Source organism: Psychrobacter piscatorii (assembly GCF_904846415.1).
Taxonomy (GTDB): Bacteria; Pseudomonadota; Gammaproteobacteria; order Pseudomonadales; family Moraxellaceae; genus Psychrobacter; species Psychrobacter piscatorii.
Genome location: NZ_CAJHAR010000017.1, coordinates 1 through 57,671, shown reverse-complemented (window position 1 = coordinate 57,671; position 57,671 = coordinate 1). Strand labels below are relative to the sequence as shown.

Here is a 57,671-nt window from a genome sequence, read left to right as displayed (position 1 = left end):
AGTCAGTTGCGCTAAAAAGAAAGAAAAGAAAAAAGGCGGGCATTGCTAGATAATATAGCAATGTCCGCCCTTTTTTTTGTCTATTGCTATATAACCATTGCCATCAGTTCGCGATCGCAATCCTCCCAGTCTATCAAGGCTAATGACGCTTTGGCATCATGTTCAGTTTCTGTTTTTTCTGTAGCTGTATCGACAGCATTCGTATCGACAGCGACATCTAATTGCAAAATAATTTCCAATCGACTATCCGTCTGTGGGTTAATAGTTTTGGTGGTTAGACTACCAGGGTTAAAATTGATCTGCATCCAACCATCAGAAGTATGTACCACGCCTTTGATACGTTGCCAGTTTGGCAATGCTAACAACCAATTCTGTAAATCGTCAGCATTTAGCATGTAATGTGCAGGTAGTCGCCATCCAGCCAATTGAAAATCTTGCTGCTCTTCATGGTAACGATAGGGCAGATCGTTATCAGCACTGGTCTGAGCTTCGGTCTCATCGGTAGATGAACTCGATGATGGCGCAGCTGCTAAAGAATTGGCTTGAGACTGTAAACCAATCAGCGATTTTTGAGGATGCGCGATACTGACTTTTCGTTGATTGGAAATGATAGAGCTGGGCTTATTCAGTTGGTCGTTCAAAGTAGACGAGTATGCATCTGCTACAAGTTTATTTGCTACAAACTTATCTGATGAATGGACATCTGATGAGTCTATTGTCTCAGATGCTGTTAGTCCTGATGCTGTCCAAATGATTTTTACGTGTGAATTTAGCTTGGCTATCCATTCTACCAAGGCTTGTTTTTCGCTAGTATCTAATTGGGTATAACGATTGATTATCAGCACATCGGCATCACGGACATGCGCTTGAAAACCGTCATGGTCACGATACTTAATATGTTGCCACTGCTCACCACTCAGCACGGTCATCACCGTATTCATCTGTAGTGCGGTTTGCCAATGTGACGCACTGAGCTGTAGTATCAGCTCGCGTGGATGTGCCAATCCTGTGGGTTCAATAAGTAGTCTCTGCGGGTGATGGTCACTGAGCAGACGACTGATCGCAATTTGTAAGGGCAACTGACTAGTACAGCAAATACAACCGCCACTGACTTCTCGAATGGCGATATTCTTTTGCTCAAGATCGTTGTCTTGAGAGCTTGCTAGGAGTGCGCCATCAATACCAATACGGCCAAACTCATTGATTAAGAGAGCCCAGCGCTCGTCATTAGGTTTTGTGGCAAGCAGCTGATTGATTACTGTAGTTTTGCCAGCACCTAAAAACCCTGTCACTAATGTGCAGGGTATGTTTTGGAAAATAATAGAGTTTTTCACAGGTATGCTCATCATATTGGCGCGTGCTTGTGAATGACCAAACACGGCCTATATTAAAAGAAATGTCATCAGTCAAAAGTTACTCACTCTTGATGGTTTCTACCTCAGCTTCATCAGGAACGAACACGTAGCCCACACCCCAAACCGTTTGAATATAGCGGGCTTGTGAAGGGTTGTCTTCAATCAAGCGACGTAGGCGTGATACTTGCACATCGATAGAGCGCTCCATCGCACCCCACTCACGACCACGGGCAAGGTTCATCAACTTATCACGGGTCAACGGCTCACGTGGATGCTGTACCAGAGCCTTCAACACCGAAAACTCACCTGTCGTCAAAGTGACGACGTTACCATCACGTTTGAGCGTGCGAGTCGATAGATCTAGTGTCCATGGACCAAATTCTACCACTTCTAATTGGTGACTTGGTGCCCCTGGAAGCTCACGGTTCTGACGACGCAACACGGCTTTGATACGCGCCAATAGCTCTTTTGGGTTAAACGGCTTAGGTAGGTAATCATCTGCACCCGCTTCCAAACCTGCGATACGGTCAGCATCGCCACCTTTGGCGGTCAGCATAATGATTGGAATGTCCGCATTGTCTTCACGTAGGCGCTTACAGATGCTGATACCGTCTTCGCCTGGTAGCATCAAATCTAACACAACCAAAGAGAAGAGCTCACGTTGCATGAGTTTGTCCATCTGACTGCCGTCATGGGCAGTACGAACGACGAAACCGTCGTCTTCTAGGAAGCGCTGTAGCAAAGAGCGCAGGCGAGCGTCATCATCGACAACTAAAATACGCTGAGTCAAAGTATCGGGGCTGTTGTTATCAGTCATACAGGCATCCTCTTATAAAAATTATTGTTAGCAGAAATGACGAGTAAAAAGCGATGAGTAAAACACTGCCATTAATTATCGTTATTTAATGATGGGTCAAAACAAGCACGTCATAAAATCAAAAACTATTGTTCAATGTATCAGCACATCTCAATATTTGTGCTATTGATACTTTAGTGTATAAGATTGCACAGCGAATTGCATCACCCATGAGAATAAATGCTGTATGCGTTTGTTTAACAAGGCTACAGAACGTTTGATATAAAACGTTTTATGCCGCAAAACAGGCGATAATTAACGAAAAGATAAAAAGGATTTTTATTCATGCAGCTTTTGCTATAATGCAAAACTACATTTCTCAACGATTGATACGTATATGAGTAGCACTGATACCTTAACGTCATCTCAAACCTCGACAAATGCACAGGTTTTGGATGCAACCACACACGCGAATATTCACGACAAGCTTGCTCGCGCGCTTGGCATTAAGACTGCTCAAGTCAATGCGTTTGTGAAGCTTTATGATGAAGGCGCAACGGTTCCTTTCATTGCGCGTTACCGCAAAGAAAAAACGCAGAACCTTGATGACGCGCAGCTGCGTGCTTTAGAAAAATCTCTCAATTATGAGCGTGACATGGCTACACGTCGCCTCAAAATTACTGAGCTGTTAAGCACGCAAGGCAATCTGACCGATGAGCTACAGACGCGCATCGATAACGCGACGTCTAAGCTTGAGCTTGAAGACATCTATCTGCCATATCGCCCGCGTCGTCGTTCACCGGCTGCCAAAGCACGTGCTGCTGGTCTTGACGCTGCCGCCCAAGCGGTGTTAACGCAAGAAATCACTCCGACAGAGGCGCTGGCTGATTATCAAGTTCAATCAAGTATCACTGATGATAGTGGTAATGAGATCGACGTTGATTTTAGCGATATCGAAAAACAGCTCGCTGGCGTACAAGCCATTATCGTCGATGAGTGGACACAAGCACTGGGCTTGTTGGATAACTTGCGCAGCGGGTTTGCGAAGACTGCCAGTATCGTATCGAGCGTTGCGAGTGAGGAAAAGCGTGAAGTCGGCGAAAAGTTCAAAGACTATTTTGAGCATAGCGAAAGCCTTGCTCGACTGCCAAATCATCGCCTATTAGCGATGTTACGTGGTCGTCAAGAAAATGTCTTGGGTCTAAAAATTGAAGGCGAAGACGCTCCATTTATCGAAAAAATTATTAATCATTTCGATGTCGATGCCAAAGTGCCAGCAGAACGCCGTGAGTTTTTGGCAGAAGCAGCCAGTAGCTTATGGAAAGACAAATGGCGTCCGCATATCGAGCATCGTTTATTAACTGAAAAGCGTTTGGCCGCAGAAGCAGATGCGATCGATGTGTTTGCTAGCAATTTACAGCATCTGCTGATGTCTGCGCCAGCAGGTCCTAAAGTGATCTTGGGTGTTGATCCTGGTATCCGTCATGGCGTAAAAATGGCTATCGTCGATGCGCAAGGTCATGTGATGTCAGATAGTGAAGAGAAGCCTGTCATCGCGACGGTTTATCCATTTGCACCTGACAACAAAATGACTGAAGCCAAAAAAGTCATCGATGAGCTATTAAGCACTTATAATGTTGATTTGGTCGCTATCGGCAACGGTACGGCAAGTCGCGAAACCGATGCGATGATCAAAGAGATTCTGGCTGCCAATGATGCCCTAAAAGCCAAAGCTGTCATCGTGAACGAGTCGGGCGCGTCCGTCTACTCTGCCAGTGAACTTGCTAGTGACGAGCTTGCTAATCTAGATGTTTCTGTGCGCGGCGCGGTTTCTATCGCACGTCGCCTGCAAGATCCCTTGTCAGAGCTCGTTAAAGTGGATCCAAAAGCCATCGGAGTCGGTCAGTATCAACACGATGTCAATCAAAATCAGCTTGCAGATAGCCTTGATAAAGTCACTCAAGACAGCGTGAACGCCGTTGGTGTTGATGTGAATACAGCGAGCCCAGCTATCTTGGCTCATATCGCAGGTCTTAACCGCAATGTGGCGCAGCAAATTGTCACTTATCGCCGCGAGCACGGTGCATTTGATAGCCGTGAGGCGCTCAAGAATGTCCCACGCCTAGGCGCTAAGACCTTTGAGCAAGCAGCAGGTTTCTTGCGTATTCATAATGGCAGCAATCCATTAGATGCCACTGGTGTGCATCCAGAGAGTTATGCATTGGTTGATAGCTTACTCGCGCAAGCTGGTAAACCTTTATCAGAAATCATTGGTAACGATGGTGTGCTGAATGCTATCGATACGACTGCGCTGGCTGCTAACGATGATAATGTTAGCGTAAAAGCGATTATCGAAGAGCTTGCAAAACCTGCACGCGATCCACGTCCTGAGTTTAAAACGGCCAATTTCCGTGATGATGTTAATAGCATCAAAGATTTGAGCGAAGGTATGCAGCTTGAAGGGGTAGTCACTAACGTAACCGCGTTTGGCTGTTTCGTTGATGTGGGTGTCCATCAGGATGGTTTGGTCCATATCTCACAGATGGCCAATGACTTTGTCGCAGACCCCATGAACCGTGTCAAACCTGGCGATATCGTCTCAGTTCGCGTTATCTCCATCGATGAAAAACGTGGTCGTATCGGCTTTAGTATGAAGCCTGAGTCTGAAAAACCTGCTCGTATGGCTCCCAAGTCTACTGCCACCAGTACAGATGGTGAAAAAGTGAGCCGTCCACGCAGTAATCAGGCGAATAGTGACCGTCCAAATAATAGCCGTCCCGCTGCTGATAAGCGTTCGTCTAAGCCACGTGGTAAACGTCAGGACAATACGAATAGTAACCGTAGCAAACCGATCAAAAACGATAAAGCAGAAGCCCCTAGTAAAATGGGTACACTTGGCGCCTTGTTACAAGAAGCTGGCGTGACTAAAGCTAAGAAATAGCCAAGATTTATAGCCGTGTTCAACAAAAAGGCAGCCAATTGGCTGCCTTTTTATATGTCACTTATTGATGGTAGTAAACTATTAATCATACTATTCAATCAAGCACTGTCATTATTAACGAATGGTGAAACGACGGGTTTCGTTGAATTCAACTTGACCTGGCTGAGTGGCTAAAAGCTCACCACGACGGTCTTTTTTCTTTTCTTGTAAGGTAATCTCGACTGGCTTTTCGCGCATGTCAGCAGGTGTTACTTGGCTGCTTTGAACATCATTTGTCATCTGTGCGCGGCGCATCATAGCGGCACGTGTTTGAGCGTCAGCATCAGACATTTCATCATCTGCTGTAACTGTCATGTCTTCGTCCATGTCGCCTTCTTCAGACTCCATATCGTCATTCATCGTGTCCATGTTGTTATCATCAACAGCACCCGGCTGGGTAGCGAGAAGCTCGCCATCAGGGCCTTCTATTTCGGCTTGCAAGGTATTATCGACAGGAGTGGTACGCATATCTGCTGGCATAATGTCACTGGTATTGACAGGTGCAGCTATTGCTGCCGCTGGCAAAACAAGTGTCGCGCCTAATACTAACGGTAAAATATTCTTTTTCATTATAAAACTCCAAATTTGATAAATTAACAATAATTAAAAACGCCTGCCTCTGTTTTAATATAGCTAATTTTAAATATGATTGGTTTAAAATATAGACAATTAAAAACAGCCAGACTTTGGTTCGACCTTACTATAATTTGTAAAAACAAAGTACCAGTTATATAGCTGATATTTCAGTAGTAAACTCATTAAGGTTCTAACAGCTTGGTATATTCTTGTGACGTTGTGAAACTATTAAGCCCACATCTCATTCAAGAAATGAAGTAAGCATTTGGATCTATTTTACTCAACAATAATATATTTATCTGTATCTGTATCAATAGTAGGCTGCTGAGGGTCATTGTCTGGTACACGAACTACTATAAAATTTTGATTAATATCAATTCGATCAATAATATTTTTTAGAGAAATATTTTTATTGGATCATGTTTTTCGAAGTGAACTGTAATTAAAAATTTTAAATGAATATTCTCTATAACAACCAAACCATAATGTATTTTATCCTAGCGTATTGATGTGAATATGGCTGTGACATTAAGCTAGGAATGTGTAGCATAATGTATTGAAAAATCGAAAAGCCGCAACATTGCTTACCAAAAAAGTACGGTATTAGTATTCGCTAACATGACAGATGATTGATATAAAATTTGCGTATTAAAAAACCGCACCTTGTTATCAAGATACGGTCATAAAAAATATCAGCGTTGATACATTGTTGTTTGAGCATTTTACTCTTGAATTATTGTGAGCTCGGTTAACCATCGATAACTTCAAAGCTTAAGCCTGAATGTTCTTCTAAACGGGCTATGAGCTTATCGCCCATCGCAGAGGCTGGGGTCCAAAAACCGCCACCAACGTCTTCTTTGCTGATATCTTGTGCCAGACATAATGCGGCCTGCGCGAGCATACGAGAGGTACTGCCGTAACCAGGATCTTTATCACCGGTAACTTTGACCGTGATGGTATCGTTTTTAGCTGTTTGACCGAAATGGCGAATATCAAAGTAGCCATTTTCCTGCTCATCCTTAGAAGGGCCTGTGCCTGCTTTAGGCAGAACATGCTTGGATAATAACTCACGGCTTGGTTTGATCATCATGGCAGTAGCAAATCCTAGTAGACCCGCGCTCATCGCGTAGCTTGATAACTTACCTTTGACACCATCTTTCATCCACATGGCTTCGTCATATTTAAAGTCGCGACCGTATTCATAACTGAGTAGCTGGTTACTGCGATGGACAATACGTGTGTTGATGCTCGCCATCACAAAGGGTGCCAACCAACGTTTGTGGGTGCTGTCGTATTCTGGTTTGCTGACATTGTCTTGTCGTACTTTAGGCACATCTGTGTCATCGTTTAGTAGATAAGGGTTGGCCACTTGCTTACGGCGCGATTTATCTTCACCAACTTCTTCGAATATTGTAGCCATCGAGGCAATAGTACCACCAGATATACCACCTTTTGCCGCTTTTACTCGCATGTGAATCACGTTGCAAGCTTCTCCGAACTTCTCTTCTGCTTTGGTTTGCGTAAAGTACACGCCCAAATCTGATGGGATAGAATCAAAGCCGCAAGAGTTGACAATCCGTGCGCCGCTTTGCTTGGCAGTATCTTGATATTTGTCCATCATGTCTTTGATAAAAATCGCTTCGCCCGTGAGGTCGACGTAATCGGTACCATTTTCAGCGCAAGATTTGATAAGAGGTTCGCCATATTTGAGATAAGGGCCGACGGTTGAGATGATGACTTGTGTCTGTTTGGTCATCTTATCAAGGCTGACAGGGTCTTTACTATTGGCAATGATAATATCTACTTTGCTCTCAAGTGTGGACTGTAGCTCATTGAGTTTTTCTTCATCACGTCCTGCAATTGCCCAAGTGACGTTAGAGCCATCTTTATTTTTAGCATTGGATAAAAAATTGGTCAAATAGTGAGCGGTGATTTGTCCGACAAAGCTCGTTGCGCCATATAAGATGACGGCATAAGGGCGATTGTCGCTACTATCTTGTTGCGTGGGTTTTGCGGTATCCGTCTCGGTACTCATAAGTATTGTCCTTAATAAATTGGATGATAATGTGACTTTAAACTATAAACCAAGTGGTCTAAATAAGTTAGAAGTTTATGGGATCGCTATAGTTTTCATTGCCAAATCGCTTTTTTAGAAATTTTTGATGTTATTTATATGCAACTATAAGGCAATCAATAATTTAGCAAATAAGGCGCTTATTATCCTAAATAATAGATTTGTAGAGACAAGAAAAAATAAAAGGTATTAACACTTGCTACAAACTTTACATAATCTACTGACATCATTACTAAAATGCACGTTCTTTAAAGAGAAATATTGCTAATCTATGTTTGTAAGCAGATATGACTGATATTAGAAAAACAAAAAGTTAAATCAATACTATATAAAGTTTACTATCTGATTTTTAACAATTATTTGGGGAGAATATTATGTTTCGTTGGGCTATTATCTTTGCAGTGATCGCACTGTTAGCAAGTTTGTTAGGATTTGGCGGCGTCGCAGGATTGTCTGCTAATCTGGCATACATCTTCTTAGCAGTCGCTGTGATTTTGTTTATTGTGGCATTTGTCAGCCGCAAAATGTAAACACAGCTTATTACTATAAAAAATCTAGTATAAAAAAAGACCCTCAATTGAGGGTCTTTTTTATGTTCAACTAAAGCACTTCAGTTACTCGTTTAACATAAGCATAAGGCTATAGACGTTTGGGCTGAACGATATGCTCCATGCGTTTTGCAAGGCGAATGTCCAAACTAGAGATACCACCCGTATCCTGATTAGTCAGGCGTACCTCGACTATATTGTATATATTACGCCATTCGGGGTGATGTTCTAGTGCTTCAGCATGAAATGCCGCTTGGTTCATAAAACTCATGGCTTCGATAAAGTCACTGAAGTGATAGGTCTTGACGATACTATTACCATCGCGCTGCCAACCAGCAAGCTCTTCTAACTGTAGATTGATTTGTTTATCAGATAAACTACTCATATTAATAACCTTTATTGTTATATGGATTGGTTTATTAAAAGTTATATTGGGATCGGTCTCCTAATCTAAAATAGGTTGCTAAAATCATTATTGCACACAGTCTTTTATCGTTAAGGAGTAGCAGTAAGCTAGATAAGGTCTTGGTACTCAGGGTGTTTGCTGATATATGAGGCAACAAATGAGCATTGCGGTACGACTTTTTTGTCATGTTCACGGGCGTAATCTAGCGCATGCTTGACTAGGGCAGACCCGACACCTTGACCGCCTAATTGTTGCGGGACGATCGTGTGGTCATAGACGAGCTTGTCATCACGGTCTTGATAGCTAATGTAGCCAGTTTGACCATCAATAGCCGTCTCAAAACGATTTTCTGCTTGGTTATGAGTAATATCTAAGTTTGGTTTGGTCGTTTGGTTATTCATTGAACAACTCCATTTATTATTATCAAATTTTTATGGTGAATTAAGGTTATTTAACAGACGCTAAAATCATTATGCGTGCTAATAATTCTAGCCATATATTTATCAAACACTTGTTGTTATTTTAGTATGACGCATTACCGCTGAACAATCTAGATGCTTACCACAATAGTAGATATGACAGCGGCTGTGTACATAGTTTTAGCGTTAACCAGTCTGTGTAAGAATGAGGTATTTCTAAAATACCATTTTGGCACACTACCATGCATAGGATAAGGCTTGGCGGACAACTGGTGGTAAAAACCGACCAAGGCCACCTTTGACCGCTGGTTTGGTCTCACGCTCGATACGATTATCGGTATCTGACATTGACGCCTTATACGCATGCCATTCTTGTTCGCTAGGTTTGCTAAAGTGGTGGATACGCCCTATTACTTGTCGCAGCTGTGTGCTAAAACGTCCAGTGTTGTAGGCCAGATTGTATTTGTGGCAGATGGCTTTTACCTGCGGGGCGATACTGGCATAGTGGCTGGCTGGCATATCAGGAAAGATATGGTGCTCAATCTGATGCGATAAATTGCCTGTCAAAATGTGAAACCATTTATTCCCTTTGATATTGCTAGAACCCAAAATCTGACGCACGTACCAGTCGCCTTTGCTTTCATTGGCATCGAGATGGGTATAGATATGTGCTTGCTCAGTGAAATGACCACAGAAAATCACCGCCCACGTCCACAGGTTACGAACCGTATTGGCCGTCATGTTTCCGCTCAGTGTGCTTAGGGCACTACGACGGCCTAGCGTCATTGCTGTTATGGCTGGCAGTGCAATATAGTCTTTGCCCACTTGCCGGCCGATTTTGGCAAATAGTGCGCGAGATTTTTGTTGCATAATACTGTGCCGCTCAGGCGAATCAGCATATTCATCCACACTGATCTGAATATCATGAAAGGCAACCGCCCACTCAAAACCAAAGGCCAACACGGCAGTGCTAAACATATTATAGCGATCTTCTGGCGTCCAAGGCTGCTCATCTGTCACCCGAATCAAGTGATAGCCGACATCATGGTCACGCCCAACAATATTGGTAAACGTATGGTGTAAGTAGTTGTGCGAGTGTTGCCACAATGGCGCAGGGCAAACAATATCCCAATCAAACTTTTGACTGTTCAGATGTGGGTGCTGCATCCAGTCGTATTGACCATGCATGACATTATGCCCAAGCTCCATATTGTTGAGTATTTTGCTAAAACTAAGCATTGACGTGCCCAATAGCCAAGTACCTATCTGCGAGCGGCGTGATGACATGCGTCCTGCGGCGGCCAGTAAACCACGGGCGACAAGCTCGCTATAGACTACAGTGGCATAAATCCGCTGAATGTATTTGGCGTCATCGCTACCTAATGAGTCCATCACACCTTTATATAGCGCATTTAATTCTACTGCTAAGGCATCACTTTGTGCTTTTGTTAAGGGTGCATGGGTAACTGTTGGATAGCGAGTTTGCTGTGATGATAGGGTTGGCTGCTCGCTATCATTTTTTGTCAACGGTGCATCGGACAATGGTGTCAAGATAGGTACGGCAGAATGTGCTGTGTCAATAGGTGGTAATAAGCGCATATATAAATCCTTAACCGAAATGGCACGAATAAACAGCACTGGGTTCGGTTTTATGAGTCATCTGAGTTTTAGCATACAATATGAGTTAACATCAGTCTATTTTTTAGTTTTAAGAGGTCGATAGTCAGGGGTTAGTGGTCGTGTTTTTTATTTCAGCAGGGCTAAATGTCTAACACCACGTCTGTCATAGCGATATTGATGCACGTTTGGATAGACTCGTAACCATCACTACTTATCTTGCCAGTTTGGATGTTTTTGACTACGCCGCTCACTTTATTGCAGCGGCACAATTGGCAAATTCCTTGCCTGCAACCATAGGCTAGACGTACATCTGCATTTTCGGCAGCGACCAATAATGTAGTGTCGCTATCGAACTGCCGTTGCCGTGATCGCAAATACACCGTATGCGAATCTGTCTGTAGTGCATTATCTAGTACTTGATTGCCACCGATATCAAAATCAGGCAATGCGCTACCGAAATTTTCTACGATAATGTTGTCACGTAGCTGGATGTTTTGTAGCACGCTAATCTCGTTTACTGCTTTATATAAGCCGGCTAATAACGCTTGTGAACCGCAGGCAAATATCTGCGTATCTGCTAGAGGTAGATTAAGTGATAACAGACCCTCTGCACTTAAGTAACGTTCGCCAGCCAAATAGGTAGTAGGGTTATCAGTATGGATAAAGTGATAGCTGAAGGCTGGATAGATATCGCTCAGCTGTTGCCACTGATGCTGAAAATGGGCAATTTCTGTTCGATTATAATGTAGCAACGCCACCTGATGTCCGTTTGCTAATGCTTGCGTAATAAGCCCTAACATAGGCGTGATACCGCTACCACCAGCGACAAATAATAAAGGATTCAGTTTTTGGTTATCTGGTTCTCTATGATCTAAACTTTTCTTTGCCTGTGCCAAAGTAAAATGACCCAATGGCATGCTCGTATCAATGATGCTAGCTAGCGGCAGTTGCTTGGTAAGATAATGAGACACCACCCCTTGCGGTTTAACAGCAATAGTCACCGTGTGGCGACGGTTTTTTGCTGACTTAGTAGCGGCGGCATCATCTTGCCACCACAATGATTGATTCGCCAATCCCACGATTGAATAGCTGCGCTGATGATAAACCCCATCGATAAAAACGCGTAGTTCAAGATATTGACCGCCTTGCCAACCCTCTCTTGCATTCAAGGTCTGCTGCCTAAACGCTCGATTGGTCTCAAATTGCAGTGCGATTAAATCATCACTCAGCTCATATCGAGCGATCAGGCGTAGCTTGGGCGTCGTCAATGACCAAAACGGATGTAAGCGCGACCCGATAAAATCGACAAACGCACGTTGAACTATTTCAGGGCGATAGCCGTTGGCCATATCATCAGTACCTGTATAAATATTATTAAAAACATATGAAAAATAATGACTCAGCTTATAGCCAGTCTCATTGATAAGATATGAAACCATCCTTTTTTGCGTTGTTAAGCCACTCTAACATGCTAACGGCTATTGATTAAATTTGCGAAAGTTTTGATGCTATTTTTTGTGGTTTTTATCAAACAGCAATGAGTCAGAATGTTAAACGCGTAATATCAGCTAAATATTTTTGGCAGCTTTTATCCAGAAACAGCGATGCTCTATGACAAAAGCTGCAAAACAAGGGGTAAAACAACCTGTTAGCTTGCAGGGTATGCGTCACAATGCGATAATGAACGATAATTTGTAACCCTGATTTTGAGGTACGGCACGCTTGGCATCATCGCTGAGTGGCATTTGCTGTTCTCTTCTATGCAGTCTATCGGAGTGTTAATGGCTCAATATATTTACACGATGAACAACGTGTCAAAACTTGTTCCCCCTAAGCGTGAAATCTTAAAAAACATCAACCTATCGTTTTTCCCGGGTGCCAAAATCGGTGTCCTCGGTATCAATGGTTCGGGTAAATCAACCTTGCTACGCATTATGGCTGGCGTCGACACTGAGTTCAGTGGTGAAGCACGCGCGCAAGCCGGTACCAAAGTTGGCTATCTGCCGCAGGAACCACAACTTGATGACAGCAAAGACGTGCGCGGTAATGTCGAAGACGGCATGCGCGAAGCATTAGATGCGCTCGCTCGTCTAGATGCCATCTATGCTGAATACGCAGAGCCGGATGCTGATTTTGACAAACTTGCTGAAGAGCAGGGCAAAATGGAAGACATCATCCAGTCATGGGATGCGCATAACCTAAACAACCAGTTAGAAAAAGCTGCCGATGCGCTACGCCTGCCACCATGGGATGCGGACGTTAGCAAATTGTCAGGTGGTGAGAAACGCCGTGTGGCACTATGCCGTCTGCTATTGTCGCGCCCTGATATGCTATTACTTGACGAACCAACCAACCATTTGGACGCCGAGTCTGTTGCATGGCTAGAGCAGTTCTTGCAGAACTACAGCGGTACTATCGTTGCCATTACCCATGATCGCTATTTCTTGGATAATGTTGCTCAGTGGATTTTGGAGCTTGACCGTGGCCATGGCTACCCGTATGAAGGCAACTATACTGAGTGGCTCGAGCAAAAGAACAATCGTCTAGAACAGCAGAATAAGCAGGAAGAATCCTTTGCTAAAGCCTTGAAAAAAGAGCTTGAGTGGATTCGTAAAAATCAAAAAGGCCAACAGGCTAAGTCTAAATCTCGAGTACAGCGTTTTGAAGAGCTGAACTCAACTGAGTTCCAAAAACGTAACGAGACCTCTGAGATTTATATTCCACCTGGTCCACGTTTGGGTAACAAGGTAATCGAAGTCAATGACATCTCCAAATCATTTGGCGATCGTTTACTGTATGAAAACCTAAGCTTCAACGTCCCAGCGGGCGCGATCGTTGGTATCATCGGTCCAAATGGTGCGGGTAAAACCACACTATTTAACATGATTACTGAGCGTGATACGCCAGATACTGGTTCGGTTGATTTGGGTGAAAGTGTCAAGGTTGCTTATGTCGGTCAGGTGCGTGATCACTTAGATGACAACAAAACCGTGTGGGAAGAAGTCTCTGACGGCCTTGATATTATTACCGTTGGTGATTACACCACGCCAAGCCGTGCCTATATCGGACGTTTCAACTTCAAAGGTTCAGACCAGCAAAAACACGTTGGTCAATTATCAGGTGGTGAGCGTAACCGTTTGCAATTGGCGAAGACGCTGAAGCAAGGCGCAAACGTATTGCTCCTCGATGAACCATCAAACGATTTGGATATCGAAACCTTACGTGCCCTAGAGGATGCGATTCAAGTATTCCCAGGTACAGTAATGGTCGTCTCGCATGATCGCTGGTTCCTTGACCGTATCGCGACTCATATCTTGGCATTCGAAGAAGAAGGCCCAGTGTGGTTCGACGGTAACTATACTGAGTTTGAAGCCTATCGCAAGAAGACCATGGGTGATGACGCCAGTCCTAAGCGTGCCAAGTATAAGAAAATTACCAACTAATACCGCCGTTTGGTATATTGGAAGTTCATAAAAAAAGACCGCTAATGATTAGCGGTCTTTTTTTAGGTAAGCATTTTTTAATTGTACCGGTGATGGTATTTATTCATCAATAATTGGAGATTTCGATTAAATTGCCATCAGGGTCACGAAAGTAAAATGACATAATTGCCCCTTGCGCACCTGTTCGCGGTACAGGACCTTCTAGCACGTCAACACCTTGCCCACGCACATGGGTCATGGCATCGGCTAAGGGCGTGGTGGTGATAAAGCACAAATCGGCGCTACCTGCTTTGATATTCTGTGCTTTGGGCTCAAACTCATTGCCCAGCTCATGCAGGTTGATTTTTTGTTGACCATACATCAAGGCGACACGTCCTGCACCAAAATGCACTTCGGTCATGCCTAGCACCTTGGTATAAAAATCAATGGTATGCTGTAGATTTTTAACGGTTAAAACAAAATGGTCAAGCCTTAGTATGTCCATGGCATCTTCCTTAGGTATTATTGAAATTAAAGCACTTTATACGAGCGTGATTTATGACAACAAAAGCACCCCAGCAAGCAACGATAGAACAGTTGTATCACACCCACCCGCTACTAAAGACGATCACAGCGACCAAGCCGCTATGCTGGTTTAACCCCAAGTGGCAGCCTTTTGCAGAAGTGGCGCACACTTTACCGCTTGGCCCAGAGCAGATAACGGACGCCGCTGATCGTTTGCAGCGGTTTGCTCCCTATATTTCCACCGTATTTCCTGAGACGGCGGCGAGCGATGGCATCATCGAATCGCCACTGATCGCTATCCCGCGAATGCAGCAAGCGCTACAACCCTTTTATGGTCATCCGATGTCTGGGCGCTTACTGCTAAAATGCGACAGCCACCTGCCGATCTCAGGCTCGATTAAAGCGCGCGGCGGGGTCTATGAAGTACTCAAATATGCAGAGTCAGTCGCGATTGATTCAGGTCTGTTAACCCTAGAAGACAACTATCAAAAACTCGATAGCGCTATCTGCAAAGCGGTCTTTGCCACACACAGTATCGTGGTCGGCTCAACGGGCAATCTTGGTTTGAGCATCGGTATCATGGGCGCGCAGCTTGGTTTTCAAGTGACCGTGCATATGTCTGCGGACGCCCGTCAATGGAAAAAAGACTTGCTGCGAGAAAAAGGTGTCCACGTTGTCGAGCATCAAGATGACTATAGCAAAGCTGTTGAACAAGGGCGAGCAGAGGCTGAGCAAAAACTGCGCTGCCATTTTATCGATGATGAAAACTCCCAAGATCTATTCCTTGGTTATAGCGTTGCCGCTGAACGACTAAAACAACAGCTGGATGATCAAGGCATTTATGTGAGTGCCGAGAAGCCGTTATTCGTTTATCTACCGTGCGGCGTTGGCGGTGGTCCTGGCGGCGTGGCCTTTGGTTTAAAGCACATTTTTGGCGATCATGTGCATTGTTTCTTCGCTGAGCCTACCCATTCTCCTGCCATGCTGGTCGGTATGTACACGGGTTTGCATGATAGCGTGAGTGTGCAGGACTTTGGTATCGATAATAAAACCTGTGCCGATGGTCTGGCGGTCGGTCGTCCATCTGCCTTTGTCGGTCAGGTGATGGAGTCACTACTCAGCGGTATATACACGGTGGCGGATGACGATCTATACCGCTTGCTGGCCTTGATGCATGACAGTGAAAATATCGACCTTGAACCTTCCGCATTAGCAGGCGTACCTGGTATTTCCAAAGTAATCACTGAAGGTACAGCATATCTGGAGCGCCACAAGTTAACGGATAAGCTTGACCAAGCGGTGCATATCGTTTGGGCAACGGGCGGCAATATGGTGCCCAGTGCAGAGCACTTTAATTACTATCAAAAAGGAAAAAACCTGCTATAAGACTGTTTAAATAGCCAGACAAGCTGAGACGTCATGCGTTTATTCTTCACAGACAAATAGTAGATTTTCTTTGAAAATCATTGAACAATAGCCGCCTAGAAGCTGGTCACTACCGTCACCCCAGGTACAGTATTGTGCTCCATAGACATCAGCGCCTCGATGGACTCTGCTAAGCTGATTTCGCGGCCCAATAGCTTTTCGGGCGCAAGCTTGCCTGTGGCAATCATCGATAGCATGGCATCATAACGAAACGCCTGCATCCCGTGGCTGCCAATGATTTCTAACTCATTAGCAATGACCCGGTCCATCGGGATGGGCGGTGTCGCTTGCTCAGCCAGCAAGAGGCCGACTTGGACATGCTTACCGCGTTTTTTTAGACTTTTAATCGAGTTGATATAAGTGGTCGGATGACCCAGCGCGTCTAAAGATACGTGCGCCCCGCCCTTGGTCAGCTCCAAAATCGCTTCGGGTACACTCGCCACGGTATTGGCATTGATGGTGGCATAAGCGCCTAACGCTTTGGCCAGTGCCAGCTTGTCATCGGCGATATCTACCGCAATCACATTGGCACCTAAGCTGTTGGCAATCATAATGGCAGACAAGCCAACGCCGCCACAGCCATGTACCGCGAGCCATTGACCCGCGCTGACTTTCCCTTGATCCACCACCGCTCGAAATGAGGTCACAAAACGGCAACCAAGGCTGGCGGCGGTGGTAAAGTCAATGGTCTCAGGCAGATGGACTAAGTTGACATCGGCATGATGGATAACTACGTATTCTGCGAACGAGCCCCAATCGGTAAAGCCCGGTTGGGTTTGGTTACCGCACACTTGATGGTTGCCAGAGTAGCACTCATGACAGCTGCCGCAGCCACTCACAAACGGCACGGTGACGCGATCCCCTACCTTAAATCGCGTGACATTACGGCCAACTTCGGCAATGACACCAGCAAACTCATGACCGGGTACATGTGGCAGCTCGATATCAGGATCATGTCCCATCCATCCATGCCAGTCACTACGGCACACGCCTGTTGCTTCAACCTTAATCACCACATCATCAGCCTCTGGCGTGGGATCTGCCACCTGCATCAGTTTGGGTGTGACACCAAAATTTTCATAAACAACCGCTTTCATAAACCCTCTCTTTTTCTATAACAAGGCATGGCATTTATTCTACTTAGATAAGCCAAACAGTATCAGCAACTACGCGATTTTTCTGCCTGTCCATTATCAATATACGGTAGTCAGTATCATGACCTTGGGATGATGTGACGCACTGCTTCATAAAAGTAGTTGATCAAAGATACTTTACCAATAATTGTAACTACTTTTGTTGAGACTGACTACGCTTGTATATGATTTTGCTTGTCAGTGCATTGCATTTTGCATGTTGGCTCTATTTATGGAAGAAGGTAGCGAAAAAAAGACCGCTAATCATTAGCGGTCTTTTTTTTGGCTTAATTGCTTAAAAGTCATGACTAACGATTAACGCTTACGGCCAAATTTACGCTGCTTTTTATTACTAATCTCAGTAATGGCGTGAGTGATTTCTTCTTCGTTTAAACTGGCGACTTGCTGCAAGATTTGCATCATATCAGGCGTCAGCACGTATTTGGCATGACTGGCGATATCATTGATACGGTGGTCAAAGGTCAATATACCCGTTTCATCATCTTTTTGTAGATAGTCAAGACGAGTCAAAGCGCTGATAAAGCTAGTAAACAATGCGCGATCAAAGAAGTCAGGAATATCATCCGCATACAGTACAGACAAGCGCTGGCCAAGCAGATGGCACAGGTCAACGACCTCGCTCTCGGTCAAATTACCAGAACCCTGCTGAGCGAGTAGGGCAAGCGTCATAAAATAACGCTCAAGGCTTTGTCCAACGGGTGTCGCCAGTACTTGTAGCTGTTGATAGCACTTGCTATTAGATTCAGGAACACTAAGCGTGTCATCACCCAACTCAACGATCAACCCATGAGACAGTAAGCTATCGACTTTTTTGTTGAGCGTCTCAGCCAAGCCATGCGCTGGATAGTATAAGAATAGCTCACCTTGCAAGAACGGGTATAACTGCTCAGCGATACTATCTAGGCGACTGCGTTTGATACGTCCGTTACGTGCCACTAGCGCTGATAAGAAAGACAGCAAGATAAAGACGTGTAGAATGTTATTGCGGAAATAGCTGAGCAATGCTGCTTGCTTGCCAGCGACCTGAATGATATCGCCCAAGATGTGCGGCGTACGCTCTATCAATTTCAGCTTAATACCATAATCAATGATTTCTTGCGGCGTCATATCCGTGATGACAGTGTCATCTGCATAAGGAAGCTGCTGCGCTAGCCCTTGGTACAAAGCGATTTGCTCACGGCAGCTGTTTTCATCCAGTGCCGCTTTAGGTGCGGATAGTAGCACCAATGATAGCAGCGACACAGGCGTTATCACAGCAGCTTTGTTAATGTGCTGCATGACTTTTACACCGATGTTATCGACCATGGCACTGGCTTTTTCATCGAGTGGGGAGTCGGTGCGATCAGAGGGCAAGCTGTTGGCTGGGACATCGAATTTTGTCATAAAATCGCTGAGATGCAGCGGTGTACCAAAACTCAGATGTACATTACCAAAAATACGCTCAATTTTACGACCCACTTTGAGCAGCCCAATCAACGATTCTGACTCTTTTGGTTTGCCCTTTAACTCACCAATATAAGTGCCGCCTTCCATAATACGCTCATAACCGATATAGGTTGGGATAAACACCACAGGCTTATTGGTTTGGCGTAACTGGCTATGTACAGTCATCGCCAGCATACCCATCTTGGGTGGTAGCAGGCGACCTGAGCGTGAGCGACCACCCTCAATGAAGTACTCGATCGGCGTGTTGCGCGTGATAAGGGTGTGCATATATTCGCGCAATACGGCAGTATAAAGGGCATTGCCACGGAAGCTACGACGAATATAAAAAGCGACAGCACCTCGCAATAACGGACCCAATACAGGTACATCTAAATTGTCACCTGCCGCAATGTAAGGAATGCTCAAGCCGCGCTTGTAGATGACATAAGACAACAATAGATAATCGACATGACTGCGATGGCACGGCACATAAATCAGTTCGTAATCGGTTGCCAGATCGCGTACACGCTCAAAATGATGGACTTCGACGCCATCATATAATTGCGTCCATAACCACGTTAGAAACTTATAAAACCCACGAATAATCGAATGAGAATAGTCATTGACCATCTCGTTGGCGTATCCTCGCGCTTGACTACGAGCGTCGCGTACGCTGGTGCCTTTTTCCGCAGCTTCCAGCTCTATTGCGTGCTTAATCGCTGGCGAGTAGACCAGTTTATCAACCAAATTGCGTCTATCTGACAAATCAGGGCCCAGCATACTGGCGCGCTGCTTGTCTAAGTAGATCGTCAGTTGTTGCTGCAACATCCGCACGAGTTCACGATTGCCATCAGCCGCCGCCACGAGCGTATAGCTGGGTGATATTTCAGCATCAGTTTTGACATCATTATCCGTCATTGCTGACTCAGTATCTTGCGTATCTATAGTAGCTGAGCTTTTAGAAACTAAATCTTCAGAAATTGAGTCAAAAACATTAGGGCCCGCGCTTTCACCTTTGAGGCTATCATTGATGATAGTACGCAAATCTTGGGGTGGGTGAAACTGTACAAAGGTATCACGGCCCATCACGCCGATATTAAATAACTGCTTGCTGATACTTGGGTCCTGCCAATTGTCAGCGGTTAATAGTTTAAATAGCGAGTCTTCTTTTTCAGGGGCGCGTCCCCACAGGATGGATACGGGTACTAAGCGGACCTTTAGCTCTGGATATTGCAAGACAGCAGAGACTAGACGAGAAAGGCGCGGAGACAACTGATTGTCTTTGGCATGTGGGTGATTCAAAAATATGATGGCTGCGTTTTCTTTGATATTGTGAGCCGCGTCATTGACCCCAACCAATGCAGGCGGCAAGTTATGCTCTTGCGTTTGCAAATCGATCAAAATACTGTTGGAGCGAGAATAATCCTGTAACACATAAAACCTGAGTACCTGATCGTCGCTATCAAAATCAGGCAATTCACCCAGTAGTTTTGGTTTGACAGCAACGTCGAGTAGCTGCCCCGATAACTTACGATACAGCTGATTGATCGGAGCATTGGAATATGGCTTGGTGACGATTGGACCCGCGTCAGTTTCAGAAGTGCGGTCAGTGCTGACTGGCGCTTTAAAAATCCGTTTTTTTAGGAACTTCGGTATCATAATCAGTATCAAAAATAGTCAAATATGTTGCGCTTATGATGCCATAAAAGCCACCAAAGCGATATATAGTGTCTGTATATACTGCTAATATTAATACTATCGGGTTACTCACTAGTAAGCGAGCAATGATATAAAACGGTCAAGTATTTGAAAGTTACGATATTTGGCGTAATAATATATTGACGCCATGTCTATCTAATCCGTATGACGCCCATTCTTTAGTTCTATTTTATTAAGCCAAAATATTATGACACCAGCTATCGATCTTGCCAAAAAACGCGATCTTGATTACCGCATACACGAATACACGCATGACAGTCATGCTGCCTCTTTTGGTTTAGAAGCCGCAGAAAAGCTTGGCGTGGCAGTAACGCAAGTGTTCAAAACTTTGGTGGTGTCGACCGATACTGGCGACCTTGCGGTTGCGATATTGCCAGTAGATAAAACCCTCAATTTTAAAAAAATGGCCAAAGCCTTATCTGCCAATAAATTGCTGTCCTGTAAAAAAGTACAAATGGCAGATCCCAAGCAAGTCGAGCGGAGTACCGGTTATGTGTTGGGCGGCGTCAGTCCACTGGGGCAAAAAAAGCGCCTAAAAACAGTCATAGATAGTAGTGCCCAAGATCAGACAACGGTCTATGTCAGTGGCGGTCGTCGCGGCTTAGAGATTGAGTTGCCACCAGCGCAATTAGCCAACACACTTGATGCGCATTTTAGTGCGATTACTGACGAATAATATGCATAAAGGTTTTACGGTGGCTAAAGATACCGCGTAAACTTATCAGCCAGATTATCTATTACTTTTTATACAAGGATATACCCATGCCGCATTTAACCATTCAAGCCACGCCCAACGTCAGTATCCCTCACGAAGAATCATTGCTAAAGTCGCTCAACAAAGCACTGTGGGATAGTGGCCAATTTGGTCAACCAACGGATATTAAATCACGTATCTTACCTATCGAGACATTTTTGGTGGGTGTCGAAGATGATGAGCAAGCAAATGGTTTTATCTATGCCAATCTAAAACTGATGAGCGGTCGCGATATAGAGATTCAAAACCAGTTGGCTGAGCTACTGGTTGCTACCATCGAAGAAAAGATCGCAGATGAACAATCAGGTCGCGCGGCACTGCAAATATGCGTAGAAGTCGAAGAGATTAGTGCGGTCTATCATAAGAAGATGCTGGGTAGTTAATGTTCAACGCTCTAAACTCTTCCAAAGCGACTTATTCTAGTTTGAAGGTTTTATTTTGAATGTTATAGTTTAAAGGCTGTCGTTTGAAGGCTGTCGTTTGAAGGCGTGAGAAATCTATGGTTAAGCGGGCTTGCATAAGGATTCGCTGGCATACTTTGGTAGTATCATGACCTCAACTTTATAGCCAGCAGTTTTGCCATGAGTGGCCATGAGATTACGTGCGATACGCAAACGGTATTTTCCTGTTGCGGGCAAGCAGCCTTGATAAATGATACCGCCTTTGGTGCCATCTTGGGTACCATTTGGCATATGCAATACACCGACATTGGCAGTCTCGGGCGTGCCTGCAAGTGGCGAAATGTTAATCACCGCATATTGTGAACTGCCCGCCTGAAAGTGATACCACCGCTCATTTTCATGAGCGTTTAACTTGCCAGTGACGACGCTAGTAATGGCGCCTTTGGCAAAGTGTAAAGGGATGTCGCTACTTTGGGCAGCTGCACTGCTCATGCCAATACTGACAAGTGTGGTACTAATCACCAATGCTCGCATATATCGAGCAGCTAAAGACGCGTTTTTATGGTTAGGTAAAATCATTATGTGCTCCTAAATTGCAGATTGCTTTTGATAGTTTTTAATCATAATACGGTCAGTTAAACACAAAAAAGCGCCTAAATAATAGGCGCTTTTTTATAGATTATTGATGCAATCTTAGTCTAAGAAGGCAAAGTGTTCGATGTCCATATCTGTCATGCTATTGCTTGGTGCGACCATGGCTTCAGCATGTCCAGAGGTGCGTGGTAGCAGCTTGTCAAAGTAGAATTCAGCTGTTTGAATTTTCGCTTTGTAGAATTCTGGTGCTTCTGTACCACCATTTTCAAGCTTGTCATAAGCCACTGCTGCCATACGAGCCCAATGGTAACCCATCATCACGTAACCTGAGTACATCAAGAAGTCATCTGACGCTGCTGAGATGATTTCACGATCTTTACGTGCCATCAGCATCAAGCGTACCGTCAAGGTGTTCCACTCAGCACATAGTTTGGTCAGTGCCCAAACAAATTTACGCATTTCTTTATCGAGTGCGTACTCGCCACACCATTTCATGATGCTTGAAGTGTAGTCACGAATAATCTTACCTTTAGACTGTAAGATAACCTTACGACCTAGTAGATCAAGTGCCTGTACGCCAGTAGTACCTTCGTACATCGTCGCAATACGAGCATCACGAGCGATCATCTCCATGCCCCATTCTTTGATATAGCCGTGACCACCATAGACTTGCTGACCATGCTTGGCAGCTTCGATACCTAGCTCAGTTAAGAAGCCTTTTAGGATTGGCGTGTAAAAGCCTAGCTTGTCATCCCATTTTTCGAATTCTTCATCATCGCCATTGACGATACCCTGTACCATTTTATCAGCGTAGCGTGCCGAATGATAAATCATTGAGCGGCCGCCTTCGGCAAAGGCTTTTTGTGTCAGTAGCATACGGCGTACATCAGCATGATGGATGATCGCATCAGCTACTTTTTCAGGGTCTTTAGTACCTGATAACGTACGCATTGAGCGGCGCTCTTTAGCATATGGCAGTGCATTTTGGAAAGACAATTCAGTATGCGCCAGACCTTGGATACCCGTACCGATACGAGCCGTGTTCATGAATGTGAACATGGCTTTTAAGCCTTTGTGCGGTTCGCCGATTAGGTAGCCGACTGCGCCATCAAAGTTCAATACACACGTCGATGATGCGCTGATGCCCATTTTGTGCTCGATTGAACCACAAACTACGGCATTGCGCTCGCCAGCTTCACCTTCAGCGTTTGGCGTGAACTTAGGTACGATAAATAGTGATATACCGCGCGTGCCTTCTGGTGCATTTGGTAGGCGTGCTAGAACGATATGGACGATGTTATCTGTTAAGTCATGCTCACCGCTTGAGATAAAGATTTTGGTACCGCTGATTTTATAGGTGCCGTCATCTTGTGGAATGGCTTTTGATTTAACTTGACCCAAATCCGTACCACACTGTGGCTCAGTCAAACACATGGTACCTGCCCACGAGCCTTCGACCAACTTAGGTAAATACAGTGCTTTTTGCTCATCTGTACCGTACTGAAGCAATGTGTTGATACAACCTGTTGATAGACCAGGATACATCGACCATGACCAGTTAGCAGTACCGATCATCTCAGATTTGATAAGGTTGATTGACGTTGGCAGATTCATACCACCGAATTCTTCAGGGTATGAAATACCTTGCCAGCCGCCTTCTACAAACTGGTCATAAGCCTCTTTGAAGCCTTTTGGCGTGGTCACGACGCCATCTTCGAAATGACAGCCTTCTTCACCACCTGATTGATAGAGCGGGGCAATGACGTTTTCAGCAAAATCAGCCATACCTTGTAGAATCATGTCTACAGTTTCAGGATCAGCGTTTTCGCCGTTGTCTAAGCTTTTATAATGCGTCTGATAGTCAAATACATCATTAATCAAAAATTTGATATCACGTAAGGGGGCTTTGTAAGTTAACATAATCGCTCTCTTTGGTTAGTTCGCTATCATAGACTTATGGCGCAATATTTGAGTCACAACTTATGTAAGCGATATTTACTTATTTTGGATGAGCTAGACGTTATATTAGTCATCAAGTGAATTATTAGTGGACAGCTTTCCAGTGTATTAGTTATTAGAACGCCTTTAGTGGCGGATAGCTGTTATGGCGTTGATATGATTATAAATCTTAAACAGCGACAAATATACAACTAATAACTATTATTCATGATTAATTATGTTATTAATTCATTTTAGTTTGTATAGGTAAATTGTATCTTCGCTTGAAATTATTCTATAAAAGGCTATGTAGACTTATCTAAATTCAAAGAGAAATGGACTTATCAAATAGGAAAAGCCATTTATGAGCACCTCAAAAAAGCAACAGCGAACCCCTTGGTTGAGCACATTGTTAACTCGTATTAAGAGGTTAATCGATGGTGAGCTGAATCATTTACTCACAGTCAATCGTAGTCATCGACCATGGCATATGCCTATCATCGCGGCGATTGCGATTAGCTTCCCAGTGTTTGTAGGGGCTTATTTTGGTGACTTGTCTTCAGGTATCAAAGCCTCGCTAGGCTCAATGATTATCTTAAACCTACCATTTGCAGGCGGGCTACCACACCGTCTAGTGACGGTCATGGCTTGGGGGTTTGCCATGATACTCAGCTTTGCGCTGGGTTTGATGGCGCAGCAATTGCCTATACTCAGGCTGCCTGTCTTTATGCTTGTTGCGCTTAGCGTGGTGATGTTGGGTCGTTATTATAAGCAACCACCACCAGCAGGGTTGTTTGTGTTGATGGCTGGTGCAATCGCGCTGTTTATTCCTGTCCCGTTAGATCGAGTGCTCTCAGCGATAGGGCTTGTGTTATTAGGTAGCGGGTCTTCGATGTTGCTGGCGCTACTGTATACACTGTTTTTGCTCGCCACACGTCCTATTGCCCCTGCGCCTAGTTATCATTATGAGCCAGATATGATCAGTGATAGCCTCATTGTCGTAGGTTTCATTAGTCTGGCGTTGGTAATAGCAGTTTTGTTAGACATGCCTTATCCATATTGGGTCGCCATGAGCTGCTTTATCATTATTCAAGGCATACAGCTACGAACCATGTGGATCAAGCAATTGCATCGTATATTGGGTACGTTAGTTGGTATGGTGGTCGCAAGTTGGATGCTGTCTTGGGGGCTGTCGATGTGGGGTGTCGCCGTGGCTATATTATCAATGATGTTATTGATAGAGTCGTTTGTCGACCGACATTATGGGCTGGCGGTGATTTTTATTACGCCGTTGACGATATTTATCGCGGAGTATGGCAGCACGATGCCGGTGCCGCCAGTGGCAGGAGATGTCATCCATACGCGCATGATTGATACGGCGCTCGGTTGTGTGATTGGTCTGAGTGGTGGTTTGGCCATCCACTCTACAAGATTGCGTGTACCACTGCGGCGTTTGGAGAATTGGCTGCTGCTGCGCTTTAGTGAATAAAAAGCAGCAGTTTAATGCTGCTGATTAAGAGTTCCATTAAGTATTTTGACTCAAGGCGGCTGTCGCTTTTGCGACGTCGATCGTATGATTAGTCCAGCGCTCAAAACTCAATGCCGCTTGTCCGATGAGCATGCCGTAACCTTCAGACGTTTTGGCATCACGCGCCGCGAAATGCTGCAAAAAGGGTAGGTCGCGCCCATACATCATGTCATAAGCGTATTGGCAGTATAGATTATCATCCAGCGGCAGTGTATCGCCTGATAAGCCGATGGAGGTGGCATTGATAATAATATCAAAGTCGCCGCTCAAGTCACCAGTGGCACAGGTCTGAATCTGCTGCGCTGCAATGACTGAGCTTGCTGCGCTCAGCTCGTCTACCAAATCTGCCGCTTTACTCACTGTGCGATTGGCGATAGTCAGTGAGCCAATACCTGCTTGCATCAGCGGTAGTATGACACCGCGCGCCGCACCGCCTGCGCCAATAAGGGCAACGCGAGCACCGTCTAGTGGCCAACCTAAGCTTATTATGTGATTGACGAGCCCTTGTCCGTCCGTATTATCGCCGTATATGGCCTCTTTTATCGACGCGCCTTTTTGTAGTAGCGTCTTATTTATCATAAGGGTATTGACCGCGCCTGCTGTTTTGGCATGTTCTGATAAGCCGCCGCGCGCCGCACAGCAGTCATAAGCGACTTGCTTAAAAGGTACGGTCACGTTAGCACCCACACCACCACCATGAAAAAACGCCTCAACGACCGCTGTAAAACTGGCAGCATCGTCAGGACAGTACTGGCGCTGGTAGAGAATATCAATACCCGCCTGTAACGCAAATTGCTCATGAATTTCAGGGGATTTGCTGTGGGCAATCGGATTGCCAATAACGATGAAGTGTTGGGTCATAAAGGGTCCATTGGCTAAAAGAGGCAAGACATCATCAAAAATGCATCGCTTACGGCCATTTATCATAAGCGATAAAATGATGATTGACAAACCAATGGCTCACTTCATAAGCCTTGTATCGGGTAGGGTTTGATGAGTGATATCTTTAACAAATATGTACCCTCTGGGAGCGTTATGCGTAACCTAAAAGGTAGTCAAGCGCCGAGCAGTTGGGTAAACTATCGATTATATGTTAATTAGTATAATATGCTCTAATGACTGTTAGGTTATAACTTTTATTAAATACATTCTTTATTAAAAAACCCTTTGTTATCGGTGGCTTCTGGGCCAGCTCGTTAATATTCTTTTAAGATCAATCTAAAAGTGTGAGTAAATTATCCATGTGGAATCGTAACCTTCAGACTCTTCTAGTCGGTACAATAATGGCAGTTAGTGTGACGCTTGGCGGCTGTGATAGCACCAAAGAGGATGCTCAAAATCCAGAGACAAACGCTGAGAGTAGCGAGCAGACCGTGACGGATACCCCTGTACAGGATAGTGCTGGAGATAATCCTGATCTAGATGGCGCGACCGCCCAACAAGGTACACCAGTAAAATACGATGTCTCGGCATGGGGCGCTGACAAGGTAGAGCCGCTTAGCACCGATGAGTTAGATAGTATCAAGTCAGCATTTGGTAAAGCAGTAAGTACGGATGAAAATAGCCTAGACTATGCCAGTAATCCTGCCACCAAATATCGTTTTATGAAGACGGACGCGCCTTATCTGGATATCATCGACTCCGAAAAATACCTTGAGCTTGGCTGGTATTATGCCAATCCGACCGATTCTGATAAAGAAAAAGCGTTGAGCCAAGACCATGCCAAAAAAGCCTACCAGCTGTCGCGCCGACTGATGGGTGATGAGGGTGGCAAAATGGTCGCTGATATGCTCAGTAACCAAATCATCAAAAACAGAGTCATTGGTGGGCAAAAAGTAGAACTGGCAAAATGTGAGTTTTATAGCTGTATGCTAGTCATCAATAAATCCGCTGCCCAAACAGACAATAGCTAAGCGATGATAGATATGAGTTCGCTGCCTAACCGTTGGGTCTGCCTATATCCACAAGATGATACGGCAACCAGCGAAGCGGTGACACTGTCACCAGACAACCGCGGATTAGCCTATGCGGATGGGTTTTTTACGACCATGGGTGTGCTGGACGGACTCATACTATGGGCAGACTATCATCATCAGCGGCTCATCTCCCACGCTGATGCCTTGCAGTTAGATATAGACTGCGAGGAACTACTGGCAGTATTAAAAATGTATGCCCAGCAGTTAGAGCAGGGCATGCTCAAGCTCGTGGTGACTCGCGCCGCACAAGACATTCGCGGTTATGGCTATGTACCAAGTGAGTCAGGAAGCGCTTGTGAGATATGGTTAAAACCGACTATTATGAGAGTCTCTACTGCTGTGCAACTGTCATTACCTGACGGCAATCTAGTACCGATGCAGCCGAACGCCTCGGCGATATGCTTATCTTCACAGATTGCCTGTCTGCCGCCACCGCTGGCAGGACTCAAAAGCCTGAGCCGCCTAGATAATGTCCTTGCCAGTGGCGAGCTACAGCGCATAAAAGCTGAACCATTGGCCTCTAACGTTGCAAAGAGCCTCAGTGAAGGGCTGCTACGTGATATGAGTGGTCACTGGGTTGAAGGTACAATGAGCAATGTGTTCTATCAGTTAGCAGATGAGCCTTTATCCGAGTCTGAAACGCACTCTAGTGGCCATGAAGGTGTTGATAACAATCCTGAGAGTTATCTAACAACAGGTCAATGGAACACCCCCTCTATGGATCAATCGGGCGTTGCTGGTGTGATGCGGCAGGTGATTATTGATGCTCTGTCCACGACAGAGTATCCAGTGGTGATACGGTCGTTATCAGATGAGGACTTGCCTAGGTTGACGCAGTTATTCTTTTGCAATGCACTGCGCGGCATCATGCCTATGAGCAGTTTGACGTTATTGTCAGGTAATATTGTAGATTTTCAATCTGTTTAGTTATCATTGAAAAACAACAAATTTAGTATCAATAAAATCATCTGGATATAAAACCACTTGCTCATTTCTATACATCTTTTGCGCTTTCAATAACGCCTCTTGCTCATCCTCTGCGACAACTTCCACGATATTGCTTAGTGGTTCAACAATTTCAATTTGAAAGGTCTGTGACGCTTTTTCATTTGTTCTTATCATAGTGAATCTCAATATTGAAAAACTACTTTCGTTATCTATGCTGGCTAGATTAGCAAAAGTATCCAAAAGAAGTGATCGTCTTTTGTTACGCAGACTTGTGTCATAAAGCAAATCGATCAATGGTTTTCATATCGTGCAAGTTAAAAAGAGAAGCGACTAGTATCGTTTTCGATAACAACCACGACTAACAAATTCAATCATGCCTTTATCTCGTAATACTTGTAATTGCTGGCGAATTTTATCTTTTACATAGTTGTTTTCAGGATGTTTGAGCTGCAACTCATTAGCAAAAGTATAAACTTGATTGAGAGTAAAACTGACATCGAGCCGGTCGATACATTGCCAGACATCGAGTGTCCAACCGCGCGACTCTATAGATTGCTTGCGTAAAAATAAGGTTTTTTGGAATTGCTGGGTAACCGACTCCTTATCTATGATTTTTTGGTCTTTGACCAAAAACACTTTGCCCGACTCTGGCACTTGGCGTAAGTCAATATTGCAACCCACCCAACCTGCTCGTTTGACAGTCACTGATAATGGTTTGCGCTTAATGACAATATCAGGGGTAAAAAACTGCTTGGGAATAATCAGAAAGTTATTAACGGCGTATGCTTTTGAGTAGGTCAAAAAGAAAAAACTGGGATTGTCATCACTATTGATACGCTCAATCATCGTCGTTTAAGCGCCATCATTAACGATGTTGCTGAGTTTGGCTTTTTTACTTTTTAGCTCATATTGCTCATTACAATGCGCGCAGTAAAAATCAGCGACCGGTTTACCATTAGCAAATTCGGTCAAAGGCTGCTCGCTACAATTAGGACAGTAACCATTTTCCGTCACCCATGCTTCACTGAGAACACGAATAATCTGTGATTTAGAGCGATAGTTTGTAGCGAGTCTTCGGTCAAAATGTAGATTCATAATAAAGTGTCAACGTTGATGGACAGTGATAAAAATACCAGTAAAAGGTGGGAATATTGAGCCAAATAAATCAGTGTATAGACCAAGTTAATGCATAAGCTAAGCAAATACCATTGAAAATCGTACGGTTCAGTGCTAAATTCTAGCAAACATCTGCCTCGCGAGTTGCCATGAGCAAGCCCACACCCAATACACCACCTGAACGTCCCAATGAGTCGCCATCCAATAATCAAGATGGCACAGTCGAGGAGCGTGTAGACACCACGCTACCGGACGCGCAACCAGTGGTAAATAGGGTGGAAGACACGCCAGCAACCAATGTCTCGCTGATCAGTGGCAACAGCAAACCGCGTCAATATAAAGTCAACAATCCCTCGTTTTTTATGCAGCGCGGTTATCAGGTATTGCTGGTGCTAGGGCTCATTGCCGCGTTTTTCTTAGTCATGGTTTATCAGACCTTATTTGGTCGTATCGAGCAGCCACAGCAAATGGTCACGATTGAGCAAGGTCAGACGTATTATGGCCTATTGCCGCAGTGGCAAAATCAGATTCCGCTGTTTTCGGCCAGCGTAGCCAAGCTATATATCAAGTCGCAAGTCGATGCGCCTTTGCATGCAGGTATCTATCAATTACCTGAAAATCCAACCATTGCTGAGGCACTGCAAATATTAGAGCAGGGCGCAAAAGCAGCCATGGTAAAGGTGCAAATCATCGAAGGCAAAACCTCAAAAGATTTGTATCAAGCGCTGCGTGATAATGACAATATCGAAAAAGAAGTGCTGACCGCAGACAGTGATAATGCCAGCATTGCACAAGCGTTAGATTTGGCTGGTATATTGCCAGATAGTGTGACTAATAGCAGTGATCCTATCGTCAATCATAATCTTGAAGGTTGGTTTGCACCTGATACCTATTATTATGGTGAAGGGACGAGCGATAAAAAAGTGCTCACGGACCTATATAAACGCCAGCAAAAAGCGCTGACTGATGCGTGGGTAAATCGTGCGCCTGACCTACCTTATAATAGCCCTTACGAAGCATTAGTAATGGCATCTATCATCGAAAAAGAAACCAGCGTACCAGAAGAGCGTCCGCTAGTCTCTGCCGTGTTTAGAAATCGCTTGGTTAAAAACATGCGTATGCAGACCGATCCGACCATCATTTATGGTATGGGTAGCCGTTATGATGGTAATATCCGCCGCAAAGACATCGATGAAAAAACGTCTTATAATACCTATCAGATTGATGGCTTACCGCCAACGCCAATCGCGCTGCCATCTGCTGCTTCTATCGAAGCAACCTTGCATCCTGCCGATAGCGACGCCCTTTACTTTGTGGCAACCGGTAACGGCGGACACAAATTTACCAATAGCTTGGCTGAGCACAACCAAGCGGTAAAAGACTATCTGAGCGTCATGCGTGAGAAAAAATCTCAAACACCGCCGCAATAAATAACTTCGTTATCTCTTATAAAACTTATCGTTTATTGAGCGCTATAATCTAACGATAGCGCTCATTAATGACATAAGGTCATATCATGTCAGTACCTATACAGAACAACGCGTCATCCGCACAGACGAGTACAGTATCGTCCACGCTACCTCAATCAAATGCTTCACAAACGACGAACGCACCTACTGTAGGACGGTTTATTAGTTTTGAAGGAACTGAAGGCGTCGGAAAAACCACTGCGATTGAACAGCTCTGCTTGCAACTAGAGAAAAATGGTATTCAATACCTTCGTACTCGCGAGCCGGGTGGTAGTCCGTTTGCTGAGCGACTGCGCGATATATTGCTAGACCCTACAACTGAAATTGAAGATGATACAGAGCTTTTATTATTGTTTGCGGCGCGCTGTGATCATATGCAGCAAGTTATCCTGCCTGCGCTACAACGCGGCACATGGGTAATCTGTGATAGGTTTACGGACTCTACTATTGCGTATCAGGGCTTTGGACGCAGACATGGTGATAAAGCTATGCTGACCAATATTGAGACGCTGATCGAGCAGTTTGTGACACAATTACCTGAGCTGACTTTATGGCTTGATTTGCCAGTATCAGAGGGCATGGCTCGCGCCAATAAGCGCAGCGCAGCAGATCGCTTTGAGCAGCAAGCGATGGAATTCTTCACTTGGGTACATACCGGTTTTAGTCGGCTTGCAAGCTCTCATCCTGAGCGCATACAGCGTATCGATGCGTCAGGCAGTACTGATGAAGTGAGCGCGCGGATATGGCAGGCAGTCGTAGACAAATTTGATGTTAAATAATCATATTTGAGTGAGCATTTTTATCTTGTAAGTAAATTTAATAATCAAGCAGATGTAATAAAAATAAAAAGCCCCTGATATGAACTGACCCCCATAAGTTGGACACAACTTATGGGGGTCAGTTCATATCAGGGGCTTTTTATTGATGGTAGTTTATTATTTAACCGATTATGACGTTAGCGAGTAAATAACGACAGAGTTTATTTATCACTATTTTTGTCATTCAGCTCACTCTGCTCGGCTTCTTTCTCAACCGCGCTAGAAGCGTCAGTGTCAGTTTTGGCAGTCGAATGAGTAGCATTGTCTTGACCAGAGTCAGGGAGGCGATTGGGATCAAGCGCTCCCTTTTTGTTTTTAGGCGCGTTGCCATTACCATTGGTATTACTATTACTAGACGTTTTGGTTTTCGAGGTCGCTGTCGAGTTTGCTGACATCACACCTTTGTTCGCCGTATCATTTGAGACGGCTTTTGGCGCCACAGCTTTATCATCCGTCGCTACTGACGCGATATTAGACGACTTATCTACGCCACTACTCACGCTCGCGGTACTTTTCTCAGCGTTTTTAGCAATGTCAGTGGTTGTCTCTGGTTCTGCTTTTTGAGTGCTGTCACTGCTCAGCTCTTTTTCTTTACGCTTTTCAGGTGCTTTTGAGCTCGATTCAAAATTAGCATCGGCGACCATCCGAGCTTGCTCTTGCTTTGGTGTTACGTCTACTGGTTTTGGCTGTACTTCATCATCCACGACCAGTGAGATAAGCTTGCGATCACGCGGCACTGTACCGTCGAACTTATCAGTAATGACATGCAGCTTGCCTTCTTTATCTATGGTGTACAGCGGCACAAACTGCTTGTTATCCGCTTTATACTGCTCAAAGCTATAGCTGTCAGTGATGTTGGTGATTTTGATGCGGGCTTTTTTGGACAGCATACTAGCAAGCTTGGTGTACGTCACATCTTTGCCAAATAGCCACTGTGAGTGAAAATTGGACTGCTTGTCGTCGCGCTCACTTCTGACTTTTTCATCACTGAACTTGAGACGGTATAGCTTACGTTCGCCAAATTCATGACGATAATGAATCTCAGACAAGGTATTCATCTCTTTGTCCATACTCATCGCAAACAAACGACCGATACCGATCAGATCAAGATGGTGATCAGCGTGATCAGAGATAGGATTGCCAAAGTAAGTACGTAGTCCGCTCATGCGCGCGCGCGCAATATTGGTATAGTTATTATGCGCGACGATGACGTCGAAGCCTTGCTCTTTAAGAGAAGTAGCGATGAGTAGTGCAATCGGGTTTGAGCCGACGATAAGAATACCGTTGGTCTCAGGCTCACGTACGCCCAGCAAGTTGCCGACCACCTTTGCACCCAGACCTTGAATCATCACCGTGCCAATGATGACCATAAATACCAGTGGTACAAGCAGCTCAACACCCTGAATATCATACTCTTGCAAACGAATCGCAAACAGTGAGGAGATAGCAGCAGCGACGATACCGCGAGGGCCAATCCAGCTGATCATCAGCTTTTCGTTGGTTTTTAGGTTGGAGCCGATAGAGGACGCCCAGACCGACAGTGGGCGCGCCACAAACATGACAATAGCAAGGAGCACCAGACCTGCAAAACCTACGCTCAATAAACTTGCCAGCTCCACACGAGCCGCCAAAATAATAAATAGCACAGAGATGAGCAGAACGGTTAAAGACTCATTGAACTCCAAAATCGTCTCGCGTGGGAATTTTGGCCAGTTTGCCAAAGCCACACCCAGTACGGTCACGGTCAATAATCCTGATTCATGCTCCAAATGATTTGATACCGAAAACAAGACCAAGACGAATGCAAGGGTAAAAACGTTTCGCAAAAACTCAGGAACCATATGACGACGCATGAGGAAGGCAAGCAACCAAGCGCCTGCCATACCAAGTGCGGTTGCCAATATGACAATTTTGGCAAATAGTAAGATACTACTGGCTTCACCGCCTGAGATGATATATTCATAGACCAATACCACGGCGATTGCGCCGATTGGATCAATGATAATACCTTCCCATTTTAGGATGTTAGATATCGTTTTATTGGGGCGCACGCTACGCAACAGCGGCATAATGACCGTTGGACCAGTCACGCAGACCAGCGCACCGAATAGGAGTGCAATCAATGGATCGACATCAAATAATAAATAAGTCGATAGTGCTACGATAGCGATAGTGATAAGCACACCAACCGATACCAGCATTTGCACCACGGTACCGTGTTGTTTGATTTCATCGAATTCTAGAGTTAGCGAGCCCTCAAATAGGATAATCGCAACACCTAATGAGATGAAGGGAAACATCAACTCGCCCAGTACCAAATCAGGGTCAAATACGCCCAGTACTGGTCCGACGATAATACCAATCAATAATAAAAATAAAATGGACGGTTGCTTCAAATACCAAGCCAGCCATTGGGCGGCAATGCCAATCCCAACCACGCCGGATAGCAATAGGGCGGTATCCATAAATTAATCCTTTTGTAATCTTGTCATATTTTATATCTATCAAATAGCTGCCATAAGATAGTCGCTACCGTTCACTTCATAATAAGTTGCTATCATTACTTATCTTATCTGGGTCATAGCACTGATAGCCATCATGAATCACAACATGAGCTAGATATGATATATATACTATAAAGTAGCAAAGACAAAAGCAGTCCTAGACGAATAATGTGGGTCTAGAAATGCAAAAGATGGAAAACAAGGGTGATGATAGCCAGCTTGATAAACAAGTAGTCGATAGTATTTTTACTAATTGACTTTTGTTTGTTTTATGATTTGTTTTGCTTGCTATCATAACATGGTTTGATTCATATACATGTATATAGCGCCTGCCACGATATCAGCGCGCCGCCACAAAATTGTACAAAGTCAGTATGAAATAACCATGCCTTGGGTTATCCTGCATTATGGAAACAATGGCAAGATAACGTTTTGTTCATCATACAGTAGCTACGTTGGTCATGCACACCGCCAAGACGATAATAATATGAGGCCAATCAGAGACCATATATTGGCGCTGAGGGTTCATGTTTACCAAAGCCAACAACCCTGATTTTTATTAAATAAGTATAAAAACGGGGCTGATATGATCGTTACTATATCAGCCTAGCGGTAAAACATATATGAAATCGGTGCATAGTACGAATACCATCGTGTAATATGAGTATAACGATATAAGCAAATATAAGAACGCTGACCAATAACTATTGGGGTTATGTGCGTCAGATAAGACGTTATCGAGTATCACCATCAGCTAATTACCAACAATAATAATGACCATCTATATGGGGGACAATATGCCTATCAATATGTTTAAAGCACAAACCACTGTCGATATGCGACTTTGGTTACAGCGCAGTGCGTTGGCACTCGCTGTGAGTACGGCGATGGTGGCTAGTATCAATGTCACCACAATGAGCAATGCCCATGCGGCTGTGACCACGGCTGATTTTTCTGGCCTAGTTCAACAAGTGACGCCAGCAGTGGCACGCGTCAACGTCACCAAGACAGTCAGTGAGGCTGAGCTTGCTAAGGCGCAAACGGCTGAAGTGTTGCGGCAGTTTTTTGGCGATCGGGTGCGCATTCCTGATCGAGCAGTCACGCCAGCGATAGAGCATGCTTATGGTACGGGCTTTTTTGTCACATCTGACGGCTACATGCTGACCAACCATCACGTCATTGAGGGCGCTGACAAAATCACCGTCACACTTAATGATAGAACCGAGCTTGATGCAACCTTGATTGGTAGTGACGAGCGCTCAGATGTGGCTGTACTAAAAGTTGAAGGCAATCAGTTCCCCGCGCTACCGATTGGCGACTCAAACAGCTTAAAAGTAGGTGAGCCTGTACTAGCCATTGGTTCACCATTTGGTTTTGATTATTCAGCCTCCGCTGGCATCGTCAGTGCCAAGTCACGCAGCTTCTCACGCGAAACCAGTGTGCCGTTCATTCAAACCGACGTGGCGCTGAACCCTGGTAACTCAGGTGGCCCTCTATTTAATCAGCGCGGCGAAGTGATTGGTATCAACTCGCGTATATTTAGTGGGACGGGCGGCTACATGGGACTATCGTTCTCTATCCCGATTGATGCTGCTATGGATATCTATGAGCAATTAAAGACCAGTGGTGAAGTCGCTCGCGCATATTTAGGTATCTATCCCCAAGATATCGACCGTAACCTGGCCGAAGCTTATAAATTGGATAAACCCCAAGGCGCTTTGCTGACCCGTGTTTCTCCAGACTCGCCAGCACAAAAAGCAGGTCTAAAACCTGGTGATATTATCTTGCAGTACAATAATGTACAAATCATGCGAGCCTCTGACTTATTGAATTTGCTCAATCGAGCAAAGCCAAGCGATCCATTTCGCGCACAGATTCAGCGCAATGGTAAGCAGATGATCATTAGCGGTAAGCTCGCTTATGCACCTAACGATGTGAGAGCCCAAAGTGGGGATCAGCAGAGCAATGATGTACAACTGGGCTTACGCTTGCGTGATTTAACCGAGGATGAACAAGCAGAAATCGCTGCAGATAATAAAACGGGTATTTTGGTTACCACCGTTGATCCGACAGGACTTGCTGCCCGCTCAGGTATTTTGGCAGGTGATGTTATTACTAACTTTCATCAAAAGCCTATTAAAAAGGTAACGGACTTCTCTGGTGCGATCTCTTCTTTACCAAAGAAAGGCGTTGTGACTATAGAGGTCATCCGCCAAGGTATCCCTGCTATTATTGGTCTGCGTATTGAGTAGATATCTTTATCAGAGCATTACTGATATCGTTATAGCAGGGCACGTCAATAATTGTGCTTGTCCGACATAGAGGTCGGCCTCTATAATGTTGAATTTTTTACCAAACCATTGAGGGTGCTTTCTCATTCTAAAGTTACTCATAGAGTGGTTTGGTGATCGCTTAATACGTTCTAATATGGTATGAGTCGCCTGATAGACTCATAATCTCACACAGCTGCTAGGTAAATATGACTGACCCCGCTCTTTATACGCTAATTATCTCTGTGGCAGCAGCACTGCTCGCGTATATCGCACTGTGGTCAGGGTTACAAACGTTCAATACCAATCCGACCAATCGGTTTATGCGCATTTGGTTCAAGCTAGCATTATATTATGCAGCTTATACCATGCCTATTTGGGCTGTATTGCTGGTCGTGGTTTGGTCTAGTGAGCTAACACCGATGCTAGCTCAGCTGTCATGGGCTATAGTATTGACGTCTGTATTGTTAATGGGGCTGTATTTTTATACCGTGATTGTACAACCCAATCGTTTACGGTTGGAGCATCATGCAGTTGACTTGGATTTATCTACCCCTCTTAAAGTAGCCGTACTGGCGGATTTACGTATTGGGATATATGGTGGCAAGCCACGTCATATCCGCAAACTTGTTGCCACTATTAATGCCTTGTCAGCGGATGCAGTCCTGATTACTGGTGATTGGCTATATTATCCAAGTGCGGATTTGGTTGGGCAGCTTATGTTGTTCAAAGGTGTCAACAAACCTGTTTATACGGTGATGAGTACCTCAGATTTGCGTTATCAATCAATGAATACGACTAAGCAAGGTCAGCCCTTGCTAGAAGACACTTTGGCCAGTACCTTTGATGTGCTTGATATCAGTTATATCGGCCAACAATGTACTTCATTACCGATTAAATGTAGCGGAGCTAATAAAGAACGGTCAGTAGAGCAGCGGCTAAATACTAAAAATAGTGATAAACACATTGTTAGAAAACGTTTTGTAGGAGATGATCCGATCGTAGCGATACTTTGCGGCTGGCAAGATATTCCTAAACCATCTACCGAAACTGAGGGGAAAAACACAGCTGAAAAGGCAGTATTTGGCAGTGAAATTGCTAATGCTACTAATCCCGTTATTATTTTAGCTTCACGATTCGATAGTATTAGCGATCTGCCAAAATCACTGCAGCCAAGACCATTATTAATTGCGGGTGCTGCAAAAAATATTCAAAAAAATATTTGGCTGGCACAAAAGCAAAAAAATATTGAGCGCAGTAGTCAGCAGTCAACATTGCTGAGTAACAGCCGAATGGGTAAGCAACGCGGTTTATATCAGCATGCTAGTGCACAGATATTCGTCAGTAGTGGTATTGGCACGCGAGGCCTCCCTTTTCGATTATATCGTCCCACCATCGATGTGTTGACGATTCGTTAACATTAATCAAAAGACTTATCAGTGCTGATTCATTACGCTAAACTAGCTATTAAGTTTGGCGTTTGTTTATTGATAGAGCTCTGAGCTTATATTTATGATTTTTGGTAATACAAAAGTCTCTTTTTGACCTTTGATTTATGATTGCAGCATCAATTGATTGATAGCGGTCAAATCAAAATATGCTACACTAGCAGGCGTTTTTATTATTATATTTTATGGCGCAATAGGTATCCGCGGTCACTGGCATCGATAATGCTAATACTTACTTGAATACGCAGTAACTTATAATGTAAACGTTATGATAATAAAGAAAATTTCAGCATTAACATCAAGCAAGGATTGGCCATTAGCGTTTATCGACGCATATCAATATTTGGCACTTGCAAACGACCTATCATGTGACAGCTTTGATAAAAGCTAGGATAATACAGTAAGGCACGGTTATGAGCACAGCATACGACGAGATCAAAACCCGATTACAAGGCTCAATGGTAGCCTTGGTAACGCCCATGCACCCTGACGGTACAGTTGATTATAAACGTCTGGCTGACCTCATAGACTGGCAGATAGAGCAGGGCACACATTGCCTCGTTGCTGTTGGTACCACTGGTGAGTCGGCAACCCTATCAATGCAAGAGCATAGCGATGTCATTCGCTATTTTATCCAGCATGTCAAAGGTCGCGTGCCAGTTATTGCGGGTACTGGCGCTAATAACACCATGGAAGCGATTAAGCTGACTCAAGATGCAGCAGATGCTGGTGCAGATTGTGCGTTGTTGGTTGCTCCTTATTACAATAAGCCGCCACAAGAAGGCTTGTTTCAGCATTATCAAGCCATCGCCAAAGCCGTCAATATTCCCCAGATGCTCTACAACGTGCCTGGACGTACAGTCGTTGATATTGCACAAGACACGGTTGAGCGTTTGTGCGATATCGACAATATCGTTGCTATCAAAGATGCAACAGGCTCTGTTGGTCGCGGTGAGCAATTGATTAAAGCCGTTGGCGACAGAATGGTCGTATTGTCTGGTGATGATGGCACAGCGCTTGATCTACTAAAAGTAGGCGGTAAAGGCAATATCTCAGTGACTGCCAACGTAGCGCCAAAAGCCATGAGCGAGACTTTCGCTGCTGGCTTGCGCGGTGATTTTGAGGCCGCTGACAAAATCCACGATGTGGTCAAGCACTTACATCGTGACTTATTTATCGAATCAAGCCCTATTCCAGCGAAATACGCCCTACATAAAATGGGTATTATCGATAAAGGTATTCGCTTACCACTCGTTTGGTTGGCAGAGCAGCATCATGCGACTATTGATGAAGCGTTGGTTCGAGCAAACATACTATAACTTGATCTTCAGCGATTTAAGATTTGTTGCTCGACAATCAATATTCAAGCGAGCAACAAGTCAACTTATCATGATGAGTCAATCGCCTAAATGAGCAATAACTGCTAACTCAGAGAGACAACATGATGACAACATCATCAAAAACAGTATCATCAAAGACGACAAAACTACTTCCTGCAATGCTGACCTTAGTTTTGGGTAGCACCCTTGTATTGAGCGGCTGCCAAGCGACTAAAAGCTTGCTTGGAAAGCGCGACAATGGCAGCTTAGACTATCAACAAAGCAAAAAGCTTGCACCGATAGAGCTGCCGGCTGCTCAAGAAACAGCGCCTTTCGTGCCTTTGTACCCAACACCGAATGTGGGCGCGAACACGCTTAAACTACAGAATGAGTCAGGTAATCAGTATCAACTGCCAAAGCCTCAGCGTGCTGTTAGTAGCCCTTCAAACTAATTTATTTCTTCATTTGTACCGCCGATTTTTATGATTATTGATTAAAATAATATCGATATTGTAATAAGAGTCAGCGGTCGCTGCGCGTTTTTACCACATAAGCTTGAACGAACAGGAACCCCTATAATGCAAAAGCAACAACTGCTGTATAAAGGCAAAGCCAAATCTGTCTATGAAACAGAAGACAATGATCTTCTGATTTTACACTTCCGTGATGATACCTCAGCGCTTGATGGTAAGCGTATTGAACAATTGGCGCGTAAAGGTGTGGTTAATAACCGCTTTAATGCTTTTATCATGCAAAAATTGTCTGATGCTGGCATCGAGACGCATTTTGAAAAGCAATTGTCTGACGACGAAGTATTGGTCAAGCGCTTGGATATGATTCCTGTAGAGTGCGTGGTGCGTAACTTTGCCGCTGGTAGTTTGGTACGTCGTTTGGGCTTAGAAGAAGGGCAGGCATTGACACCGCCAACGTATGAGCTGTTTTATAAAGATGATGCGCTAGGTGATCCGATGGTCAACGAGTCGCTCTCTGTTTCTCTTGGCTGGGCGACCAAAGAACAATTGGCTAAAATGGAAGAGCTAACTTATCAAGTCAACGATGTATTAAAGGCGTTGTTTGATGCGGGTGATTTAATCCTAGTGGATTTTAAACTAGAGTTTGGCGTATTCCATGACCGTATCGTATTGGGTGATGAGTTCTCACCAGATGGCTGCCGTATCTGGGATAAGAACACCAAGAAGAAACTAGATAAAGACCGTTTCCGTCAGTCATTAGGTGATGTGATTGAAGCTTATGAAGAAGTCGCTGACCGTATTGGTGTACCATTAAAATAAGCATTTAATACTTAGCATAAAATAAAAAACTGAGCCATGCGCTCAGTTTTTTTATGTCATTATATTAATGTTGGTACCCTAATGAGGACTTGAATCTTCGGCTGTGGGCTGATGGTATCAACGTTTTAACTCAATAAGATAGGCGCGGTGTACTTCATAGTGTACTTACTATGCACAATAGAGAAGCAGTTATGTCTAATACTAAAGCAGTATGGTTATGCAACTATAACAACTTTGATGTGACAGAGACCTATGGTATCAAAGCGACGTTGCCAGAGGTTTTTGATGCTGTGCAATTTTACAAATTAGAGAAGAAGAAAAAATCTAATGTAATAGAGAAAGGTGAAGAGCAGAAATACTATGACATCAACGAGATGGATTTGGTCTTTTGTAAAAGTTGGTCTAAAGGTGAATATATTAATACTCATCATATGCCTAGCAAGGTATTTATTAAGCCAAATGAGAAACTACCGAAAACTGATGACTTAATGTTTAATATTATTGGGGGGTATTTATTATTCAATCAACAGTGCTATGACATCATCAGTCAGTTCACGCTAGGCGCTACGCATTTTAGTCAAGTATATATTTATGATATTGAGACAGAGGAACTAAAATCGCAAACGCCTTATTATTTTATCAATATAGCAGAGACGCGTGACTATCTTAATGTTGAAGAAAGTAAAGGGATCAAAGAAAATTCTTATGCTCCAAAACTACCTACTCATTCTATATGGGAACCAATCGATAATGATATCCAGTTGAATACTACTGCACAAGAGTGTGACGTAGACCTATGGCATGACCCTGCATTACGTAAATCTTTATTTTTCTCAGACGAGTTAGTCAGCGCCTTATTAGCCTCAGGGATCAAGCAGCAAGCGCTCGCTTTGAGTCGTTGCGTTGTTCAATAATTAGTTTATAGATTGATATCCAATAATACTAACCATCAAAAGACACTGTTATTGGTGAACTACTTATAGCGGACTCATTTCAAAACAAGCTTTCTATCATCAAATAGTACCTTTGAGGTATACCCCAGCGGAACCAGCTATTTCACTCGACAAACCTATTAATAGACTACTTAAAACAGACTGCCATAATGGAACCGCTTATAACAGACTATAATTCCTATCCATTTATCAACCAGTATCACCCTTTCAGCCATAGGCTTATCATTTAACTCGTATAAAAAATCAAACATAGCGCCAACACTGTCTTTGATACCTTGTCTTGCTTTTATGCTAATTTGTTAGTACTTACTCATATCAATTAGACTATAAAAATAAGAAAAGGTTTCGCTCATGTCTACTGCTTCATCAACTGTTTTAGAGCCTGACTGGTTCACTCGTCCAACCTGTGTGGTCGCTGCCGATTTGGTGGGTAAGGTGGTTTGTAGAAAGCTGATCGACAGCGACGAATCAGAAAAAGTTTTGCGAATGCGTATTTCTGAGACAGAAGCCTATATTGGTCAAAATGATCCTGCTTGCCATTCACATGCAGGGTCACGAACGGCGCGCACAGAGATTATGTATGAGCAAGGCGGTGTGTTCTATGTCTATTTGACTTACGGTGTGCATCACATGCTAAATTTGATTAGCGGCTCTGTAGAGTCACCTGAATCGGTGCTAATACGCGCTGGGTTTTTGACGGATGATAGTGATCGTTTGATTGATGAACAATATCTCAGTCCAAATAAGCAGCTGACTCACCCCAAGCAGTTTGCAGGGCCGGGTAAACTGACCAAGCGCTTGCAGATAACTCGCGACTTATATGGCAAGCCTATCACGCCAGACTCAGGCGTTTGGGTCGAAGATGATGGTTGCCAGCCGCCCGTGTCAGTGCGTCCACGTATCGGTATCGATTATGCCGGTGATGCCAAAGACTGGTTGCTACGCTATATATGGACCGATCATCCTTCTTTATCTAAGAACTAGCAAGTTGAGATTTAAACCTATTTTGTGAGGTAAGTTCATGTATAAGTTGACGGTTTTCATTCCTGATGAGGCATTAGAGCAAGTAAAGTCCGCTTTATTCGCAGCTGGTGCTGGGAGTATTGGCGATTACGAGCAGTGCTGTTGGCAAGTGCAAGGAACAGGGCAGTTTATGCCGTTAGCAGGTAGCGCGCCGCACATCGGTAAGCAAGATAGTTTAGAAACGGTCGATGAATGGCGAGTAGAGATGGTCATCGATGACGCGTTTATTACTGCTGCTGTCATCGCGTTAAAAGAGGCGCACCCGTATGAAACACCAGCGTATGATGTGATAAAAGTCTTGGATTTTTAGTTTTATATAGAAAAATATTAGCTTATTGAGTGTAAGAATTCTCATAAAAAAACCAAATAAGCCACCTGATGACTTATTTGGTTATAAATTTTTTGATGTTTCAACTGAGTATTAACAGTGAATATCAGACTCTAATAATCGATTAATCCTTTTTAATCTTGATGACATTGTAGCTTGGATAGCCCAGTTCGATTTTATAATCGTCGCGACCACGCTCAGCTTTGACCTTAATTTTACGGTCGCCCTTTTTATATTTAACATCTTTGACACGGTATCCCATGCTGCTAACTTTATTGGCAGCTCGACGCTCGATAGCAGCTGAGTAGACGTTTTTATCCGCTTTTTTATGCTTGTTTTTGTGCTTTTCATGCTCTTTGTTATCTTTGTAGACGTCTCCATAGATATCGTCATATACGTTATAGCCGCCAGGTGTAGTGACACAGCCAGTAGTTACCGCTAATAAAGTGGCGACAATACTGCCAGATATTACATTCTTTAGTGTTGAAGATGATAAAGCTTTCATAAAAATGTCCTCATAATCTACTATCGTTGGATAAAGATAGTTTTCTAATATTTCAGTAAAGGGGCGTGTAGAGCTGCTCTACTGACAGTAGTGTCAGCGTCATCAGTCTTTTTTAACGTTAATAACGTCTAGATTTGGATAGCTAAGCAATATCTCATATTCCTGCGAGCCGCGTCTGGCCTCAATGTCAAAGACACCACGCTTGTTTTTTTCTTCAAGATCGATATCTTCGACACGGTAACCCATAGACCTTACTTTATTGATGGCACGGCGCTTGATCGCTGGGTAACGTGACTCTCTTTTAATGCTGTCCTCTATATCACCTTTTTTATAGCGCTTGTCATTCTTATATTTGCCATTATTTTTATGCTTATCTTTTTTATAATGGTCATTGTCTTTTTGATACTTGTTATCTTCCCAATTGTTCGACCATGATCTTTTATTTGAGCTGATGAGTCTTAGAGAAGGGTAAGTATATGTTAGCTCATAGAGCTGATTATTCTTTTTGGCAAAAGCTGTCATTGCGCGATCGCCGCGATAACTGTCAGAACGAATGTCTATGACTTGATAGCCTTTGCGGCGTAAGTCTTGGCGTAGCTGCTGGCTGACACGGCTGAAGCTATCGCTTTGCCGATTATTATCACCACGATATATGGGCTGGTTATCATAGCCTGGACCAACGACAGCACAACCGACAGTGGTACCCAATAGAGCAACGATAAGACCAGTAGACATGGCTGTCTTAAAGGAGAACGGCTTTAGAGTTTTCATGAGGCAATGTCCTATAAGGTTTCAGAGAGCTTGCGATAAGAATGCTTATATGAGTTAAAGGTAGGAGATTCTAAAATATGTTGATACAGCCATACTCAGATAGGTATTAAGAGTTACCGTCAATAAGAAAACTATTTTTAGAAATGTTTTCTTACATTATCTATCATAGGATACAAAGCTTTATATTAAGTGTCATTTGCGTTAATAAGTTGTAATTATTGAGAATAATTGAATCGTTGTAAGCATATGCTTACACGCAATGACGTTTACGCGACTTAACATGAGGGTGAGAGTTAGGCATTATGGTTACACGGCATTAGGGAATGTGACTCAAGGATTGAGTTGACCGCATTAAGGATAATGATTCAATTATTAGCATCAGGATGATAATAGTAGTTGAAGTAAGGACACATACCCATTGCTGATAGCAGCAGTTAAGATTAGATGCTGTACGCAGTAATAAGGGCAGGATGCCCAGTATCACAATCACTGAATATTTGTGCAAGGATGCATAGAAAGCAGTCGTGATAGGTAACATGGATAGTTAACAATAAAACCGCATAACAATTTATTGCTATGCGGTTTTATCGTGTCTGGACGATGCTAATTACTCTGATTAGCCGATATTAGCTTTTAGCTGATACCAGATATAAAATGAGAGTTATAAAATATTGCTTCTTTAGTTTATGATTTATATAATACAGAAAAACCGCATAAATTTCTATGCGGTTTTTATTTTATCTACTTTGAAAAAGACACTATTTATATTTCTCAAAGAAAATTTATTAGTAATTGTTTTCGCGGCGCCAGTCATCTACTTCGCGCTCGGCATGATCTTGAGCATGGCCATAACGCTCTTGTACACGGCCAACTAGCTTATCACGGCTGCCTTCAACTTGATCTAAATCATCATCAGTCAGCTCGCCCCATTTTTGCTTTACTGAGCCTTTTAGCTGTTTCCATTCGCCTTTTAGAGTATTCTCATTCATAGTTATATTCCTTTTTCTTTAATTAATATGTGTAATATAATTTTTAATTACTTTTCATGGTAGTTCTGTTTGCTAATTACTAAACCTACTGATTTATTTGTTTTCTTATTTTAGTAGTTCACAAGTATGATTGGATGCTACCAATTATCTTGTGGTATTAAATATAGGACGTTTTAATTCAGCTGTCTGTATGCGCTATGTTTATAGTGTTACTTAATTATAGTGAGCGTGCATTATGTGTTATCTGCCGACTCGCTGTAGTAGCAAAGCGTAAATTACGTCTGCCATGCGTAATAAAAATACTCAAATCAATAATTGTCATTAAGTACGAATAAGATAAAAAAACCACTATTACATAAAATATATGGCCTACGAATAAAAAGCAGAAACCTAAAAATAGGTCATCTGCTTTTTTATTTTGCAATATAAGATAAGAGCCAGCTTGTTAAGATACTCTGCTAGAGGTTAGCTAAGTAACGCTGATAACGTTTGGTCAGTTTGCTGAGACGGATACGGTCACTAAGTAATGACAATATTGGCGACGCATTTGGTTTAGGCGGCTTTGCTTTACCCATACGCTGTAGTTGGCGCTTGATAACTGCCATGGTAGCAACGGTACTTAAGGTCTTATCCTTCCACTGTACCATAGGGTTGTGAGCACTGAGGCTGCCATCTTTTTTCCAGTCATTGGGTAGCGCTGGGTTCATGGCTAATGCTGTTCCCATACCGACAATATCAATACCTTGAGCCAGTACTTCTTCTGCAACGGCTAATCGTCTGACGCCACCTGTGGTCATCACAGGCATTTTGGCCACTTGTGCAATCTCTTTTGCGAAGTCCAAAAAATAGGCTTCTCGTTGCAACGTGCGACCATCTGCTGTGTTGCCTTGCATGGCTGGGCTTTCGTAACTGCCACCCGACAGCTCAACCAAATCTACTGCTAGCTCGCTCATCGCCAAAACAACCACTTTGGCATCATCAGCGTCAAACCCGCCCCGCTGAAAATCTGCTGAATTTATCTTTACAGTGACCGCAAAGGCGGGCGTAACTTGAGCGCGAATGGCCTTAATGACTGCAATCAGCAATCGCATACGGTTTTCAATCGACCCGCCGTATTCGTCTTCTCGTTTATTGGTGAGCGGTGATAAAAACTGAGAAATCAGGTAACCATGGGCCGCATGAATTTGCACGCCATCAAAACCAGCTTGCTCTGCTTTGATAGCACTATCGGCAAATCGTTGTATCAGCTGATATATATCCTGCTGCGTCATGGCGCGAGGTTTGCTAAATAAATGCGAGTGCTTACCCAAGTCGATAGACACATCAGAGGGTGACAATACATCACCGCCCATCGAGGCATAAACTTGACGACCAGGATGATTTAGCTGCATAAAAACGCGTGTGTTGTTTTGTTTGGCGGCACGTGCCCATGCTTCAAAAGGCGCTATGTCACTATGCCTGTCTAATACGACACCGCCCGGACCAGTCATGGCGCGGCCGTCGACCATCACGTTTCCTGTGATTAATAAACCAGTACCGCCATTCGCCCAGCTTGTATATAGGCGCAGTAAGTTAGGGCCAGGGATTTGACCAACATCAGCCATGTTTTCTTCCATGGCAGCTTTGGCTAAGCGATTGGGCAAGGTGATACCACAAGGCAATATAAACGGTGAAAAAACAGGTGATGTCATGGTAGCAGCCTAAAATTATTGTTTTGTGAAGCGTGCGTTCTACTATGAATTTGGCTATAGACTTATCGTTTAAATGACTATAACCTTATAGTCGAAACATAATTAGTAAAAATTGTTGTGGGTTTAAAAATGATGAGTCTAAAGATAGTGAGCGATATGTGCCTATCATCACACTTTTTTAGCACAATAGCACTTCAGGTAAATTACTGGCGTGTTGACATAATCATTTATCGAGTAGGGATACCTCTGTATTGAATGCATTAGCGCAAAATGAAGCCGTACCTATAGAGTCAAAACGTGAGCTGGCAAAAGCCAAGACGCGGCGTGCCTTATTAAAAAGTGCTTTACGGCTGTATAGCCTAGAAGGCGCTCAAGGCATGAGCATGAATAAAGTGGCTAAAGGGGCAGGCATTGCGCAGCCCAGTTTTTATAATCATTTTGAGAGCTTAGATGCGCTACAGAACGAGCTCAGCGCTCAGTTAAAAGACAACTATCTGTCGCCAATGCGGCTGGCATGGGTCAATATGCTCAAGGACTATGATGTACTGACTAAGGATGAGTTTAATCGGCAGTGTCAGCAATGTCTGATAATGATTTTTGATTCAGCGTTTCAGAATATTGCGCTATTTCAGCATTTGCTCGAAGATCGTCCGCGATTCACTGCCGATATAGAAAACCAATCCTCACTCAATAATGGACTGGGTAATCTAGTCAGCGAAATACAAGAAGAGTGGACAGAGATATTTATTCAAGGATTGCAGCTATCCAATCGTTCTTGTGAACGTAGCGCTGTTAATCTTTGTGTGGATATGGCAGCCGCGCAAGTACATGAGCTGATACTAGGCTGTCATCAGCAGCGCTACTCGAGGGAGCAAGCGATTGCGACATTGAATATCAGCTTTGATACACTGTTCGCCAATTTTTTGCAAGGAAGCAACCATAGCGACTCATGATAAACATCATGAAAGCTAGGATTTATAAAACACAAAAGGGAGTATGACTATGGCCACTACAGCGGCTAGCGCGACAGACAACGAACAAATCCACTTTAGAACCTGTACTTTATGCGAGGCCATGTGCGGCGTCGAGATCAAGCACGATGGCGAAAAAGTCTTATCGATTAAAGGAGATAAAAACGATCCTTTTTCTCAAGGCTACATTTGCCCAAAAGCCACTGCTTTGCAGGATTTGTACGAAGATCCTGATCGTTTGCGAGGCCCTGTCGAGAGAACGGCGGATGGTTGGAAGTCTATCAGTTGGCCAGAGGCGTTAGATAAAGTCGCTGCAGGTATCCAGTCCGTTCAGCAAAAATATGGTCAAAATGCGTTTGGGGTGTATTTGGGTAACCCGAATGTCCATAACATGGGTGGCATGTTGACCATCAAACAACTACTGACCAGCCTAAAGACGCGTAGTCGCTTTTCTGCGACCTCAATTGACCAACTGCCACACCATATTGTCAGCATGCATTTGTTCGGTCATATGCTGCGTATACCAGTCCCCGATGTGAATCGCACGCAGTATATGCTCATCATCGGTGGTAACCCGCTGGCGTCTAATGGCAGTATCATGACCGCACCCAACATGCGCCAAAAGTTAAAAGACATCAAAGCCCGCGATGGCAAAGTGGTGGTGATCGACCCAAGGCGTACCGAAACAGCAGACATTGCCAGCGAACATCATTTTATTCGCCCAGCGACAGATGTATTGCTGTTACTTGCCATGCTCAATGAAATCTACGCACAAGGCTACGCCAAGGTAGATAGCCGAGTGGCAGATTTGGCACCAGAGATTGATCGTATTGCATCATTTGCAGCAGGATTCACGCCTGAGTCGGTGGCAAATATTACAGGCATTACCGCCACTGAAATCAAACGCATCGTCAAAGAATTTTGTGAAGCTGAAAGCTCGGTCTGCTATGGCCGTATGGGTATCTCGGTGCAAGAGTTTGGCTTGCTGAGCCAATATCTGTCTATGGTTATCAATATCGTCACTGGCCGCTTAGATGAAGTGGGCGGGCTTATGTTCCCGAACCCTGCTGTCGACGTGGTGAATAGCTCGGGTCCTGGCTATTTGGGCAAACGCCACAGTCGTGTGAGTAACTTGCCTGATTTTAATGGCGAATATCCAGTGGTTGCGATGGCGGATGAGATGCTAGTAGAAGGAGAAGGTCAATTAAAAGGCTTTATGACTGTCGCCGGCAACCCTGTTCTTAGCACGCCAAATGGCGAAAAGTTGGATGAAGCATTATCAGGGCTTGAGTTTATGGTGTCGCTCGATTACTTTGTGACCGAGACCAGTCGCCATGCCAATATTATCCTGCCGCCCGTCTCGCCATTAGAGCGTGACCATTACGACGTTACGTTCAATGGCTTTGCCGTACACAATGTTGCCAAATACTCGCCTGCCTTATTTAGCAAAACAGAGAATGAAAAGCACGACTGGGAGATTTATCTAGGGCTAGCTGATCGTTTGGATAAAGACGCACCAGAAGCGGTACAAAAAGAACGTGCCGCGACCAAAGCCTTTGGACCAAAGTTCTTACTTGAGCAAGGTCTAAAATATGGACCTTATCAAGACGTCACATTGGATGCGCTCATAGAGAATCCACACGGTATCGATTTAGGGCCACTTCACAGCATGTTACCAGAGGCTATCAAGCATGCAGATAAGCAAATCAATCTCAATGTTGATTTTTATCAGGCAGATTTGGTACGGGTCAAGGAGATGATGCAGCAGTACGATGATCAAGAGATTTTGCTTATCGGACGTCGCCATGTGCGTAGCAATAACTCATGGCTGCACAATAGCTATCGATTGGTCAAAGGCAAATCCCGTTGTACGTTGATGCTACATCCACAAACGGCAGTGCAGCACGGTATTGCAGACGGTCAAGATGTAAGAGTGACCTCTCGAGTAGGCAGCATAATCATCGCAGCAGAAGTAACCGATGAGCTGATGCCAGGCGTGGTCAGTATTCCGCATGGCTTTGGTCATGGGCGTAAAGGGGTGAAGCAAAAGATTGCTCAAGAGCATGCTGGTGTGAGCGTTAATGACTTAACAGATGATACTCTAATCGATCAGTTGAGTGGCAATGCCGCCGTTAATGGTGTACCTGTGCAACTAGAGGCGTTGGGCGCTAACACAGATGATGTGGCTAATGCGGTATTAGAAAATTCAGCAGACAGCGCAATGGCTTAAACTCAGTTTTTATGTCAAAGCAAAAAACGGTGCTTACCTAATATAAGCGCCGTTTTTTATGGGCATAACTTTGATATATTATTTCAATGCTAGGTCAATCGCTTGCGCCTACAAAGTCAAAATCAACGTCGGGCGTTTCGCCTTGTATTAATAAGCTGATGGCTTTTGCAGAGCCGCAAGCATGCGTCCAGCCTAACGTGCCATGTCCAGTATTAAGCCATAGATTGTCAAAAGTGGCTGAAGCATTGTGACTGCCATGTTTGACTTGACCACAGTGTGCACGACCAATTAAAGGTACGTTCGAGGGGGTCATCGGACGCAGTCCTGTCCAATATTGAACAGAATTTGCGATGATACCTTTTGGAAATAACTGCTGCACACGGCGAGTAATGGCTTCACAGCGTGTGGTATTCAAATCTAAATTATAACCATTGAATTCTGCTGTCCCTGCCACTCGCAACTTATCACCCAAACGTGAAGTCACCAACTTAAACTCATCATCAATCAGGCTGACAAAAGGCGCTAAATGCGGCGCTCGTGGATTGACCGTATAGGTGGCTGAATAGCCCTTTGCAGGAAAGATAGGCACATGAATGTCCAGTGGTTTTAACAGAGGGACGCTATAGCTGCCTAGCGCGATAACATGACTATCAGCCGTGAAAGTCTGCGCATTTTCGCCTTTTGGGCGAATGGTAATACTGTGTATATGAGGTTTTGCAGAGTCTGTATCAGTATTGAGTGCTAAGATCTCAGTAACATATAAGAACTGTACACCCGCATCTATGCAGCGCTGTGCGAGTCTTTGCGTAAATAGGTGCGCATTACCAGATTCGTCACGGCTGGTGTAGGTCGCTCCAGTAAGTTTGTGCGCAATCGGGTAGAGGGCAGGTTCCAAGTTAACGGCATTATTGATATCAATCACATGACGCTCACAACCAAGCGCTTGCATACGCTCAGTGGGTTCGATAGCGGCATCAAACTCCGCTTGGCTGGTATAAAAGTGCATGATACCGCGTGTTTGCTGCTCATACTCGATACCGATGTCTGCGCGTAGCTGTTGTAAGGCATCGCGAGAATACAACCCTAAGCGCACCATCTGCACCAGATTGGCATCGGCTCTATCGGCGCGGCACTCTTGCAAAAACTGCATGGCCCATTTGAGCTGATCCTTGTCCGCACGCAGGCGAAACAGTAGCGGGGCGTCTTCTTTAAATAGCCACTTAAGCGCTTTCATCGGGGTGGCAGGGTTGGCCCACGGCGTTGCATGAGAGACCGATATTTGACCACCATTGGCAAAGGACGTCTGCATTCCTGCTGCGGACTCACGTTCAATCACGGTCACATCATAGCCTGCTTGACGTAGATACCACGCGGTGGTCACGCCCACCACGCCTGCTCCGAGTACCGCAATATGTGTCATGGGATTCTCTATGCTGATGTTAATCATGACGGCAGCCGTATATTAGCTTGCCATCACCGTTGCTGTGCAGCTTTCTTGATTCGATTTACTTTGGGCGCGCAACATCCACCTGTAGCGCTGCTGGCAAGTCCAGTATGCTAAGCGTACTTTCTGCCAAGTGTTCAGGACGAGCAACGACCAGTGCAGTAAAGCCGTTGTCATTTGCCATTGCATTGACCACTTGGATTTTATCTAGTTTGTCACCCGCGGCTGGCACATCACCAGTACCTTTTACATAGTGCAAAAATGCTTTTGGCGCAGATTTAAAATAAATACGGGCAATGACTTCTTGACCCAAGTAGCAGCCTTTATCATAGTCCATACCGCCACGCTGATGCAGACGCAGCTCTTGCGGCTGGAACTCGCCTTGAGTCGCCGCGACAATCCAGTAATTACCAGTCGCTAGGCTGCACGCCATCCAATCCTCAGTGTCTTCAGCGGTATTGTGATCGTCCTTATGACTAAAGGTTGGTTCGTCTGCTAACACGCAAGGATAAATCGCGATCGACTCGCTGGTATCAAATTTAGAAAACGCGCCAAACTTTTTTAAATGAGATTGTAAGGCATCTGCGCAATCGCTGCTGATGACCACATCATAGTGCTTTTCGGCTTGTTTCTTAATCCAAATGCCAAATTCGATCCGACCTTTTAGATTACAAATAGCCGCGGCTTGATAGCTAAGCCCAAGCTTGGTGACATCACAAGTCAATTGCCCTTGTAAGAATTTTTCGGCGTCCTCGCCTTGAATGGTCAATTGTGAAAACTGCGGCAATGCGGAAATATCTGGAGATTGAGTCATTGTTATTATCCTTCTGCTGAATGCTTAATTATTAAAATATAGAGATGAAATCGAAGCGATAAGAATTATAGGTGCGCTTTAATATAGACGCTGTTATTACTGACAGAACATGTCAGAAAAAATGTAAATAAGGTTAAGAAGAGTACCACAAAAATGGTGTCACAAAAACGTCATCCATAAGTGGGGCGCTTAAGTGTGGGTTAAGCACTAAATTGGGCGTAGTGCGGCATTTTCAACGGTACCAATTGGTTAAAAATGGCGAGTTACGGTACAATGTCCGCTCTACAATAAACCCAACGTCTGATGACTGCCGAGGATATGATGAGCTTACCAAATTGCCCGAAATGTGATGCTGAATATACGTATGAAGATGGTGCGTTACTGGTATGTCCGATGTGCGCTCACGAGTGGACAGCAGCTGAGACAGATGCGGCGCAAGCGGAAGAGCAAGATGCCGTCATTCGCGATGCTGTCGGTAACGAGCTACAGGATGGCGATGCCGTTACGGTCATTAAAGACCTGAAAGTGAAAGGCTCTTCACTTGTTATCAAGGTTGGGACTAAAGCGAAAAGTATTCGCCTATTGCCAGACGCGACCGATGGTCACGATATTGATTGTAAACTCGACGGTTATGGCCCAATGAAGCTGAAATCTTCTGTCGTCAAAAAAGCGTAATCCACCTCTCTTGGAGGTCACCGCTTCTAGTGCTATTTTAGCGATCAATTATGACTGTTTGAGAAAATGATATACAGCCTAGGTATGTGCAAAGTGAGGTACTGATTTGTTCTCTCAATATCAACATATAAAAAAGCCATCTAACGCTTAGGTGGCTTTTTTATAGTGCTGCATTTGATTAAATGCAGGTTCTTAGTCAATCTTAATGTAAAAAATGATTGAGCGGTTTAAGCTAGTAACTTAGCGATGAGGGGTAAAGAGTATGTTTTGCAACCTACATAATCATCTTATATAGTTGTGCTTATTAATACGTATTAGTACCTTTATCCAATAATATCATTGGTAAACAAGCCTTCGTTAAGCACTAACGATTCACAGTGCCCCATATTCCACTCATGGTGACTGACGATAATCAGTATATTCTCTTTTTGATGCGTACATACATTTTGCCAAACCTGTGTACGAGTTCGGCCATCAAGGCCTGCAAATGGCTCATCGAGCAACAATACTCTTCTAGGTTTCAGCAATAATCTTGCCAGTGCGATGCGCCGCGCCTGCCCACCAGAGATAGCCGCTCCATATTCGCCAAGCGGGGTGGCAAGCCCTTGTGGCTGCGTTTGTAACCATGGTAACAATCCAACCTTGTCTAAAGACGCCATTAATTCAGCATCGCTGGCATCGATTTTTCCCAAACGCAAATTGGCTGCCAAACTTTGGTCAAATATATCAAGCTGTTGACCTAAATAACCAAGCTGGTCTTGCCAGTCGTAAGCATGCCAGGCTATCCCATTTAGCACTACTTCACCTGATAGAGCAGGTAGCTCATTTGCGAGCAATTGTAGCAGCGTTGATTTGCCGCAACCTGATGGGCCGCGAACGATCAAAGGTGTACCAGATTGAATAGAGATATTAACATCTTGAGCACCGACCAGCGCCTTCGGTATTTTTGCATAGACATGTTTAAGCTCTACTGTCAGTGCATCAGTCGGTAGCGGTAATAAAGGGTGGGATATTTCTGATCTAACGTTCTCTTTTTTGGTGACCGTTTTCTTTGAATGGGTCTTGGTGATTTCATTATCCTCAAACTGCTGAACTAGCAAAGCATTTAGGCGATTTTTTGCCGCTATGCTGCTACCAAGCGATAGATAATTCTGACCTAATGGGACCAAAATCTCTTGAATACCGAGCAATCCAAGTGTCACTGCCAGTATCAATGGCACATTGATGTCAGTACCAATGTCTAAGGTAGCAACAGTAAATAACACCACCAAAACACTCAAGTAGAGCAACCACTGGATAGCTAAAGTATAACTAGAGCGTTGTTTCTGCGCTTGCCATTCTAGCTTTTGCAAAGTCTCATCTTGATTGGTATAGCTTTTGGTTTGCGCATGCCACTGCTGCCAAAGTAGTAGCTGAGTAATAATCGCTAATGGCGCAAGCAATTTGTGACGCCGTGCTTCAGAGGTCTCAGCCAGCCGCTTTGATTGTTCAATACCTAAGCAAGTTGCTATCAATGGCAACAGTAGTGCTAACGTGAGCAAAATAAAAATCATCAGTTTAAAGGTAGTGCCAACAGGCAAAACAAAACCGATAAATATAGCCAGTAGTATCATCGTTATGGTGCTAATGAGCCAAGGAGAAACAACTCGCAGTATAAACTCATCAAGCTTGTCGATATCGCTGACCAGTCGGTGCATATATTGAGAAGCATGTAGAGCATTGCGCTGCTGTATCAAGGGTTTGGCAGCCAGATGATGAAAGAACTTTAATCTAAGGTTTTTCAACAAATTAAACACCGCATGATGTGAAACCATCAGCTCACCATAGCGACTGGCTGTACGAGCCATCGCCAACATCCGTATGATTCCCGCTGGTACCATGTAATTAAAGGCATGTGAACCTACCGCTAGCATGCCAGCTAATGCTGCGCCAGTGATAAACCAGCCTGATATCATCAGCAGCGCAATAATAGAGAGGGTAAATATCAGCCCAAGTAGCCAAGAAATGAGCCATAAGTCAAATGAGGGTTTGAACATATCGCGTAAGCGAAAAACTGGCACATAATCATCCTTAAGCTGATGATCACAGGAATTAAGTAAGTTAGATGATCTCTGCTTGCTCATTGCGCACCTCCTACCTGTTTAGATAACTCACTGGTATTGAGCACCTGATGGTCAGCAGATAACGGTAGTGACAGTCGAATCACGCTATCCAACCATTCTAGCTGCTCATGTGCATGGGTCACCCAAACCACGGTTTTATGGCGACTGACGATTTCAAGTAAGGTGTGAATATGCTGGGCGGTATCAGGGTCTAAATGCTCGGTTGGCTCGTCCAGTAACCATAGACTGGCATTGCGTAGTAGTAGCTGGGCGATACCCAAGCGTTGCTGCTGGCCACCTGATAATCCTTGCCCACGATCACCAAGCTGCGTATGTATACCATCAGGTAAATGTTTGACGAGCTCCCACAGCGCCACCACTTGAAGTACTTCAATCAGCTCTTGTTCGGTTGCTTGAGGACTGGCAAGGCGCAAGTTCTCTGCAATTGTGAGTGGCATCAATGCCACTTGCTGCGCTAAATAGCCAGTATTTTGTCGCAGTAACTCAGGATCAATATCGTGAAAAGGTACTTGCATTGTTTCATCGGTACTGACGAGGGCGATGTCTCCCTCATAATTCACAAACCCCATCAGTGCTTGTAGCAGGCTAGACTTACCGCTGCCACTATCGCCAATCAGTGCAATCCGTTTGCCCGCTTTTATACTAAAAGTCGTTGGTGCCAGACGATGGCGATAAATGGGTGGGAGGCCTACTTGAAGATCTGATGTGGAGGCTGAGTGAGTGATTGCTTCTGTCGAGATGGCTATTGGGCTACGAATGCTGACGTTCGATAGTTCAATACCAAAAGCCTGGGAGGTATCCAATGAGAGTGATTTTATAAAGCTTGTATTAGGGTCAGTTCTATAATCAGTACGGTTGTCATTAGTAGAGTCCACTGTTTTTGCTGCCTCAATAATTGGCAGTAGACTCTGTACTGCGCCTTCGGCTTGGGCTTTGGCGTGATAGTCAGCACCTAACTGGCGTAACGGCAAATAAAAATCAGGGGCTAACAATAAAACAAACAAGGCGCCAAAGTACGGTACTGGTACCTCTCCCTTATCCCAAGGCAATATACCGATCAATCCAAAACCAAGGTAAACGGCCACCAGCGCAATACTCAATGCAGCCAGCAACTCTAAGACAGCACCATTTAAAAAAGCAATTTTTAGTACATCCATAGTACGGCGGCGATAATCTTCGCTGCTGATGGCTAAATCATGGCCTGCGATATCAGTAGCTTGTAAGCGCTTTAACGTTGGCATGCCACGTACCCAATCTAAAAAACGACCACTGAGCTGAGCCAATGCAGTGAATTGATCGGCGCTTTTACGTGCCGTTAAGTGACCAATCAATATCATAAATATAGGCACTAAAGGTGCGGTCAACAGTAGCAACACTGCGGCGACCCAACTCTGGTATGCGACCGCAATCAGTAGAATCATAGGCGTACTGACAGCAACCTTACGCTGCACGCTAAAACTACTGATAAAACCATCTAGCGCATCAGTTTGATCAATGATTTGGCTAGACAAACTACCATCGCTACCAAAATAACGTAAGTTTGGTCCCAGTTTTTCCATAATTGATAACAAAGACTCACGCAGCTTACGGCGTACCGTGAAACTGGCACGACTGCTAATGAGTTCACGACCACTATTGAGTAGTGGTCGAGTCGTAAAGCAGGCTGCCAGTCCTACCAGCCAATAAATAGAAACATTTGTAGACAAAGGAAGGTCATAAAAATGATTGTAGAGCCACGTGCTAAAAAGGCTAGCCAGTAGCCATGCCTGCCAAACAAGTAGCAACGTGCTGATGATAGTCAGTAACCACGCTAAGTTAAGAGAGCGCTTGACTGATATTAGTATTTCTTTGAGAAGTCGTTTTTCGGCATTTGTGAGTGTTGCCATAGTACTGTCTACCGTCACCATAGAAGTCGAAAATAATGAAAAGAGAAAATGATAACTATTAGGGCATATTGAGTATTTACTAATAGGCACTGCTACCAATTTGGACTTGTATTAATGGCTAACTATCAGTGCTATAAAACATCAAAGATGATATATCATGTACCATGGTTTATATAATTAAGTATTTGATATTTAATGGTTATTATATGAAATAACATCAGTGAAACAAACATGGTTGGCAAGTAAAAATTTAGATATCACCCAAGTAAACCTTGATTGATGACTATCTTACCAGCACCTGTGATGCGTTCATTTGAACTTCCATGATTACAACTGGGATGTAATTTTATATAAATTATGTCATAATCTAAGCTTAAAACCACATTTTTTTTGTGGATTAATTCTTGTATCGATTTGCTCTAAAGATTATACTATTTAATATATTATTT

At 44.1% G+C, this 57,671-nt stretch carries 48 protein-coding genes and 1 pseudogene (1 of these 49 running past the window's edge); 23 read left to right on the top strand and 26 right to left on the bottom strand.

Translation table 11 applies throughout. The annotated features are described in order from the left end of the window. A protein-coding gene (locus JMX83_RS09060) for a DksA/TraR family C4-type zinc finger protein (RefSeq protein WP_201600864.1) crosses the window boundary here: on the top strand, positions 1-15 show its end. Its footprint begins 252 nt before the window's first position; only the last 15 of its 267 coding nucleotides appear in the window; its start codon lies beyond the left edge, outside the window; it ends in the stop codon at positions 13-15. 71 nt (positions 16-86) lie between these two features. Here JMX83_RS09060 and JMX83_RS09055 read toward each other — a convergent pair whose 3' ends face one another. After that, on the bottom strand, positions 87-1,334 hold the full coding sequence (locus JMX83_RS09055) for a CobW family GTP-binding protein (protein WP_227675799.1): 1,248 nt from the start codon (positions 1,332-1,334) through the stop codon (positions 87-89). Positions 1,335-1,413: 79 nt separating this feature from the next. Next, positions 1,414-2,172: an osmolarity response regulator transcription factor OmpR gene (gene ompR, locus JMX83_RS09050; protein WP_102093351.1), complete on the bottom strand. Its 759-nt coding sequence runs from the start codon at positions 2,170-2,172 to the stop codon at positions 1,414-1,416. A gap of 376 nt (positions 2,173-2,548) precedes the next feature. On the opposite strand from ompR, the gene JMX83_RS09045 reads away from it, so the two are divergent. Beyond that, positions 2,549-5,092 (top strand): Tex family protein, encoded by a 2,544-nt coding sequence (locus JMX83_RS09045; protein WP_201600861.1) that lies wholly within the window; start codon positions 2,549-2,551, stop codon positions 5,090-5,092. 114 nt (positions 5,093-5,206) lie between these two features. On the opposite strand, the gene JMX83_RS09040 is transcribed toward JMX83_RS09045, so the two are convergent. Beyond that, entirely contained in the window at positions 5,207-5,701 is a 495-nt protein-coding gene (locus tag JMX83_RS09040; protein WP_201600859.1) for a hypothetical protein, read from the bottom strand. A 754-nt stretch (positions 5,702-6,455) separates the two neighbouring features. After that, positions 6,456-7,742 (bottom strand): saccharopine dehydrogenase family protein, encoded by a 1,287-nt coding sequence (locus JMX83_RS09035; RefSeq protein ID WP_201600856.1) that lies wholly within the window; start codon positions 7,740-7,742, stop codon positions 6,456-6,458. A 413-nt stretch (positions 7,743-8,155) separates the two neighbouring features. Here JMX83_RS09035 and JMX83_RS09030 point away from each other — a divergent pair, with 413 nt between their 5' ends. Beyond that, positions 8,156-8,311: a DUF1328 domain-containing protein gene (locus tag JMX83_RS09030; RefSeq protein ID WP_021814049.1), complete on the top strand. Its 156-nt coding sequence runs from the start codon at positions 8,156-8,158 to the stop codon at positions 8,309-8,311. Positions 8,312-8,420: 109 nt separating this feature from the next. Here JMX83_RS09030 and JMX83_RS09025 read toward each other — a convergent pair whose 3' ends face one another. From JMX83_RS09025 to JMX83_RS09010, 4 genes are all read right to left on the bottom strand, one after another. Then, positions 8,421-8,714: a 4a-hydroxytetrahydrobiopterin dehydratase gene (locus tag JMX83_RS09025; RefSeq protein ID WP_102078853.1), complete on the bottom strand. Its 294-nt coding sequence runs from the start codon at positions 8,712-8,714 to the stop codon at positions 8,421-8,423. Between the two features lie 128 nt (positions 8,715-8,842). Further along, positions 8,843-9,136, bottom strand: a complete 294-nt coding sequence (locus tag JMX83_RS09020; protein ID WP_201600853.1) for a GNAT family N-acetyltransferase — start codon at positions 9,134-9,136, stop codon at positions 8,843-8,845. Positions 9,137-9,391: 255 nt separating this feature from the next. Next, a complete protein-coding gene (locus JMX83_RS09015) occupies positions 9,392-10,753 on the bottom strand; it encodes a fatty acid desaturase family protein (RefSeq protein ID WP_201600850.1) in 1,362 nt (453 codons plus the stop codon). Positions 10,754-10,914: 161 nt separating this feature from the next. Further along, positions 10,915-12,123: a flavin reductase family protein gene (locus JMX83_RS09010; RefSeq protein WP_201600847.1), complete on the bottom strand. Its 1,209-nt coding sequence runs from the start codon at positions 12,121-12,123 to the stop codon at positions 10,915-10,917. Positions 12,124-12,555: 432 nt separating this feature from the next. On the opposite strand from JMX83_RS09010, the gene ettA reads away from it, so the two are divergent. After that, positions 12,556-14,217 carry an energy-dependent translational throttle protein EttA gene (gene ettA / locus JMX83_RS09005; RefSeq protein ID WP_201600844.1) on the top strand — a complete coding sequence of 554 codons (1,662 nt, stop codon included), beginning with the start codon at positions 12,556-12,558 and terminating at the stop codon, positions 14,215-14,217. Between the two features lie 106 nt (positions 14,218-14,323). On the opposite strand, the gene JMX83_RS09000 is transcribed toward ettA, so the two are convergent. After that, positions 14,324-14,701, bottom strand: coding sequence for a VOC family protein (locus tag JMX83_RS09000; RefSeq protein WP_201600841.1), 378 nt, complete (start codon positions 14,699-14,701; stop codon positions 14,324-14,326). Between the two features lie 53 nt (positions 14,702-14,754). Here JMX83_RS09000 and JMX83_RS08995 point away from each other — a divergent pair, with 53 nt between their 5' ends. After that, on the top strand, positions 14,755-16,107 hold the full coding sequence (locus JMX83_RS08995) for a D-serine ammonia-lyase (protein WP_201600839.1): 1,353 nt from the start codon (positions 14,755-14,757) through the stop codon (positions 16,105-16,107). Positions 16,108-16,202: 95 nt separating this feature from the next. Here the strand turns inward: JMX83_RS08995 and JMX83_RS08990 are convergent, their stop codons facing one another. Both JMX83_RS08990 and plsB read right to left on the bottom strand, forming a co-directional pair. Beyond that, positions 16,203-17,243, bottom strand: a complete 1,041-nt coding sequence (locus tag JMX83_RS08990; protein ID WP_201600837.1) for a zinc-dependent alcohol dehydrogenase family protein — start codon at positions 17,241-17,243, stop codon at positions 16,203-16,205. A 351-nt stretch (positions 17,244-17,594) separates the two neighbouring features. Continuing rightward, the gene (gene plsB / locus JMX83_RS08985) at positions 17,595-20,384 is read right to left on the bottom strand and encodes a glycerol-3-phosphate 1-O-acyltransferase PlsB (protein ID WP_201600835.1); all 2,790 of its coding nucleotides are present in this window, start codon (positions 20,382-20,384) and stop codon (positions 17,595-17,597) included. A gap of 247 nt (positions 20,385-20,631) precedes the next feature. On the opposite strand from plsB, the gene ybaK reads away from it, so the two are divergent. Both ybaK and JMX83_RS08975 read left to right on the top strand, forming a co-directional pair. Next, complete coding sequence (gene ybaK, locus JMX83_RS08980; RefSeq protein WP_201600833.1) at positions 20,632-21,120, top strand: Cys-tRNA(Pro) deacylase; 489 nt, start codon at positions 20,632-20,634, stop codon at positions 21,118-21,120. 86 nt (positions 21,121-21,206) lie between these two features. Continuing rightward, positions 21,207-21,581, top strand: a complete 375-nt coding sequence (locus JMX83_RS08975; protein ID WP_201600831.1) for a 5-carboxymethyl-2-hydroxymuconate Delta-isomerase — start codon at positions 21,207-21,209, stop codon at positions 21,579-21,581. 120 nt (positions 21,582-21,701) lie between these two features. Here JMX83_RS08975 and JMX83_RS08970 read toward each other — a convergent pair whose 3' ends face one another. Both JMX83_RS08970 and JMX83_RS08965 read right to left on the bottom strand, forming a co-directional pair. After that, positions 21,702-22,178, bottom strand: a complete 477-nt coding sequence (locus tag JMX83_RS08970) for a hypothetical protein (protein WP_201600829.1) — start codon at positions 22,176-22,178, stop codon at positions 21,702-21,704. 114 nt (positions 22,179-22,292) lie between these two features. After that, positions 22,293-24,113, bottom strand: coding sequence for an acyl-CoA dehydrogenase C-terminal domain-containing protein (locus tag JMX83_RS08965; RefSeq protein WP_201600826.1), 1,821 nt, complete (start codon positions 24,111-24,113; stop codon positions 22,293-22,295). A 382-nt stretch (positions 24,114-24,495) separates the two neighbouring features. Here JMX83_RS08965 and JMX83_RS08960 point away from each other — a divergent pair, with 382 nt between their 5' ends. After that, positions 24,496-25,620, top strand: a complete 1,125-nt coding sequence (locus JMX83_RS08960; protein WP_201600824.1) for an FUSC family protein — start codon at positions 24,496-24,498, stop codon at positions 25,618-25,620. A 36-nt stretch (positions 25,621-25,656) separates the two neighbouring features. On the opposite strand, the gene aroE is transcribed toward JMX83_RS08960, so the two are convergent. Further along, entirely contained in the window at positions 25,657-26,520 is an 864-nt protein-coding gene (gene aroE / locus JMX83_RS08955; protein ID WP_201600822.1) for a shikimate dehydrogenase, read from the bottom strand. A gap of 365 nt (positions 26,521-26,885) precedes the next feature. Here aroE and JMX83_RS08950 point away from each other — a divergent pair, with 365 nt between their 5' ends. Together JMX83_RS08950 and JMX83_RS08945 are read left to right on the top strand one after the other, a co-directional pair. Beyond that, positions 26,886-27,572, top strand: a complete 687-nt coding sequence (locus JMX83_RS08950) for a hypothetical protein (RefSeq protein WP_320157662.1) — start codon at positions 26,886-26,888, stop codon at positions 27,570-27,572. Positions 27,573-27,584: 12 nt separating this feature from the next. Further along, positions 27,585-28,562 carry an aminotransferase class IV gene (locus JMX83_RS08945; protein WP_201600820.1) on the top strand — a complete coding sequence of 326 codons (978 nt, stop codon included), beginning with the start codon at positions 27,585-27,587 and terminating at the stop codon, positions 28,560-28,562. A 3-nt stretch (positions 28,563-28,565) separates the two neighbouring features. On the opposite strand, the gene JMX83_RS08940 is transcribed toward JMX83_RS08945, so the two are convergent. From JMX83_RS08940 to JMX83_RS15370, 3 genes and pseudogenes are all read right to left on the bottom strand, one after another. Further along, a complete protein-coding gene (locus tag JMX83_RS08940) occupies positions 28,566-28,823 on the bottom strand; it encodes a DpnD/PcfM family protein (RefSeq protein WP_227675798.1) in 258 nt (85 codons plus the stop codon). 90 nt (positions 28,824-28,913) lie between these two features. After that, positions 28,914-29,132 (bottom strand): hypothetical protein, encoded by a 219-nt coding sequence (locus tag JMX83_RS15375; RefSeq protein ID WP_406947624.1) that lies wholly within the window; start codon positions 29,130-29,132, stop codon positions 28,914-28,916. 18 nt (positions 29,133-29,150) lie between these two features. Next, positions 29,151-29,678, bottom strand: a pseudogene (locus tag JMX83_RS15370) (DpnI domain-containing protein); the annotation flags it as partial. 170 nt (positions 29,679-29,848) lie between these two features. On the opposite strand from JMX83_RS15370, the gene mltG reads away from it, so the two are divergent. Together mltG and tmk are read left to right on the top strand one after the other, a co-directional pair. Next, positions 29,849-31,129 (top strand): endolytic transglycosylase MltG, encoded by a 1,281-nt coding sequence (mltG, locus tag JMX83_RS08930; protein WP_201600818.1) that lies wholly within the window; start codon positions 29,849-29,851, stop codon positions 31,127-31,129. Between the two features lie 86 nt (positions 31,130-31,215). Beyond that, positions 31,216-31,947, top strand: coding sequence for a dTMP kinase (tmk, locus tag JMX83_RS08925; protein WP_201600816.1), 732 nt, complete (start codon positions 31,216-31,218; stop codon positions 31,945-31,947). A gap of 200 nt (positions 31,948-32,147) precedes the next feature. On the opposite strand, the gene JMX83_RS08920 is transcribed toward tmk, so the two are convergent. Further along, entirely contained in the window at positions 32,148-34,451 is a 2,304-nt protein-coding gene (locus tag JMX83_RS08920) for a cation:proton antiporter (RefSeq protein WP_201600813.1), read from the bottom strand. An 875-nt stretch (positions 34,452-35,326) separates the two neighbouring features. Between JMX83_RS08920 and JMX83_RS08915 the strand changes: the two genes are divergently transcribed. The 8 genes from JMX83_RS08915 to JMX83_RS08880 all read left to right on the top strand — a co-directional run bounded on the left by JMX83_RS08915 (position 35,327) and on the right by JMX83_RS08880 (position 43,105). Further along, entirely contained in the window at positions 35,327-36,742 is a 1,416-nt protein-coding gene (locus JMX83_RS08915) for a Do family serine endopeptidase (RefSeq protein ID WP_406947623.1), read from the top strand. 227 nt (positions 36,743-36,969) lie between these two features. After that, positions 36,970-38,178, top strand: coding sequence for a metallophosphoesterase family protein (locus tag JMX83_RS08910; protein WP_201600811.1), 1,209 nt, complete (start codon positions 36,970-36,972; stop codon positions 38,176-38,178). Positions 38,179-38,621: 443 nt separating this feature from the next. Beyond that, the gene (gene dapA / locus JMX83_RS08905) at positions 38,622-39,527 is read left to right on the top strand and encodes a 4-hydroxy-tetrahydrodipicolinate synthase (RefSeq protein WP_201600809.1); all 906 of its coding nucleotides are present in this window, start codon (positions 38,622-38,624) and stop codon (positions 39,525-39,527) included. Positions 39,528-39,649: 122 nt separating this feature from the next. Next, a complete protein-coding gene (locus JMX83_RS08900) occupies positions 39,650-39,979 on the top strand; it encodes a hypothetical protein (protein WP_227675797.1) in 330 nt (109 codons plus the stop codon). Between the two features lie 126 nt (positions 39,980-40,105). Next, positions 40,106-40,819, top strand: coding sequence for a phosphoribosylaminoimidazolesuccinocarboxamide synthase (gene purC, locus JMX83_RS08895; protein ID WP_057757995.1), 714 nt, complete (start codon positions 40,106-40,108; stop codon positions 40,817-40,819). A gap of 191 nt (positions 40,820-41,010) precedes the next feature. Continuing rightward, positions 41,011-41,733 (top strand): hypothetical protein, encoded by a 723-nt coding sequence (locus JMX83_RS08890; protein WP_201600807.1) that lies wholly within the window; start codon positions 41,011-41,013, stop codon positions 41,731-41,733. Between the two features lie 390 nt (positions 41,734-42,123). Next, positions 42,124-42,756: a DNA-3-methyladenine glycosylase gene (locus JMX83_RS08885; protein ID WP_201600805.1), complete on the top strand. Its 633-nt coding sequence runs from the start codon at positions 42,124-42,126 to the stop codon at positions 42,754-42,756. 37 nt (positions 42,757-42,793) lie between these two features. Beyond that, complete coding sequence (locus tag JMX83_RS08880) at positions 42,794-43,105, top strand: NGG1p interacting factor NIF3 (protein WP_201600803.1); 312 nt, start codon at positions 42,794-42,796, stop codon at positions 43,103-43,105. Positions 43,106-43,247: 142 nt separating this feature from the next. On the opposite strand, the gene JMX83_RS08875 is transcribed toward JMX83_RS08880, so the two are convergent. The 4 genes from JMX83_RS08875 to JMX83_RS08860 form a co-directional block, all read right to left on the bottom strand. Beyond that, a complete protein-coding gene (locus JMX83_RS08875) occupies positions 43,248-43,628 on the bottom strand; it encodes a hypothetical protein (protein ID WP_201600801.1) in 381 nt (126 codons plus the stop codon). 102 nt (positions 43,629-43,730) lie between these two features. After that, complete coding sequence (locus tag JMX83_RS08870) at positions 43,731-44,399, bottom strand: hypothetical protein (protein ID WP_201600799.1); 669 nt, start codon at positions 44,397-44,399, stop codon at positions 43,731-43,733. Between the two features lie 785 nt (positions 44,400-45,184). Beyond that, positions 45,185-45,388, bottom strand: coding sequence for a CsbD family protein (locus JMX83_RS08865; RefSeq protein ID WP_201600796.1), 204 nt, complete (start codon positions 45,386-45,388; stop codon positions 45,185-45,187). Between the two features lie 458 nt (positions 45,389-45,846). Continuing rightward, complete coding sequence (locus tag JMX83_RS08860; protein ID WP_201600793.1) at positions 45,847-47,079, bottom strand: NADH:flavin oxidoreductase/NADH oxidase family protein; 1,233 nt, start codon at positions 47,077-47,079, stop codon at positions 45,847-45,849. 251 nt (positions 47,080-47,330) lie between these two features. On the opposite strand from JMX83_RS08860, the gene JMX83_RS08855 reads away from it, so the two are divergent. Both JMX83_RS08855 and JMX83_RS08850 read left to right on the top strand, forming a co-directional pair. Next, complete coding sequence (locus JMX83_RS08855; protein ID WP_201600790.1) at positions 47,331-48,032, top strand: TetR/AcrR family transcriptional regulator; 702 nt, start codon at positions 47,331-47,333, stop codon at positions 48,030-48,032. Between the two features lie 49 nt (positions 48,033-48,081). Continuing rightward, complete coding sequence (locus JMX83_RS08850) at positions 48,082-50,280, top strand: molybdopterin oxidoreductase family protein (protein ID WP_201600787.1); 2,199 nt, start codon at positions 48,082-48,084, stop codon at positions 50,278-50,280. A gap of 94 nt (positions 50,281-50,374) precedes the next feature. On the opposite strand, the gene JMX83_RS08845 is transcribed toward JMX83_RS08850, so the two are convergent. Further along, on the bottom strand, positions 50,375-51,727 hold the full coding sequence (locus tag JMX83_RS08845; protein ID WP_265089519.1) for a D-amino acid dehydrogenase: 1,353 nt from the start codon (positions 51,725-51,727) through the stop codon (positions 50,375-50,377). Between the two features lie 58 nt (positions 51,728-51,785). Continuing rightward, positions 51,786-52,538 (bottom strand): CAF17-like 4Fe-4S cluster assembly/insertion protein YgfZ, encoded by a 753-nt coding sequence (ygfZ, locus tag JMX83_RS08840; RefSeq protein WP_201600784.1) that lies wholly within the window; start codon positions 52,536-52,538, stop codon positions 51,786-51,788. Between the two features lie 321 nt (positions 52,539-52,859). Between ygfZ and JMX83_RS08835 the strand changes: the two genes are divergently transcribed. Continuing rightward, positions 52,860-53,213 carry a zinc ribbon domain-containing protein YjdM gene (locus JMX83_RS08835; protein WP_058025320.1) on the top strand — a complete coding sequence of 118 codons (354 nt, stop codon included), beginning with the start codon at positions 52,860-52,862 and terminating at the stop codon, positions 53,211-53,213. Between the two features lie 323 nt (positions 53,214-53,536). On the opposite strand, the gene JMX83_RS08830 is transcribed toward JMX83_RS08835, so the two are convergent. Next, positions 53,537-55,336 carry an amino acid ABC transporter ATP-binding/permease protein gene (locus tag JMX83_RS08830; RefSeq protein ID WP_201600781.1) on the bottom strand — a complete coding sequence of 600 codons (1,800 nt, stop codon included), beginning with the start codon at positions 55,334-55,336 and terminating at the stop codon, positions 53,537-53,539. Beyond that, entirely contained in the window at positions 55,333-57,222 is a 1,890-nt protein-coding gene (gene cydD / locus JMX83_RS08825; RefSeq protein WP_201600779.1) for a thiol reductant ABC exporter subunit CydD, read from the bottom strand. The genes JMX83_RS08830 and cydD overlap by 4 nt, the downstream gene beginning before the upstream one ends. Positions 57,223-57,671: the final 449 nt, after the last annotated feature.

Bases quoted from the DNA above. Each gene is read 5' to 3' on its own strand.
- dapA (WP_201600809.1), top strand. From the start codon at position 38,622: ATGAGCACAGCATACGACGAGATCAAAACCCGATTACAAGGCTCAATG.
- JMX83_RS08915 (WP_406947623.1), top strand. From the start codon at position 35,327: ATGCGACTTTGGTTACAGCGCAGTGCGTTGGCACTCGCTGTGAGTACG.
- JMX83_RS09045 (WP_201600861.1), top strand. From the start codon at position 2,549: ATGAGTAGCACTGATACCTTAACGTCATCTCAAACCTCGACAAATGCA.
- JMX83_RS09040 (WP_201600859.1), bottom strand. From the start codon at position 5,701: ATGAAAAAGAATATTTTACCGTTAGTATTAGGCGCGACACTTGTTTTG.
- JMX83_RS08885 (WP_201600805.1), top strand. From the start codon at position 42,124: ATGTCTACTGCTTCATCAACTGTTTTAGAGCCTGACTGGTTCACTCGT.
- JMX83_RS08960 (WP_201600824.1), top strand. From the start codon at position 24,496: ATGAGCACCTCAAAAAAGCAACAGCGAACCCCTTGGTTGAGCACATTG.
- JMX83_RS09015 (WP_201600850.1), bottom strand. From the start codon at position 10,753: ATGCGCTTATTACCACCTATTGACACAGCACATTCTGCCGTACCTATC.
- JMX83_RS08995 (WP_201600839.1), top strand. From the start codon at position 14,755: ATGACAACAAAAGCACCCCAGCAAGCAACGATAGAACAGTTGTATCAC.
- cydD (WP_201600779.1), bottom strand. From the start codon at position 57,222: ATGGCAACACTCACAAATGCCGAAAAACGACTTCTCAAAGAAATACTA.
- JMX83_RS09010 (WP_201600847.1), bottom strand. From the start codon at position 12,123: ATGGCCAACGGCTATCGCCCTGAAATAGTTCAACGTGCGTTTGTCGAT.
- JMX83_RS08830 (WP_201600781.1), bottom strand. From the start codon at position 55,336: ATGAGCAAGCAGAGATCATCTAACTTACTTAATTCCTGTGATCATCAG.
- JMX83_RS08860 (WP_201600793.1), bottom strand. From the start codon at position 47,079: ATGACATCACCTGTTTTTTCACCGTTTATATTGCCTTGTGGTATCACC.
- JMX83_RS08990 (WP_201600837.1), bottom strand. From the start codon at position 17,243: ATGAAAGCGGTTGTTTATGAAAATTTTGGTGTCACACCCAAACTGATG.
- JMX83_RS08945 (WP_201600820.1), top strand. From the start codon at position 27,585: ATGAGTTCGCTGCCTAACCGTTGGGTCTGCCTATATCCACAAGATGAT.
- JMX83_RS08875 (WP_201600801.1), bottom strand. From the start codon at position 43,628: ATGAAAGCTTTATCATCTTCAACACTAAAGAATGTAATATCTGGCAGT.
- JMX83_RS08970 (WP_201600829.1), bottom strand. From the start codon at position 22,178: ATGATTTTACCTAACCATAAAAACGCGTCTTTAGCTGCTCGATATATG.
- JMX83_RS08975 (WP_201600831.1), top strand. From the start codon at position 21,207: ATGCCGCATTTAACCATTCAAGCCACGCCCAACGTCAGTATCCCTCAC.
- JMX83_RS09025 (WP_102078853.1), bottom strand. From the start codon at position 8,714: ATGAGTAGTTTATCTGATAAACAAATCAATCTACAGTTAGAAGAGCTT.
- ygfZ (WP_201600784.1), bottom strand. From the start codon at position 52,538: ATGACTCAATCTCCAGATATTTCCGCATTGCCGCAGTTTTCACAATTG.
- mltG (WP_201600818.1), top strand. From the start codon at position 29,849: ATGAGCAAGCCCACACCCAATACACCACCTGAACGTCCCAATGAGTCG.
- JMX83_RS08910 (WP_201600811.1), top strand. From the start codon at position 36,970: ATGACTGACCCCGCTCTTTATACGCTAATTATCTCTGTGGCAGCAGCA.
- JMX83_RS08920 (WP_201600813.1), bottom strand. From the start codon at position 34,451: ATGGATACCGCCCTATTGCTATCCGGCGTGGTTGGGATTGGCATTGCC.
- JMX83_RS09030 (WP_021814049.1), top strand. From the start codon at position 8,156: ATGTTTCGTTGGGCTATTATCTTTGCAGTGATCGCACTGTTAGCAAGT.
- aroE (WP_201600822.1), bottom strand. From the start codon at position 26,520: ATGACCCAACACTTCATCGTTATTGGCAATCCGATTGCCCACAGCAAA.
- JMX83_RS08880 (WP_201600803.1), top strand. From the start codon at position 42,794: ATGTATAAGTTGACGGTTTTCATTCCTGATGAGGCATTAGAGCAAGTA.
- ompR (WP_102093351.1), bottom strand. From the start codon at position 2,172: ATGACTGATAACAACAGCCCCGATACTTTGACTCAGCGTATTTTAGTT.
- JMX83_RS09020 (WP_201600853.1), bottom strand. From the start codon at position 9,136: ATGAATAACCAAACGACCAAACCAAACTTAGATATTACTCATAACCAA.
- JMX83_RS08900 (WP_227675797.1), top strand. From the start codon at position 39,650: ATGATGACAACATCATCAAAAACAGTATCATCAAAGACGACAAAACTA.
- tmk (WP_201600816.1), top strand. From the start codon at position 31,216: ATGTCAGTACCTATACAGAACAACGCGTCATCCGCACAGACGAGTACA.
- JMX83_RS08865 (WP_201600796.1), bottom strand. From the start codon at position 45,388: ATGAATGAGAATACTCTAAAAGGCGAATGGAAACAGCTAAAAGGCTCA.
- JMX83_RS09035 (WP_201600856.1), bottom strand. From the start codon at position 7,742: ATGAGTACCGAGACGGATACCGCAAAACCCACGCAACAAGATAGTAGC.
- JMX83_RS08835 (WP_058025320.1), top strand. From the start codon at position 52,860: ATGAGCTTACCAAATTGCCCGAAATGTGATGCTGAATATACGTATGAA.
- ettA (WP_201600844.1), top strand. From the start codon at position 12,556: ATGGCTCAATATATTTACACGATGAACAACGTGTCAAAACTTGTTCCC.
- JMX83_RS09000 (WP_201600841.1), bottom strand. From the start codon at position 14,701: ATGGACATACTAAGGCTTGACCATTTTGTTTTAACCGTTAAAAATCTA.
- plsB (WP_201600835.1), bottom strand. From the start codon at position 20,384: ATGATACCGAAGTTCCTAAAAAAACGGATTTTTAAAGCGCCAGTCAGC.
- JMX83_RS08890 (WP_201600807.1), top strand. From the start codon at position 41,011: ATGTCTAATACTAAAGCAGTATGGTTATGCAACTATAACAACTTTGAT.
- JMX83_RS08845 (WP_265089519.1), bottom strand. From the start codon at position 51,727: ATGATTAACATCAGCATAGAGAATCCCATGACACATATTGCGGTACTC.
- ybaK (WP_201600833.1), top strand. From the start codon at position 20,632: ATGACACCAGCTATCGATCTTGCCAAAAAACGCGATCTTGATTACCGC.
- purC (WP_057757995.1), top strand. From the start codon at position 40,106: ATGCAAAAGCAACAACTGCTGTATAAAGGCAAAGCCAAATCTGTCTAT.
- JMX83_RS08870 (WP_201600799.1), bottom strand. From the start codon at position 44,399: ATGAAAACTCTAAAGCCGTTCTCCTTTAAGACAGCCATGTCTACTGGT.
- JMX83_RS08850 (WP_201600787.1), top strand. From the start codon at position 48,082: ATGGCCACTACAGCGGCTAGCGCGACAGACAACGAACAAATCCACTTT.
- JMX83_RS08965 (WP_201600826.1), bottom strand. From the start codon at position 24,113: ATGTTAACTTACAAAGCCCCCTTACGTGATATCAAATTTTTGATTAAT.